Annotated in this window: 47 protein-coding genes (2 of these 47 running past the window's edge); 17 read left to right on the forward strand and 30 right to left on the reverse strand. The window is 73.1% G+C overall.

The features are described from left to right. Positions 1-1,130: the 3' portion of a PQQ-dependent sugar dehydrogenase gene (locus ABT295_RS06525; RefSeq protein WP_352393588.1), read on the forward strand. 85 nt of this gene lie to the left of the window's left edge; only the last 1,130 of its 1,215 coding nucleotides appear in the window; the start codon falls outside the window, past its left edge; its stop codon occupies positions 1,128-1,130. A gap of 181 nt (positions 1,131-1,311) precedes the next feature. Here ABT295_RS06525 and gatB read toward each other — a convergent pair whose 3' ends face one another. From gatB to gatC, 3 genes are all read right to left on the reverse strand, one after another. Beyond that, positions 1,312-2,862 carry an Asp-tRNA(Asn)/Glu-tRNA(Gln) amidotransferase subunit GatB gene (gene gatB, locus ABT295_RS06530; RefSeq protein ID WP_352393589.1) on the reverse strand — a complete coding sequence of 517 codons (1,551 nt, stop codon included), beginning with the start codon at positions 2,860-2,862 and terminating at the stop codon, positions 1,312-1,314. 1 nt (position 2,863) lies between these two features. Then, a complete protein-coding gene (gene gatA, locus ABT295_RS06535) occupies positions 2,864-4,393 on the reverse strand; it encodes an Asp-tRNA(Asn)/Glu-tRNA(Gln) amidotransferase subunit GatA (RefSeq protein WP_352394696.1) in 1,530 nt (509 codons plus the stop codon). 129 nt (positions 4,394-4,522) lie between these two features. Next, complete coding sequence (gene gatC / locus ABT295_RS06540; RefSeq protein ID WP_352393590.1) at positions 4,523-4,819, reverse strand: Asp-tRNA(Asn)/Glu-tRNA(Gln) amidotransferase subunit GatC; 297 nt, start codon at positions 4,817-4,819, stop codon at positions 4,523-4,525. A 101-nt stretch (positions 4,820-4,920) separates the two neighbouring features. Between gatC and ABT295_RS06545 the strand changes: the two genes are divergently transcribed. Beyond that, entirely contained in the window at positions 4,921-5,406 is a 486-nt protein-coding gene (locus ABT295_RS06545; protein WP_352393591.1) for a hypothetical protein, read from the forward strand. A gap of 33 nt (positions 5,407-5,439) precedes the next feature. Here the strand turns inward: ABT295_RS06545 and ABT295_RS06550 are convergent, their stop codons facing one another. From ABT295_RS06550 to ligA, 6 genes are all read right to left on the reverse strand, one after another. After that, complete coding sequence (locus tag ABT295_RS06550) at positions 5,440-6,459, reverse strand: branched-chain amino acid ABC transporter permease (protein WP_352393592.1); 1,020 nt, start codon at positions 6,457-6,459, stop codon at positions 5,440-5,442. Next, complete coding sequence (locus ABT295_RS06555; RefSeq protein WP_345506964.1) at positions 6,456-7,325, reverse strand: branched-chain amino acid ABC transporter permease; 870 nt, start codon at positions 7,323-7,325, stop codon at positions 6,456-6,458. Before ABT295_RS06555 ends, ABT295_RS06550 begins: the two co-directional genes overlap by 4 nt. A 131-nt stretch (positions 7,326-7,456) precedes the next feature. Further along, positions 7,457-8,701 (reverse strand): ABC transporter substrate-binding protein, encoded by a 1,245-nt coding sequence (locus tag ABT295_RS06560; RefSeq protein ID WP_352393593.1) that lies wholly within the window; start codon positions 8,699-8,701, stop codon positions 7,457-7,459. A 118-nt stretch (positions 8,702-8,819) separates the two neighbouring features. Further along, a complete protein-coding gene (locus ABT295_RS06565) occupies positions 8,820-9,578 on the reverse strand; it encodes an ABC transporter ATP-binding protein (RefSeq protein ID WP_352393594.1) in 759 nt (252 codons plus the stop codon). Beyond that, positions 9,571-10,326 (reverse strand): ABC transporter ATP-binding protein, encoded by a 756-nt coding sequence (locus ABT295_RS06570; RefSeq protein WP_352393595.1) that lies wholly within the window; start codon positions 10,324-10,326, stop codon positions 9,571-9,573. Before ABT295_RS06570 ends, ABT295_RS06565 begins: the two co-directional genes overlap by 8 nt. Positions 10,327-10,697: 371 nt before the next feature. Next, a complete protein-coding gene (gene ligA / locus ABT295_RS06575; protein ID WP_352393596.1) occupies positions 10,698-12,857 on the reverse strand; it encodes an NAD-dependent DNA ligase LigA in 2,160 nt (719 codons plus the stop codon). A gap of 150 nt (positions 12,858-13,007) precedes the next feature. On the opposite strand from ligA, the gene ABT295_RS06580 reads away from it, so the two are divergent. Next, positions 13,008-14,516, forward strand: a complete 1,509-nt coding sequence (locus ABT295_RS06580) for a long-chain-fatty-acid--CoA ligase (RefSeq protein ID WP_352393597.1) — start codon at positions 13,008-13,010, stop codon at positions 14,514-14,516. A 180-nt stretch (positions 14,517-14,696) separates the two neighbouring features. After that, positions 14,697-15,929, forward strand: coding sequence for a L,D-transpeptidase (locus ABT295_RS06585; protein WP_352393598.1), 1,233 nt, complete (start codon positions 14,697-14,699; stop codon positions 15,927-15,929). A 122-nt stretch (positions 15,930-16,051) separates the two neighbouring features. On the opposite strand, the gene ABT295_RS06590 is transcribed toward ABT295_RS06585, so the two are convergent. Both ABT295_RS06590 and ABT295_RS06595 read right to left on the reverse strand, forming a co-directional pair. Then, a complete protein-coding gene (locus ABT295_RS06590; protein ID WP_352393599.1) occupies positions 16,052-17,032 on the reverse strand; it encodes a uroporphyrinogen decarboxylase/cobalamine-independent methonine synthase family protein in 981 nt (326 codons plus the stop codon). Positions 17,033-17,089: 57 nt separating this feature from the next. Next, positions 17,090-17,470 (reverse strand): DoxX family protein, encoded by a 381-nt coding sequence (locus tag ABT295_RS06595; protein ID WP_352393600.1) that lies wholly within the window; start codon positions 17,468-17,470, stop codon positions 17,090-17,092. A 131-nt stretch (positions 17,471-17,601) separates the two neighbouring features. Here ABT295_RS06595 and ABT295_RS06600 point away from each other — a divergent pair, with 131 nt between their 5' ends. Continuing rightward, positions 17,602-18,135 carry a MarR family winged helix-turn-helix transcriptional regulator gene (locus ABT295_RS06600; RefSeq protein WP_352393601.1) on the forward strand — a complete coding sequence of 178 codons (534 nt, stop codon included), beginning with the start codon at positions 17,602-17,604 and terminating at the stop codon, positions 18,133-18,135. Then, the gene (locus tag ABT295_RS06605; RefSeq protein WP_352393602.1) at positions 18,132-19,040 is read left to right on the forward strand and encodes a GNAT family N-acetyltransferase; all 909 of its coding nucleotides are present in this window, start codon (positions 18,132-18,134) and stop codon (positions 19,038-19,040) included. Before ABT295_RS06600 ends, ABT295_RS06605 begins: the two co-directional genes overlap by 4 nt. A gap of 9 nt (positions 19,041-19,049) precedes the next feature. Here ABT295_RS06605 and mnmA read toward each other — a convergent pair whose 3' ends face one another. Both mnmA and ABT295_RS06615 read right to left on the reverse strand, forming a co-directional pair. After that, entirely contained in the window at positions 19,050-20,168 is a 1,119-nt protein-coding gene (gene mnmA / locus ABT295_RS06610) for a tRNA 2-thiouridine(34) synthase MnmA (protein WP_352393603.1), read from the reverse strand. Then, positions 20,165-21,355, reverse strand: coding sequence for a cysteine desulfurase family protein (locus tag ABT295_RS06615; RefSeq protein WP_352393604.1), 1,191 nt, complete (start codon positions 21,353-21,355; stop codon positions 20,165-20,167). Before ABT295_RS06615 ends, mnmA begins: the two co-directional genes overlap by 4 nt. A gap of 87 nt (positions 21,356-21,442) precedes the next feature. Between ABT295_RS06615 and ABT295_RS06620 the strand changes: the two genes are divergently transcribed. Beyond that, positions 21,443-21,931, forward strand: a complete 489-nt coding sequence (locus ABT295_RS06620) for a hypothetical protein (RefSeq protein ID WP_352393605.1) — start codon at positions 21,443-21,445, stop codon at positions 21,929-21,931. A 97-nt stretch (positions 21,932-22,028) separates the two neighbouring features. On the opposite strand, the gene ABT295_RS06625 is transcribed toward ABT295_RS06620, so the two are convergent. Beyond that, positions 22,029-22,985, reverse strand: coding sequence for an electron transfer flavoprotein subunit alpha/FixB family protein (locus tag ABT295_RS06625; protein WP_352393606.1), 957 nt, complete (start codon positions 22,983-22,985; stop codon positions 22,029-22,031). Between the two features lie 43 nt (positions 22,986-23,028). Further along, positions 23,029-23,811 carry an electron transfer flavoprotein subunit beta/FixA family protein gene (locus ABT295_RS06630; protein WP_352393607.1) on the reverse strand — a complete coding sequence of 261 codons (783 nt, stop codon included), beginning with the start codon at positions 23,809-23,811 and terminating at the stop codon, positions 23,029-23,031. Positions 23,812-24,063: 252 nt separating this feature from the next. Here ABT295_RS06630 and ABT295_RS06635 point away from each other — a divergent pair, with 252 nt between their 5' ends. Next, entirely contained in the window at positions 24,064-24,867 is an 804-nt protein-coding gene (locus tag ABT295_RS06635) for an SDR family oxidoreductase (protein ID WP_352393608.1), read from the forward strand. A 253-nt stretch (positions 24,868-25,120) separates the two neighbouring features. On the opposite strand, the gene ABT295_RS06640 is transcribed toward ABT295_RS06635, so the two are convergent. Genes ABT295_RS06640 through ABT295_RS06650 form a run of 3 tightly spaced genes read right to left on the reverse strand, consistent with a single transcriptional unit; the run spans position 25,121 to position 26,741 of the window. Beyond that, positions 25,121-25,453, reverse strand: coding sequence for a YqfO family protein (locus ABT295_RS06640; protein ID WP_352393609.1), 333 nt, complete (start codon positions 25,451-25,453; stop codon positions 25,121-25,123). Then, positions 25,450-26,229 carry an enoyl-CoA hydratase/isomerase family protein gene (locus ABT295_RS06645; RefSeq protein ID WP_352393610.1) on the reverse strand — a complete coding sequence of 260 codons (780 nt, stop codon included), beginning with the start codon at positions 26,227-26,229 and terminating at the stop codon, positions 25,450-25,452. Before ABT295_RS06645 ends, ABT295_RS06640 begins: the two co-directional genes overlap by 4 nt. Then, positions 26,229-26,741, reverse strand: a complete 513-nt coding sequence (locus ABT295_RS06650) for a type III secretion system chaperone family protein (protein ID WP_352393611.1) — start codon at positions 26,739-26,741, stop codon at positions 26,229-26,231. Before ABT295_RS06650 ends, ABT295_RS06645 begins: the two co-directional genes overlap by 1 nt. 57 nt (positions 26,742-26,798) lie before the next feature. Here ABT295_RS06650 and glgX point away from each other — a divergent pair, with 57 nt between their 5' ends. Then, a complete protein-coding gene (glgX, locus tag ABT295_RS06655; RefSeq protein WP_352393612.1) occupies positions 26,799-28,943 on the forward strand; it encodes a glycogen debranching protein GlgX in 2,145 nt (714 codons plus the stop codon). A gap of 105 nt (positions 28,944-29,048) precedes the next feature. Here glgX and glgP read toward each other — a convergent pair whose 3' ends face one another. Continuing rightward, positions 29,049-31,637: an alpha-glucan family phosphorylase gene (gene glgP, locus ABT295_RS06660; RefSeq protein ID WP_352393613.1), complete on the reverse strand. Its 2,589-nt coding sequence runs from the start codon at positions 31,635-31,637 to the stop codon at positions 29,049-29,051. 131 nt (positions 31,638-31,768) lie between these two features. Between glgP and ABT295_RS06665 the strand changes: the two genes are divergently transcribed. From ABT295_RS06665 to ABT295_RS06690, 6 genes are read left to right on the forward strand one after another with little or no spacing between them, the layout of a single operon-like run. Next, positions 31,769-33,964 (forward strand): alpha-1,4-glucan--maltose-1-phosphate maltosyltransferase, encoded by a 2,196-nt coding sequence (locus ABT295_RS06665; protein ID WP_352393614.1) that lies wholly within the window; start codon positions 31,769-31,771, stop codon positions 33,962-33,964. Between the two features lie 4 nt (positions 33,965-33,968). Beyond that, a complete protein-coding gene (gene treS, locus ABT295_RS06670; protein ID WP_352393615.1) occupies positions 33,969-35,675 on the forward strand; it encodes a maltose alpha-D-glucosyltransferase in 1,707 nt (568 codons plus the stop codon). After that, positions 35,675-37,102 carry a maltokinase N-terminal cap-like domain-containing protein gene (locus ABT295_RS06675; protein ID WP_352393616.1) on the forward strand — a complete coding sequence of 476 codons (1,428 nt, stop codon included), beginning with the start codon at positions 35,675-35,677 and terminating at the stop codon, positions 37,100-37,102. The genes treS and ABT295_RS06675 overlap by 1 nt, the downstream gene beginning before the upstream one ends. Further along, the gene (glgB, locus tag ABT295_RS06680) at positions 37,099-39,441 is read left to right on the forward strand and encodes a 1,4-alpha-glucan branching protein GlgB (RefSeq protein ID WP_352393617.1); all 2,343 of its coding nucleotides are present in this window, start codon (positions 37,099-37,101) and stop codon (positions 39,439-39,441) included. Before ABT295_RS06675 ends, glgB begins: the two co-directional genes overlap by 4 nt. Then, a complete protein-coding gene (gene pgm, locus ABT295_RS06685; RefSeq protein ID WP_352393618.1) occupies positions 39,438-41,084 on the forward strand; it encodes a phosphoglucomutase (alpha-D-glucose-1,6-bisphosphate-dependent) in 1,647 nt (548 codons plus the stop codon). The genes glgB and pgm overlap by 4 nt, the downstream gene beginning before the upstream one ends. Continuing rightward, positions 41,081-41,572 (forward strand): hypothetical protein, encoded by a 492-nt coding sequence (locus tag ABT295_RS06690; RefSeq protein WP_352393619.1) that lies wholly within the window; start codon positions 41,081-41,083, stop codon positions 41,570-41,572. Before pgm ends, ABT295_RS06690 begins: the two co-directional genes overlap by 4 nt. A gap of 9 nt (positions 41,573-41,581) precedes the next feature. On the opposite strand, the gene ABT295_RS06695 is transcribed toward ABT295_RS06690, so the two are convergent. The 7 genes from ABT295_RS06695 to ABT295_RS06725 form a co-directional block, all read right to left on the reverse strand. Then, positions 41,582-42,526 carry a tetratricopeptide repeat protein gene (locus ABT295_RS06695; protein WP_352393620.1) on the reverse strand — a complete coding sequence of 315 codons (945 nt, stop codon included), beginning with the start codon at positions 42,524-42,526 and terminating at the stop codon, positions 41,582-41,584. Between the two features lie 14 nt (positions 42,527-42,540). After that, complete coding sequence (locus ABT295_RS06700; RefSeq protein WP_352393621.1) at positions 42,541-43,536, reverse strand: hypothetical protein; 996 nt, start codon at positions 43,534-43,536, stop codon at positions 42,541-42,543. A 162-nt stretch (positions 43,537-43,698) separates the two neighbouring features. Next, positions 43,699-44,694 carry an ABC transporter ATP-binding protein gene (locus tag ABT295_RS06705; protein ID WP_352393622.1) on the reverse strand — a complete coding sequence of 332 codons (996 nt, stop codon included), beginning with the start codon at positions 44,692-44,694 and terminating at the stop codon, positions 43,699-43,701. Then, positions 44,691-47,870: an FtsX-like permease family protein gene (locus tag ABT295_RS06710; protein ID WP_352393623.1), complete on the reverse strand. Its 3,180-nt coding sequence runs from the start codon at positions 47,868-47,870 to the stop codon at positions 44,691-44,693. Before ABT295_RS06710 ends, ABT295_RS06705 begins: the two co-directional genes overlap by 4 nt. 107 nt (positions 47,871-47,977) lie before the next feature. Next, the gene (locus tag ABT295_RS06715) at positions 47,978-49,153 is read right to left on the reverse strand and encodes a GNAT family N-acetyltransferase (protein ID WP_352393624.1); all 1,176 of its coding nucleotides are present in this window, start codon (positions 49,151-49,153) and stop codon (positions 47,978-47,980) included. Beyond that, the gene (locus ABT295_RS06720) at positions 49,146-49,460 is read right to left on the reverse strand and encodes a thiamine-binding protein (RefSeq protein ID WP_352393625.1); all 315 of its coding nucleotides are present in this window, start codon (positions 49,458-49,460) and stop codon (positions 49,146-49,148) included. Before ABT295_RS06720 ends, ABT295_RS06715 begins: the two co-directional genes overlap by 8 nt. Before the next feature lie 114 nt (positions 49,461-49,574). Beyond that, a complete protein-coding gene (locus ABT295_RS06725) occupies positions 49,575-50,582 on the reverse strand; it encodes a GNAT family N-acetyltransferase (protein ID WP_352393626.1) in 1,008 nt (335 codons plus the stop codon). A 202-nt stretch (positions 50,583-50,784) separates the two neighbouring features. On the opposite strand from ABT295_RS06725, the gene ABT295_RS06730 reads away from it, so the two are divergent. Then, positions 50,785-51,684, forward strand: coding sequence for a hypothetical protein (locus ABT295_RS06730; protein WP_352393627.1), 900 nt, complete (start codon positions 50,785-50,787; stop codon positions 51,682-51,684). Between the two features lie 55 nt (positions 51,685-51,739). Here ABT295_RS06730 and meaB read toward each other — a convergent pair whose 3' ends face one another. From meaB to ABT295_RS06745, 3 genes are all read right to left on the reverse strand, one after another. Continuing rightward, a complete protein-coding gene (gene meaB / locus ABT295_RS06735) occupies positions 51,740-52,705 on the reverse strand; it encodes a methylmalonyl Co-A mutase-associated GTPase MeaB (RefSeq protein ID WP_352393628.1) in 966 nt (321 codons plus the stop codon). A gap of 17 nt (positions 52,706-52,722) precedes the next feature. Beyond that, positions 52,723-53,928, reverse strand: a complete 1,206-nt coding sequence (locus tag ABT295_RS06740; protein WP_352393629.1) for an acetyl-CoA C-acetyltransferase — start codon at positions 53,926-53,928, stop codon at positions 52,723-52,725. Positions 53,929-54,057: 129 nt separating this feature from the next. Continuing rightward, on the reverse strand, positions 54,058-55,785 hold the full coding sequence (locus ABT295_RS06745) for an L-lactate permease (protein ID WP_352393630.1): 1,728 nt from the start codon (positions 55,783-55,785) through the stop codon (positions 54,058-54,060). Positions 55,786-55,859: 74 nt separating this feature from the next. On the opposite strand from ABT295_RS06745, the gene ABT295_RS06750 reads away from it, so the two are divergent. Then, positions 55,860-56,534 (forward strand): GntR family transcriptional regulator, encoded by a 675-nt coding sequence (locus tag ABT295_RS06750; protein WP_352393631.1) that lies wholly within the window; start codon positions 55,860-55,862, stop codon positions 56,532-56,534. Between the two features lie 9 nt (positions 56,535-56,543). On the opposite strand, the gene ABT295_RS06755 is transcribed toward ABT295_RS06750, so the two are convergent. Continuing rightward, positions 56,544-57,671, reverse strand: partial view of a gamma-glutamyltransferase family protein gene (locus ABT295_RS06755; protein ID WP_352393632.1) — the 3' portion only. The gene runs 660 nt beyond the window's last position; 1,128 of the gene's 1,788 nt are visible here — the last part of the coding sequence; its start codon lies beyond the right edge, outside the window; the stop codon is at positions 56,544-56,546.

Raw genomic sequence — 57,671 nt, forward strand, 5'->3', positions numbered from 1 at the left:
GCTCGTCGCCGCAGCCGGGACCGTCGGCCGACGACGTCTCGACGACCACCGGGGCCGGCAGCGACGGGTCCGCAGGCACCGGTGGCAGCACCGGCACGACGACGTCGGGGACCAGCACCGCGACGACGTCCGCGGCGCCGACGAGCACCCCGACCCCCCGGCCGACCGGGCCGGTGACGCTGCTCGGGGGCCTCGACATCGCCTGGTCGGTGGTGGTGCTGCCCGACGGCAGCGCCCTCGTCAGCGAGCGCAACACGGGCCGCGTGCACCTCGTGCCGAAGCCCGGATCGGGAGGCCGGTCCACCGTCGCCGGTCGCCTGCCCATCACGCGCACGGAGGGTGAGGGCGGCCTGCTCGGGCTCGCCGTCGCGGCCGACTTCGCGACCGACCCGACCGTCTACGCCTACTACTCGACCGACAACGACAACCGCATCGCGGCCGTGCCGTGGCGCGACGGCACGCTGGGCGAGCCGGACGTGATCTTCACCGGCATCCCCCGGGGCCGCAACCACAACGGCGGCCGCATCGCCTTCGGTCCCGACGGCTACCTCTACGTCGGCACCGGCGAGGCGGGCGACACCTCGCTGTCGCAGAACCTCGGGTCGCTCGGGGGCAAGATCCTGCGCATCACGCGGCAGGGAGACCCCGCGCCCGGCAACCCGTTCGGCGGGTCGCCGATCTGGTCCTACGGTCACCGAAACGTCCAGGGCCTTGCGTGGGACAGCCGGAAACGCTTGTGGGCCAGCGAGTTCGGACAGAACACCGAGGACGAGCTCAACCTCATCACGCCCGGTGGCAACTACGGCTGGCCCGAGGTCGAGGGCAAGGCCGGCGAACCCGACTTCATCGACCCCGTCGCCCAGTGGCCGACGTCGGAGATGTCGCCGAGCGGCATCGCGGTCGGGCCCGACGGCGCGGTCTACATGGCCGCGCTGCGCGGGCAGTCGGTGTGGCGCGTGCCGGTGAACGCCGACGGCACGGCGGGCACGCCGACCCGGCACCTGCAGGGCACCTACGGGCGCATCCGCGACATCCGGTTCGTCGCGGGCCGCGCGTGGGTCACGACGAGCAACAACGACGGTGCCGACCGGCTCGTCTCGCTCCCGCTCGCCGACGTCGGCTCCCGCTGACCCACCCCGTCGGGGGCCAGGTACGCGTCACCACGCGAACGTCGAGAGGCCACTTCGTGTGGGTCCTCGCGCGTCGAAAGGCCACCGTATGCCGCCACGCGCGGCGGACGGCATACCGGCACGTCACACCGAGTGGCCACTCGACGGGGTCGGACCCACGAAGAGTGGCCTCTCGACGGTGTCAGGGGGTGAGCTTGGAGAGGATGATCTCGCGGGCCTTGCCGGCGTCGGCCTGCCCCTTCATCGCCTTCATGACCTGCCCGATGAGCGCCCCGGCGGCGGCCACCTTGCCGTCGCGGATCTTCGCCGCCACGTCGGGGTTGGCCGCGATGACCTCGTCGACGGCCGCCTCGAGGGCACCGTCGTCCTGCACCAGCTCGAGGCCGCGCGCGTCGGCGACGGCCGTCGGGGTGCCCTCGCCGGCGAGCACGCCGTCGAGCACCTGGCGGGCCATCGAGTCGTTGAGACGTCCCGCCGTCACGAGCCCGTCGAGCTCGGCGACGTGCGCGGGCGTCAGGCCCAGCCCGGCGGCGTAGGTCACGATGTCCTGGCCCTCGGCGTTGGCCCGGCGCGACGGCTCGCCGAGCCACCACTTGCGGGCCGCAGCGGGGCTGGCACCGGCCGCCACCGTCTCCGAGATGAGCTCGACCGCACCGGCGTTGACGACGTCGCGCATCTCGAGATCGCTGTAGGCCCAGTCGGACTGGAGCCGCTTCCGACGCAGGCCGGGGGGCTCGGGCAGGGTGCCGCGCAGCGCCTCGACCGTCTCGCGCGAGGGTGCGACGGGCACGAGGTCGGGCTCGGGGAAGTAGCGGTAGTCCTCGGCGTCGGACTTGACGCGGCCGGACGTCGTGATGCCGGTGTCCTCGTGCCAGTGGCGCGTCTCCTGCAGGATCGAGCCGCCGCCGTCGAGGATCGCCGCGTGGCGCGAGATCTCGTAGCGCACCGCCCGCTCGACGGAGCGGAGCGAGTTGACGTTCTTCGTCTCGGTGCGGGTGCCGAGCGGCACGGCGAGCTGGGCCTCGTCGAGCGGCGCACCGACGCGCGGTCGCAGCGAGACGTTGGCGTCGCAGCGCATCGAGCCCTGCTCCATCTTGACGTCGCTGACGTCGAGGGCGCGCAGCAGGTCGCGCAGCGCCGAGACGTAGGCCCTGGCGACCTCGGGCGCGCGCTCCCCCGCCCCGACCATCGGCTTGGTGACGATCTCGATGAGCGGGATGCCGGCGCGGTTGTAGTCGACGAGCGAGTGGTCGGCGCCGTGGATGCGGCCCGTCGCGCCGCCGATGTGCAGCGACTTGCCGGTGTCCTCCTCCATGTGCGCGCGCTCGATCTCGACGCGGTAGACGGTGCCGTCCTCGAGCTCGACGTCGAGGTGGCCCTCGTAGGCGATCGGCTCGTCGTACTGCGACGTCTGGAAGTTCTTCGGCATGTCCGGGTAGAAGTAGTTCTTCCGCGCGAAGCGGCACCACTCGGCGATCTCGCAGTTGAGCGCGAGGCCGATCCGGATGGCCGACTCGACGGCCTTCTCGTTGACGACCGGCAGCGCGCCGGGCAGGCCGAGGCAGACGGGGCAGACCTGCGAGTTCGGCTCGGCGCCGAACTCCGTGGGGCAGCCGCAGAACATCTTCGTGGCGGTGTGCAGCTCGACGTGGACCTCGAGGCCCATGACGGGGTCGAACCTGCCCATGGCCTCGTCGTAGTCCATGACGGCGTCGGCGGTGGCCGTGCTCATGTCAGGCTCCCTTCGCAGCAGCGGCGCCACCCAGCGAGGGCGCGCGGTCGAGGATCGGACCGCCCCAGCGGTCGACGAGGGCCTTCTCGAGGGCGGCGCCCACGGAGTAGAGGCGCTCGTCCTTGGTGGCCGGGGCGAGGATCTGGATGCCGGCCGGCAGCCCGTCCTCGTCGGCGAGGCCGGACGGGATCGACATGCCCGGCACGCCCGCGAGGTTGGCCGGGATCGTGGCGATGTCGTTGAGGTACATGGCCATCGGGTCCTCGAGCTTGTCGCCGAGCTTGAAGGCCGTGGTCGGGGCCGTCGGGCTGACGAGCACGTCGACCTTCTCGTACGCCGCGTCGAAGTCCTGGGCGATGAGGGCGCGGACCTTCTGCGCCGAGCCGTAGTAGGCGTCGTAGTAGCCGGAGCTCAGCGCGTAGGTGCCGAGGATGATGCGGCGCTTGACCTCGTCGCCGAAGCCGGCGTCGCGGGTGGCCGCCATGACCTGCTCGGCGCTCGGGGCGTCGACGCCCTCCGGGAGCACCCGCATGCCGTAGCGCATCGCGTCGAACTTCGCGAGGTTGCTCGAGGCCTCGCTCGGGAGGATGAGGTAGTAGGCAGCCAGCGCGTACTCGAAGTTCGGGCAGCTCACCTCGACGACCTCGGCCCCGAGCTCCTCGAGCAGCGCGACCGACTCGTCGAACCGCGCACGGACGCCGGGCTGGTAGCCCTCGCCGCCCAGCTCCTTGACGACGCCGATCCGCATGCCGCGCACCTCGGCCGCGCGGGCCGCCTCGACGACCGGCGGCACCGGCGCGTCGATCGACGTCGAGTCCATCGGGTCGTGGCCGCCCATGACCGCGTGCAGCAGGGCCGTGTCGAGCACGGTGCGTCCGCACGGGCCGGCCTGGTCGAGCGAGCTGGCGAGGGCTACGAGCCCGTAGCGCGAGACGCCGCCGTAGGTCGGCTTCGTGCCGACGGTCGCGGTGACGGCGGCCGGCTGGCGGATCGAGCCGCCGGTGTCGGTGCCGGTCGCGAGCGGCGCCTGGAACGAGGCGAGCACCGAGCTCGAGCCACCGCCAGAGCCGCCGGGGATGCGATCGAGGTCCCACGGGTTGTGCGACGGGCCGTAGGCCGAGTGCTCGGTCGAGGAGCCCATCGCGAACTCGTCCATGTTCGTCTTGCCGAGGATGGGCAGGCCGGCCTCGCGCAGCTTCGTCACGACGGTCGCGTCGTAGGGCGGCACCCAGCCCTCGAGGATGCGGCTGCCGCACGTCGTCGGCACGCCCTTGGTCGTCATGACGTCCTTGACGGCGATCGGCACGCCGGCGAGCGCCCCGAGGCTCTCGCCGGACTGCCGCCGCTCGTCGATCGCGCGCGCCTGCGCGAGCGCGCCGTCGGTGTCGACGTGCAGGTAGGAGTGCACCTGCCCGTCGACGGCGGCGATGCGGTCGAGGTGCGCCTGGGTCACCTCCACGGAGCTGATCGTCTTGCTCGCGAGGGCGTCGGCCAGGTCGGCGGCGGTCGCCCTCGTCAGGTCGGTTGGCAGGTCGGTCACGTCGGTGCCTTCGGTTCGTTGCTGCGACAAGCGGTTTCGTGGGTGCCCGTCACGGGCGGGGGCGTATGCCGGGTGCTAGGCGACACGACGCACGCGGGCAGGTCGGTGGCTGGGTGGGGCTCAGTCCTCGTCGAGGATGCGCGGCACCGAGAAGCGCTGCTGCTCGGCCTCGGGCGCACCGGCGAGCACGGCGTCGGCGCCGAGGCTCGGGCGGACCACGTCGGGACGGGTCACGTTGGTCAGCGGCATCGGGTGCGACATCGGGGCGACACCCTCGGTGGGGGCCTGCTGGACCTTGGCCACGGACTCGAGGATGACCCCGAGCTCACCCACCATGCGGTCGAGCTCGGCGTCCGAGAGCTCGATGCGGGCGAGGCCGGCCAAGTGGGCGACGTCGTCGCGGGACAGGGATGACATGCGCGCCAGTCTATGGGGACACGGCCGCGCCGCCTCCACCGTGTCCTCCGCGGGGGGTCGCTCGTTGTGCACGGCACGCACAATCCCAAGGAGCCCCCTCGATGACGAGCCCGAGCACGCCCACCGACACGCACGCCACAGCCGAGCCGGCCGCCACAGCCGAGCCGACCCCGCCGACCCCACCACAGGACCGCGGCTCCGCGCGCGCCGCCGCCGCACCCGCGTCGTCCCGCCCACCCGGCGTGCGGGCGGGCGCGCGCCGGACGGCATCCGTCGTCGGCGCCGGCCTGCAGCACCTGCGTCGCCTGCTCGGCACCCTGGCCTGGACCGCGTGCCTGCTCGCGGCCGCGGCCCTGCTGCTCGGCACGCTGCTCGTCGCCGCCCAGGCGAACACCCGGAACGCGCTCGTGGCGGCCGTGCTGCACGCCGCCGACTGGGCCGACCTCGGGGTCTTCAGCCGCGGGGCCGGCATCAAGCACTTCACCGGCGCGGGCTCGGCCGTCAAGAACGCGCTCGTCAACTGGGGGCTCGGCGCCGTGGCGTGGCTCGTGGTGGGTCGCCTGGCCCGCCGCGTGCTCGGCGGCTGACCCCCTTCGACGCGCCGGGTCGGTCGCGCCGGGTCAGTCGCGAGACCTCCGGCGCCGGTCGAGGACCCACCGGCGCAGCACGTTGCGCCCGGTGCCCCAGATGCCGTGGCGGAAGAGCAGGACGATGACGACGAAGATCGTGCCGGTGATCAGCCCGATGCCCTCGAAGCCGGAGCTCGCGAGGTAGTCCTCGAGCGTCACGACGACGCCGGCACCGACGAGGCCGCCCCAGAGCGTGCCGATCCCGCCGAGCACCGTGACGAGCACGACCTTGCCCGAGGTCGTCCACATCAGCTCCTGGAGCGAGGCGAACTGGTGGCTGACCGCGAAGACGCCACCGGCGAGGCCGGCGAGACCGGCGGAGATGACGAACGCGGTGATCTTGTAGCGCTCGACGTCGTAGCCGAGCGCGCGGGCCCGGTCCGGGTTGTCGCGCACGGCCGTCAGCACGCGACCGAAGGGCGAGTTGACGACGCGCCAGGCGAGCAGCACGCCGAGCAGGATCATCGCCGCGCCGACGTAGTAGAAGTAGAACGGGTCGGTCTCGACGAGCTCGATGCCGAAGAAGCTGCGCGGGATGCCCTGCAGGCCGTTCTCGCCGCCGGTGAGGTCTCGGGCCTGGTTGGCGACGAAGTAGAGCATCTGCGCGAAGGCCAGCGTCACCATGGCGAAGTAGATCCCGGTGCGCCGCACCGACAGGTAGCCGATCGGCCAGGCGATGAGCATCGAGAAGAGGGCGCCCCCGAGCACGGCGACGGGGAACGGCACGCCCCAGTGCGTGGCGATGAGGCCGGTGCAGTAGGCCGAGCCGCCCCAGAACGCGGCGTGGCCGAAGCTCAGCAGGCCGGTGAACCCGAGCAGCAGGTCGACGCTGATCGCGAAGAGGCCCCAGCAGAGGATGTCCATCGCGACGGGCGGATAGATCCAGTACGGCAGCAGCACGGCGACGGCGAGGCCGGCCAGCAGCAGCACGTAGCGGAGCGGGTTGCGCCTCGAGAGGATCGAGGGTTGGGCCAGGTCGACGTCGACCGTGGCGGTCAGCTGCTCACTCATGCGACCTCCTCCCGTCCGAAGAGCCCCGAGGGCCGGACGAGGACGACGAGCGCCATCAGCACGAAGATGACGATCTGGGCGTAGGTGGGGGCGTAGGCGATGCCGTAGGCCTCGACGAGTCCGACGAGGAAGCCGGCGACGACCGCCCCGAGGATCGAGCCGAGGCCGCCGATGACGACGACGGCGAAGAGCACGATGATGAAGTTGCTGCCCATCTCGGCGGTGATGGCCCGCGTGGGCGCGGCGAGCACGCCGGCGAGCCCGGCCAGGGCGATGCCGAAGCCGAAGACCGGGGTCACCCACCGGCCGACGTTGATGCCGAGCGCGCGGGTGCGCTCGGGCGCCTCGGTCGAGGCCCGCACGATCATCCCGATCCGCGTCCGCGTGAGGAGCAGGCCGACGGCGACGCACACGACGACGGAGAAGAGGCACGCGAAGATCGCGTAGACCCCGAGGTTGACGCTGCCGACGCTGACCTGGCCACCGAGCCCGGCGGGCACCTCGTAGGGCAGGCCGGAGACGCCGTAGCGCTGCTTGACGGCCTCGACGAGGATCAGCGTGAGCCCGAAGGTCAGCAGGAAGTTGTAGAGGGGGTCGAGCGCGAGCAGCCACCGCACGAGGAGGCGCTCCATGAGCACCCCGAAGCCGAACATGAGGATCGGCACGACGACGAGCGCGACCCAGAAGCCGACGTGCAGCTCACCGAGCAGCACCGCGGAGATGACGGCACCGAGCATGTAGCAGGCACCGTGGGAGAAGTTGACGACTCCGAGCACGCCGAAGATGACGGCGAGCCCCAGCGCTGACAGCGCGTAGAACCCACCGGCGGCGAGGCCCTGGAGGGTGTACTGGATGAATTCGCTCATGTCTCTCGCTCGTTCGCGGTCGATCAGGCCGGACGGGGCGGAGCCGTGACCCCGGCCGTATGCCGTCCGGTGCGTCCGCTGGGACGCGGCCGGACGGCATACGGGCGCGGGAGGCACGCCCCGCGGGTGGGTCAGCTCATCGAGCAGGCGGGGTTCGCCTCGCCGTACGCCTCGGCGGCGGGGATGGTCTTCTCGATGTCCTCGTAGTCCCACTCCTCGGGGGCGGAGCTCTTGACCTTGGCGAGGTAGACGTCGTGCGTCACGGCGTGGTCGGCCTTGCGGACCTCGCCGTTGCGCAGGAAGACGTCGTTGATCTTCTTGCCCTCGAGCTTGGCCACGACCGCGTCGGCGTCGTCGGTGCCGGCCTCCTGGACCGCCTCGAGGTAGTTCATCGCGGCGGAGTAGTTGGCCGCGTGGGCGAAGGACGGACGCGTGTTTGTCTTCTCCTTGAAGCGGTCGGCCCACTTCTTGTTCTCGGCGTCGAAGTTCCAGTACCACGCGTCGGTGAACTGGGTGCCGGCGAACTGGTCGACGCCGAGCGAGTGGATGTCGGTGATGAACATCAGGCCGACGGCGAGCTGGACCTTGCCCTTGAGGGCGCTCTGGTTGAACTGCTTGACGAAGTTGATGAGGTCGCCGCCGGCGTGCATCGAGCCGACGACCTTCGGGCTGCCCTCGCCGGCCTTGGTGATGAAGGTCGCGAAGTTGTCGCTCGGGAACGGCGAGGCGATGGACGCCCCCACGCTGCCGCCCGCCTTGGTCACCTCGGAGCTGAAGGACTTGTTCATGTCCTGGCCGAAGGCGTAGTCGGGGTAGACGATGTTCCAGCTCGTGCCGCCCTCCTTCGTGATCGTGCCGGCGGTGCCGCGCGCGAGCATGGCCGTGTTGTAGGCCCAGTGGAAGGTGTACTTGTTGCAGCTCGCGCCGGTCAGGGCCGTCGTGCCCGCGCCGATGTTGATGTAGAGCTTCTTCTTGTTCTTCGCCTGCGTCGCCACGGCGAGCGCGGCGGCCGAGTTCGGCACGTCGAGGATGATGTCGGCCTTCTGCCGGTCGTACATCTCCTGCGACTTCGAGTTCGCGACGTCGGCCTTGTTCTGGTGGTCCGCCGTGACGACCTCGATCGTCTTCGCGACGGCCTTCTCGCCGTACTTGGCCTTGTAGTCCTCGATCGCCATCTCGATGGCGACCTTGCTGTTCGGGCCGGAGAGGTCCTTGTAGACGCCCGACTGGTCGTTGAGCAGGCCGAGCACGACCTTGTCGTCGGTGAGCTTGCTCGATCCGCCGGACTGGGGGCCGCCGGCCCCTCCGCACGCGGCGAGCGCGAGCGACGCGGTCGCCGCGATGGCGACGGTGCCCTGGACTGTCCTGCTACGCATGTCCCCTCCTGGGGTTGTGACGAGGTGTGACGGGATGGCGGGTGACGCGGGTGGGGTGGGGTGTGGCGGGTGGTCCCGGGGCGGCGGGGCCGGCGGGGCGGCGGGAGCGGCGCTGGGGCTACATCCCGAGGTAGGTGAGCAGCTCGCTCTTGCGGGAGCGGAACTCCTCGTTGCCGAGGTGCTCGACGACCGCGCCCTGGGCGAGCAGGTAGTGGCGGTCGGCGACGGTGGCGGCGAACGTCACGTTCTGCTCGACGAGCAGCACGCCGACGCCCTGCTGCTTGATCTCGCGGATGATCTCGCCGATCCGCTGCACGATGACGGGAGCGAGGCCCTCGCTCGGCTCGTCGAGCAGCAGCAGCCGCGAGCCCATCCGCAGCACGCGCGCCATGGCGAGCATCTGCTGCTCACCGCCGGAGAGCCGGGTGCCGGGGAAGTCGCGGCGCTCGTGCAGCACGGGGAAGAAGTCGTAGACCCTCTCGATCGGCCACGCGTCCTCGTGCACGACCGGGGGCAGCAGCAGGTTCTCGGCGACGCTGAGGCTCGCATAGATGCCACGGTCGTCGGGCACCCAGCCGATCCCGGCGCGGGCGCGGGCGTCGGGCGAGCGCCGCGTGAGGTCCTGGCCGTCGAAGCCGACGGCGCCCTCGATCTGGCGGTGCAGCCCCATGACCGAGCGCAGCAGCGTCGTCTTGCCCGCGCCGTTGCGCCCGACGAGGGTGACGACCTCCCCGGCCGCGACGTCGATGCTGACGTCCGTCAGCACGCGGGCCTCGCCGTACCAGGCGGAGAGGCCGGAGACATCCAGCATTCGCGAGCGCTCCTGCCCCACAGAGGAATCGGTGGTGACCGTCGTCGTGCCGGTGTCGTCACTCATGGGCTGCTCCGAGGTATGCCGTGATGACGCGCTCGTCGGCGCGCACCTGCTCGTAGGACCCCTCTGCGAGCACCTGGCCCGACTGGAGCACCGTGACGCGGTCGGCGAGCGAGCCGACGACGTGCATGTTGTGGTCGACGAAGACGACGGTGCGCCCCTCGGCGAGCTCCTTGACGAGGGCGATGGTGCGGTCGACGTCCTCGATGCCCATGCCGGCGGTCGGCTCGTCGAGGAGGAGCAGCTTCGGGTCGAGGGCCAGGGCGATGGCGAGCTCGAGCGCGCGCTTCTGGCCGTAGGCGAGCGATGACGCGGGGGCGTCGGCCCGGTCGGCGAGGCCCACCCGGTCGAGCAGGTGCAGGGCGCGGTCGCCGAAGGTCGCGAGGCGCGAGACCGACCGCCACCACTGCCGGCCCATGCCGGTCGGGCTCGCGAGGGCGAGCTCGAGGTGCTCGCGCAGCGTCATCGCCTCGAAGAGGCTCGTGATCTGGAACGACCGGGCGATGCCCAGCGGCGCGATCTGCTCCGGCGCCTTCCCGGTGATGTCCTGGCCGTCGAAGACCACCGCACCGGAGCTCGGCGTGAGGAAGCCGGTGAGGAGGTTGAAGAGCGTCGTCTTGCCGGCGCCGTTGGGCCCGACCAGGGCGTGGACGGTGCCTCGCTCGACCGTCAGGTCGACCCCGGAGACGGCCCGGAAGCCCCGGAACTCCTTGGTCAGGGCCCGGGTCTCGAGCAACGGGGTAGCCGTCAAGACCAGCACCTCCTCGTGCGTCGTGTCGCGGTCGCGGGGCCGCCGGCAGGGCGCCGGCGGCGGGAACTTCGGGCAAGCCTAGGAGGACGGCCCGTCGATGTGACGGTGGCGACACACACACCTCGGCCACTTTGGTGGTGCGAGCGCACATGCAAAGGCCACCCCCTCACCGTCGAGTGGCCAGTCCTCGCGGGTCCCACCCGTCGAGCGGCCACTGCTTGCGGGTCTGGCCGAGCGCCGGTCGGCGTCGGCGACGAGGACGTCACGGCATACGCCCGCGCCGACTGCTGCCCAACGCTCACGACTCGCCAAAGCCTCGTGGCCACTCGACCACGAGGCACCCACAAGAAGTGGCCTCTCGACGGTTGGGGTCAGTCGGGGGAACCGGTCTCGAGGAGGCGGCGGAAGCCGTCCTCGTCGAGGATCGTCAGGCCGAGCTCCTCGGCCTTGGCCGCCTTGGAGCCGGCGTTCGCCCCGATGACGACGTAGTCGGTCTTCTTCGAGACCGACCCGGACGCCTTGCCGCCGCGGCTGATGATGGCCTCCTTCGTCTCGTCGCGCGAGAAGCCCTCGAGGGACCCGGTGACGACGACCGTCTTGCCCTCGAGGGTGCGCGGCGTCGACGCGTCGACCTCGTCGGCCATGCGGACCCCGGCATCGGCCCACCGGCGCACGATCTCGCGGTGCCAGTCGACCTCGAACCACGCGGTCACGGCCTCGGCGATGACCCCACCGACCCCCTCGGCCTCGGCGAGCTCCGCGGTCGAGGCGGACCGGATGGCCTCCATCGAGCCGAAGTGCGTCGCGAGGGCCCGTGCGGCCGTCGGCCCGACGTGGCGGATCGAGAGCGCGACGACGACGCGCCAGAGCGGCTGCCCCTTGGCCTTCTCGAGCTCGGCGAGCAGCGTCTCGCCACCGGCCGAGAGCACCCGGCCCTCGACGACGGCGTCGTCCGGGTCGGTCTTCTTCGCGGCCCGGGTGTAGAGCGGCACGCGCGACAGCTTCTCGCGGGTGATGCCGTACTCCCCCGAGTGCGGGCTGCCCTCCGGCGGCGCGAAGAGGTCGCCCTCGTCGGTCACGACGCCCGACTCGAGCAGGGCGTTCGCGCCCTCCCAGCCGAGGGCCTCGATGTCGAGGCCGCTGCGTGAGGCGAGCGCGAAGACCCGCTCGCGCAGCTGGCTCGGGCACGAGCGCGTGTTGGGGCAGCGGATGTCCTTGTCGCCCTCCTTCTCGGGCGCGAGGGTCGTGCCGCACGAAGGGCACTCCGTCGGCATGACGAAGGCCCGTTCGGTGCCGTCGCGCAGGTCGACGACCGGCCCGACGATCTCGGGGATCACGTCGCCGGCCTTGCGCAGGACGACGGTGTCGCCGATGAGCACGCCCTTGCGCTCGACCTCGTACGCGTTGTGCAGCGTCGCGTTCTCGACGGTCGACCCCGCGACGACGACGGGTTGCATGACGCCGTAGGGCGTGACCCGGCCGGTGCGCCCGACGTTCACCCGGATGTCGAGCAGCCTGGTGTTGACCTCCTCGGGCGGGTACTTGAAGGCGATGGCCCACCGGGGGGCCCGTGAGGTGGCTCCGAGCTGGCGCTGGAGGGCCACCTCGTCGACCTTGACGACGATGCCGTCGATCTCGTGGGCGCGGTCGTGCCGGTGCTCGCCGTGGTAGGTCACGAACTCCTGAACCGCGGCGATGTCGTCGAGCACGCGCACCTCGTCGGAGGTCGGCAGACCCCAGCCGTGGAGGGCGGCGTACGCCTCGCTCTGGCGCTCGACGTCGAACCCGCGGCGCGCGCCGATCCCGTGCACGAGCATCCGCAGCGGGCGGGTGGCGGTCACCTTGGGGTCCTTCTGGCGCAGCGAACCGGCGGCGGCGTTGCGCGGGTTGGCGAAGGGGGCCTTGCCGGCCTCGACGAGGCTCGCGTTGAGGTCGGCGAAGGCCGCGGTCGGGAAGAAGACCTCGCCGCGGATCTCGACGAGCTCGGGCACGTCGTCGCCGGCCAGGCGCTCCGGCACGCCCTCGATGGTGCGCACGTTGTTGGTGACGTCCTCGCCGGTGCGGCCGTCGCCGCGGGTCAGGGCGCGCACGAGGCGTCCCTTCTCGTAGAGCAGGTTGATGGCGAGCCCGTCGATCTTCAGCTCGGTCAGGAAGTGCGCACCGGAGCCGACCTCGCGCTCGACCCGCTCGGCCCAGGTCTGCAGCTCCTCGAAGGAGAAGGCGTTGTCGAGGCTCAGCATGCGCTCGACGTGGTCGACCGTCTCGAACCCGGTCGCGAACGAGGCACCACCGACGTTCTGGGTCGGGCTCTCGGGCGTGCGCAGCGAGGGGAACTGCTCCTCGATCCCGCCCAGGCGCCGGATGATCGCGTCGTACTCGCCGTCGCTGATCGTGGGCGCGTCCTTGACGTGGTAGGCGAACTGCGCGGCGCTGGCCTGCTCGGCGAGCTCGGCCCACTCCTGGTGGACCTCGGGCGGGACGTCGTCGGTGACGGGGGTCGGGCCGGGCGCTGGGACGCTGCTCTCGCTCACGCGCACATCCTGCCAGCCGGGTCCGACGGCCGGGCGCGGGCGACGTTCGCCACGTCCGGCCCGCTCCCCTGTTCACCGGACGACTCACGGGTAACAATGGCCGCAGCCGTCGCTGTCGTCGTCTGCCCAGGTCGCTGCAAAGGAGCACCCATGACCAACCTCGCCGCCAACCTCGTCGCCACCGCCGGGCGGATCCCCGACAAGGTCGGCATCCGCCTCGACCAGCTCGAGGTGTCGTGGTCGGCGCTGCACCGGGCGGCGGCGGTCGTCGCGGCGCAGCTGCGGGCGATCGGGGTCACGCCCGGCGACCGGGTCTCGCTCATCCTGCCGAACGTGCCGGCATACCCCGTCGCCTTCTACGGCACCCTGCTCGCGGGCGCGGTCGTCGTGCCGATGAACCCGCTGCTCAAGGCCGGCGAGATCGAGTACTTCTACGAGGACTCGGGCGCGAAGGTCAGCTTCGTGTGGCCGGACTTCGCCGAGGAGGCGCACAAGGCGGCCGCGCAGACCGGCACCCGCATCGTCGTGTGCGGCCCGACGGGACCGGCCGAGGGCCAGCTGCCCGAGGTGCCGGGCGACGAGGTCGTGCTCGAGCCGGTCGACCGCGCCGACGACGACACGGCCGTGATCCTCTACACGAGCGGCACGACCGGCAAGCCCAAGGGCGCCGAGCTCACGCACTTCAACCTGCACCGCAACGCCGAGCGCTCGGCCGCCGACATCATGCAGATCACCGAGGACGACGTCATCATGGGGTGCCTGCCGCTCTTCCACGTCTTCGGCCTGACGTGCGGGCTCAACACGTCGGTGCAGCGCGGGTCGACCCTCAGCCTGATCCCCCGCTTCGACCCCGCCAAGGCCATCGAGGTGCTCGGGCGCGACCACGTGACGATCTTCCAGGGCGTGCCGACGATGTATGCCGCCATCCTCAACCACCCGAACGCCGACCAGGCCGACACGAGCAGCCTGCGCACCTGTGCGTCCGGGGGCTCGGCGATGCCCGAGGCCGTCATGAAGGCGTTCGAGGAGAAGTTCCACTGCCAGATCCTCGAGGGCTACGGCCTGTCGGAGACCTCGCCCGTCGCCTCGTTCAACATGCCCGACAAGCCGACGAAGCCGGGCACCATCGGGCGCGCCATCCCCGGGTGCGAGATGAAGCTCGTCGACCTCGAGGGCAACGACACCCCCGCCGGCGAGATCGGTGAGATCGCGATCCGCGGCGAGAACATCATGAAGGGGTACTGGAACCGCCCCGAGGCGACCAAGGAGGCCATCCCCGACGGCTGGTTCCGCTCGGGCGACCTCGCGACGGTCGACGACGAGGGCTACTTCACCATCGTCGACCGCAAGAAGGACATGATCATCCGCGGTGGCATGAACGTCTACCCGCGCGAGGTCGAGGAGGTGCTCTACACCCACCCCGACGTGCTCGAGGCCGCGGTCGTCGGCGTCCCCGACGACCTCATGGGCGAGGAGGTGGGCGCGGCGGTCGTGCTGCGCCCCGGTTCGACGACGACGCTCGAGGACGTGCAGACCTACGTCAAGGAGCGGCTCGCCGCCTACAAGTACCCGCGCCGCGTCTGGTCGCTCGACGAGCTGCCCAAGGGCCCGACGGGCAAGATCCTGCGTCGCGAGGTGCGTCCGGGCGTCGACGCCTGAGCCCGCCGCGTGTCGCGCCGCCGGGCCCCGGCACGGCGCGACACGCGGGCGGCTGGACTCGCCGTCGGTTTTGGGATATCCGGGCCTTTCGGGTGACACTGGAGTCGGGGTCACTACCGACGTGCCGCGCCCCGTCCCGCCCGGGGGCGTCCGGCGGTGCGTCTGCGAAGGGTTTACCGCGTGAAGTCGAGCATCCGTTCCGCCGCAGTGTCAGGGGTGGCCGTGCTGGCCGTGCTGGGCGCGAGCGCCTGCAACGCTTCGGCCACGGCCGACAACACCAAGCCGTCCACGAGCGCGTCGTCCGACAGCACGCCCTCCGAGACGCCCACCCCCACCCCGACCACCGACCCGGTCGTCTTCACGACGACGCCGGGCGAGCAGGCGAAGGACGTCGCGGTCGACACGCGCGTCACCGCCGCGGCCGAGAAGGGCACGCTGACCAAGGCCTCGCTCTCCTACGAGAGCAAGAAGGGCAAGAAGGTCGACGTCGAGGGTGACCTCGAGGGCGGCACGTGGACCGCGGGCGACCTGCTCGAGCCGGGCGTCACCTACACCCTCGCCATGGAGGCCACCGACACCGACGGCAAGGCCGTCGAGTCGACCCGCACGTTCTCGACCGCGAAGCTGACGCTCGACGACCAGGTCTACGTGGCGGTCTCCCCGCGAGACGGGGGCACGGTCGGCGTCGGCATGCCCGTCGTCGTCCGGTTCGACCTGCCGGTCACCGACAAGAAGAGCTTCGAGAAGAACATGTCGGTCACGGCCTCCCCGGCCCAGGCCGGCTCGTGGTACTGGCTCAGCTCGCGCGAGGCGCACTGGCGCCCGAAGACGTACTGGAAGGCCGGCACCAAGGTCCACGTCGAGGCCGACCTCAACGGCGTCCCCGCCGGCAGCAACCGCTACGGCCAGATGAGCCGCACCTCCGACTTCACCATCGGGCGCTCGGTCATCGCCAAGGTCAACCTCAAGACCGACCAGATGGACGTCTACATCAACGGGTCCAAGGTCAAGCGCATCCCCATCACGGGCGGGCGCCCCGGCTTCACCACCCGCTCCGGCGTCAAGGTGATCATGGACAAGCAGACGAACATCACGATGCGCGCCGAGACCATCGGTCTGAAGAAGGACGACCCGAACTACTACGCCGACACCCCGGTCAAGTACGCCATGCGCGTGACGAACTCGGGCGAGTTCCTGCACACCGCGCCGTGGTCGGTCGCCGACCAGGGGCGCCGCAACGTCAGCCACGGCTGCACCGGCATGAGCGACGCCAACGGCGAGTGGCTCTTCGGCCAGATGCGCATCGGCGACGTCGTCGAGACCACGGGCACCGACCGTCCCATGACGATGGGCAACGGCTACTCCGACTGGAACCTCAGCTGGGCGAAGTGGAAGGCCGGCTCGGCCCTCTGAGCCCGTGAGCGCCACAGGCGTACGACGGAGGCCGGTCACCCTCGGGTGACCGGCCTTCGTCGCGTCGGGCCCACGATGACGGATGCCGTCAGCGCGCTGGGGCGCCCGAGCGCGCTCGGTCGTCAGCCTGCGCTGCGCTCCTCGAGCTCGCGGGCCGTCTCGACCGCGGCGCGCTGGACCGCCCGGGCGACGGGTGGCGTCGCCGCCCCGAGGCCACAGGCCGGCGTCACGACGAGGTCGGCGAGCCGGGCGAGCGGGAGGCCGACGCGCGTCCACGCCGAGACGAGCTCGTCGGCGAGCTGCGTCGCGCGGGTGCGCCCCCCGTCGGTCGGCACGACTCCCGCGTGCAGCCGGATGCCGTCCTCGACGGCGACCGCGACGCCCTCCCACTCGCGCGGTCGCAGCAGCGAGGTGTCGAGCGAGAGCGCTCCCGGTCCCGCCGCCCGCAGCAGCGGCACCGGCGGCGAGCTCGCGCAGCAGTGCACGACGGTCGGGCCGTCGTGCGCCCGGAGCACGGTCTGGAGCCCGCGGGCGGCGACCTGCGGGTCGAGGCTGGGCAGCCGACCGAAGCCCGAGGCGGTCGGCAGGCGACCGGCGAGCACCGTCGGCAGGCTCGGCTCGTCGAGCTGGAGCACGACCTCGGCGCCGGGCACGAGGCGCCGCACCGCCGCGACATGGAGGCGCACGCCCTCGGCGAGCGAGTCGACGAGGTCACGGCACGCCCCGTCGTCGACGACGACGCGCTCGCCCCGCTGGAGCCAGAGGCTCGCGGCGAGCGTCCACGGGCCGACGACCTGCAGCTTGAGGGGGCCGGTGTGCCCGTCGAAGGCCTCGGCGAGCTCGTCGAGGTCCTCCCGGAGCAGCGCGGCGGTGCGGGCGGCGTCGCGGCCGGGACGGTCGACGAAGCGCCAGCCGACCGGCTGGAGGTCGACGGGCAGCTCGACGAGCAGGCCGGCCGTCCGGCCGACCATGTCGGCGCCCGGGCCGCGCTCGGGCAGCTCCGGCAGGTAGGGCAGCTGCCCGTCGAGCAGCTCGCGCACCTGCGCGAGCCCGTCACGCACCGAGGTGCCGGGCCAGGAGCCGATGCCGGTTGCGAGCGTCACCGCGCCAGCCTAGGGGCGGGCCCGGGCGGCGCGGCCCGGGGGCCGCGCGTGGACGGCTCAGGAGGTGAACGCGTACGGCCCGAATCGGCCCCAGGCCACGATGGCGGCGAGGACGAGGAGGACGACGTTGACGACGATCATGGGCGTCTCACCCCGGCGGGCGTGCGTCACGATCGCACCGACCATGACGAGCACGAGCCCCGTCGCCGCGAGCGGCACGAGCACGGGGGCGACCCCCGTCAGGGCCGGCAGGACGAGACCCACCGCCGCGAGCACCTCGAGCACCCCGATGAGGCGGATCGTGCCCTGGCCGAAGCCCTCGGTCCAGCCCATGCCGGAGGCGGCGAGCTCCTCCTTGGAGCGGGCGAGCTTCATCCCCCCGCTGCCGAGGAACGCCACGGCGAGCAGACCGGCCAGGATCCAGAGAACGATGTCCACGGCGACACACGCCTTTCCACTGGGGTGCGATTGACTTGAAGGTTGAAGTGATCGTACGACTCTTGACTTCAATCTTCAAGTGATCCTCGGCTCTCGCACTCCCGCGCTCACGCGCCGGATACGCTGGGCGCATGCCGCAACGGTCGACCCCGGAGGAGCGCGACGACGCGCGCGACGACGAACCGCGCTGGCTCGACGCCGAGGAGCGCGAGGCGTGGATGGCCTTGGGATACCTGGTGATCCGCCTTCCGGCCGCCCTCGATGCGCAGCTGCAGAGCGAAGCCGGGATGAGCCACTTCGACTACCAGGTGATGGCCGGGCTCTCCGAGGCACCCGACCGCACCCTGCGGATGAGCGTCCTCGCGGCCTTCGCCGTGGGCTCGCTCTCGCGCCTCTCCCAGGTCGTCTCGAAGCTCGAGCGGCGCGGCTGGGTGACGCGCTCCCCCGACCCGGCCGACGGGCGCTACACGCTCGCGACGCTCACCGACGAGGGGTGGGCCACCATCGTCGCGGCCGCCCCGGGGCACGTCGAGACCGTGCGCCGGCTCGTGCTCGACCCGCTCACCCGCACCCAGGTGCGCCAGCTCGCGGCCATCGGTCACCGCATCGGCGACGCCCTCGACCCCGACGACGGGTGCGTGCAGCGCCGGGGCGCCGGTCGATGAGCCCGGCCGGGACCGTCCGACGCCGCGACTTCTCCGGACCGGACGACCTGCGCGCCATGCAGGACCTCTGCTCGCGGGTGTGGTCGCCCACGAGCCGCTTCCACCCGGGCCAGCTGGCGTGGAGCCGTTACCACCGCCCCGTCGACCCCGCCGTGCTCGATGCGTCGGAGGCGATCGCGCTGTGGACCGCGGGCGACCGCACGGTCGCGTTCGGCTGGGCCGAGGCCCCCGACTGGCTCGAGCTGCAGGTCGACCCCGACCACCCCGGGCTGGCGGTCGACGTCCTCGAGTGGTTCGAGGAGTGGAGCGACGCCGACGAGCAGTCGGCGATGGCCGTCGAGGGCGACGCCGCCGTCGAGACCGCCCTCGCGGACGCCGGCTTCGAGCCCCGGCCCGATGATCCCTTCTTCACCCACCACGTGTTGGACCTCGACGCGCTCCCGGCCGCTCGCGACGTGCCCGGGTACACCTGCCGCGCCGTGCGCCCGGACGAGGCCACCGAGCGGGCCGCCGTCCACGCGGCCGCCTGGTCGGACCTCGGCCCGTCGCGCGTCGACGCGACGGCCTACCGGCAGCTCGGCCGCGCGTGGCCCTACCGCTCCGACCTCGACCACGTGGCCGTCGACGCCGAGGGGGAGATGGTCGCCTCGGCCCTCGTCTGGCTCGACCCGGCGACGGGCGCCGGCCTCGTCGAGCCGGTCGGCTGCGTGCCCGGGCACCGCGGCCGGGGCCTCGCCGGGGCCGTCACGCTCTCGGCCCTGCACGCGCTGCGCGCAGCGGGTGGCGTCCTCGCGCAGGTCACCCCGCGGGGCGACGACGCCTACCCGGGCCCCCAGCGGCTCTACCGCTCGATCGGCTTCCGTCCCAGCGCCCGCGTCGTCACCTGGACCCGGGCGAGCGACTGACCGGCGGGCTCAACCGACGGGCGCGGCAGCGTCCGACCGGTCGAGGCGGGCCGCCGTGATGGTGGCCGACCCGATGACGCGGGTGCCGTCGTAGAGCACGACGGACTGGCCCGGCGCGACGCCGCGCACCCGCCCCTCGAGGCGCACCTCGACGCGCCCGTCCTGCGCCCACGCCCGGGCCGGGTACTCCTCGCCGTGGGCCCGCACCTGCGCCCCGACCTCCACGACACCCTCGGGTGCCGGGCCGCACCAGCGGGCGTGCTCGCCGGTGATGGCGTTCACGCCGAGCAGGTCGGCCGTACCGACGACGACCTGGTTCGACTCGGGCCGCACCTCGACGACGTAGCGCGGCTGCCCGTCCGCGGCCGGGCGCGACAGCGCGAGACCCCGCCGCTGGCCGACGGTGTAGGCGAACGCCCCGCGGTGCCGGCCCAGCACCTCCCCCGTGGTGTCGACGATCTCGCCCGGGGCCTCGCCGAGCTCGCGGGTCAGCCACCCCCGCGTGTCACCGTCGGCGATGAAGCAGATGTCGTGGCTGTCGGGCTTCTTCGCGACGTAGAACCCCCGCGCGGCGGCCTCCTCGCGGATCTGCGGCTTGGTCGTGTCACCGAGCGGGAAGAACGACCGGGCCAGCTGCTCGGCGTCGAGCACGCCGAGCACGTAGCTCTGGTCCTTGGCGGGGTCGACGGCCCGGTGCAGCTCGCGGACGACTCCACCTCCCGGCGCGGTGGTCTCGACGACCTGCGCGTAGTGGCCGGTCGCCACGGCGTCGAAGCCGAGGGCGAGCGCCTTGTCGAGCAGGGCCGCGAACTTGATCTTCTCGTTGCAGCGCAGGCACGGGTTCGGGGTGCGCCCGGCGGCGTACTCGGCCCGGAAGTCGTCGACGACGTCGCGCGAGAAGCGGGCGGCCATGTCCCACACGTAGAACGGGATGCCGAGCTGGTCTGCGACCCGTCGCGCGTCGCCGGCGTCCTCGATGGTGCAACAGCCGCGTGCCGACTCACGCAGCGTGGCGGCGCTCTGGCTCAGTGCGAGGTGCACCCCGACGACGTCGTGACCGGCGTCGATCATCCGGGCGGCCGCGACGGCCGAGTCGACGCCCCCGCTCATCGCCGCCACGACCCTCATGACGCGGTCGCCTCACGCGCGCGGCGGGCCCGCTCCACCGCGGCCGGCAGCGCCGCGATGACGGCGTCGACGTCGGCGCGGGTCGACGTGTGCCCGAGCGTGAGCCGCAGCGCGCCGCGCGCGTCGCTCTCGGGGATGCCCATGGCGAGCAGCACGTGGCTCGGCTGCGGCACGCCGGCCTGGCAGGCCGAGCCGGTCGAGCACGACACCCCGGCGGCGTCGAGCAGGTAGAGGAGCGAGTCGCCGTCGCAGCCGGGCACGAGCAGGTGGGCGTTGCCGGGCAGGCGGCGGGTCGCGTCACCCCGCTCCCACACCCCGGTCGGGCGGATGTCGGGTGCGACGGTCATGGCCCGCTCGATCAGCTCGTCACGCAGGGCCACGAGCCGGGCGCTCTCGGCATCCATCGTGGCGGTCGCCTCGACGAGCGCCGCGGCGAAGCCGACGATGGCGGGCGTGTCGAGCGTGCCGGAGCGCACCTGGCGCTCCTGGCCGCCGCCGTGCGTCAGCGGCACGAGCCGGGCGTCGCGGCGGGCCACGAGCGCCCCGACGCCGATGGGCCCGCCGAGCTTGTGCGCCGTCACGGCCATCAGGTCCGCGCCGCTCGCGGCGAAGTCGACGGGCACGTGCCCGGCCGCCTGCACGGCGTCGGTGTGGAACGGCACGCCGAACTCGTGGGCGACCTCGGCGAGCGCCGCGACGTCCTGCACGGTGCCGACCTCGTTGTTGGCCCACATCACCGACACGAGGGCGACGGAGCCGGGGTCGGCGGCGATCGCCGCGCGCACGGTCGCCGGCTCGACGAGCCCCTCGGCCGTCGGTTCGAGCCACGTGACGGCCGCGCCCTCGTGCGCGACGAGGTGCTCGACCGAGTCGAGCACGGCGTGGTGCTCGGCGGCACCGACGAGCAGGCGCACGCGCGCGGGGTCGGCGTCGCGGCGGGCCCGGAACGTGCCCTTGACGGCGAGGTTGTCCGACTCGGTGCCGCCCGAGGTGAAGACCACCTCGGAGGGCCGGGCGCCGAGGCAGCGCGCGATCTTCTCGCGGGACTCCTCGACGACGCGCCGGGCGGCTCGGCCGGTGCGGTGCAGCGACGACGGGTTGCCGACCACGGTGAGCTGCTCGGTCATCGCCGCGAGGGCCGCCGGCAGCATCGGGGTCGTCGCCGCGTGGTCGAGGTAGGCAGTCACCTCCCGATTCTAGGACGGGCCCGCGACGCGCCCGACCGCGTCGTCGACGCGCGCACCGCGGCGCACGTCCGACCTATGATCTGGCCCATGGTCGGCACGGGCGGCACGGGCGGCACGCAGGAGGGCGACGGTCGGGGCACGCTGCGCGCCCCGACGGTCCACCGGGCCGTGGCGTCCCTCGCGTGCCCCGTGCTCGGCTACTTCGTCGCCCGCCTGCTCGTGCGCTTCCTCCCCGCCCTGCCCGCCGCCGTGCCGTATGCCGTGTGCCTGGCCGCCGCACTCCTGCTCGGCTGGCGCGCGTGGTCGGCCCGGGTCGTGCTCGGCGAGGCCGACCTCAGGGTGCACAACACGCTCGCCACGACGACGATCGAGCGCCCCGCCGTGCGGCGGGTGTCCTCGACCGGGCGGGTCGAGTGGCTGCGGGGCGACCGGCGCCCGGTGCGGGTGCCGTCGGAGGCGCTCTCGGCGCCCTGGTGGACCTTCGGGGCGGCGGGGTCGGCATACGCCCACAACCGGGAGCGGGTCGAGAGCTGGACGCGACGGTCGACGCCGCGCCGGTCGCCCGAGCCCGGCTGACGGCATACGGCGTCGGGATCGCCCGCACGTGCAGCAGGCCGGGACCCCGTGGGGGACCCGGCCTGCGTGCGGTGTGGTGCGGTGTGCGGTGGTGCGGTCAGTCCTTGGCGGCCTTGATCGCGTCGGTGGCCTGCGGGAGCACCGCGAAGAGGTCACCGACGACGCCGAAGTCGACGAGCTCGAAGATCGGGGCCTCGTTGTCCTTGTTGACGGCCACGATGGTCTTGCTCGTCTGCATGCCGGCGCGGTGCTGGATCGCGCCGGAGATGCCGCAGGCGACGTAGAGCTGCGGGCTCACCTGCTTGCCGGTCTGGCCGACCTGCGAGGTGTGCGGGTACCACCCGGCGTCGACGGCCGCGCGGCTCGCGCCGACGGCCGCGCCGAGCGAGTCGGCGAAGTCCTCGACCTTCGAGAAGTCGCCGGCCGTGCCGCGGCCGCCGGAGACGACGATGGCCGCCTCGGTCAGCTCGGGGCGACCGCTCGCCTGCTTCGGCTTCGACTCGACGATCTTAGCGCCCTTGGCGGCGTCGGACGGGGCGAAGTCGAGCACCTCGTCGGCGGCCGCGCCGGCGGCCTCCTCGGGCGTCGCCGAGTTCGGCTTGACCGCGACGATGGGCGTGCCCTTCGTGACGGTGGCCGACACCGTGTAGGAGCCGGCGAAGACCGACTGCGTCGTGGCCACGCCACCGTCGGCGGCCTGGACGTCGACGGCGTCGGTGATCAGGCCCGACTCGGTCTTGACCGCGAGGCGGGCGGCGATCTCCTTGCCCTCGGGCGAGGACGGGACGAGGACCGCGGCCGGGGCCTTGTCGGCGACGAGCTGCGCGAGCAGCTCCGCCTGCGGCACGACGAGGTGCTCGAGCACCTCGGGCGACTCGACGCGGTAGACCTTCTCGGCACCGAAGCGCGCGAGGGTCTCCTTGGCGGCGTCGAAGCCGGAGCCGACGAAGACGGCGGACGGCTCGCCGAGGCGGCGGGCGATCGTCAGCAGCTCGGACGTGGTCTTGCGCACCTTGCCGTCGACGTGGTCGACGAGGACGAGTACTTCAGCCATGGGGATCTCCTTTGCTGGCTGGAAAGGTCGGGGCAGGAACGGGTCAGACGAACTTGCGCTCGGTGAGGAAGGCGGCGAGCTTGCTGCCGCCGTCGCCCTCGTCGGCGACGATCTCGCCCTGCGAGCGCGGCGGGCGCGCGGCGAAGGAGTCGACCTTCGTCCACGCGGCGTCGAGCCCGACCTGTGCGCCCTCGACGCCGAGGTCGGCCAGCGACCACTGCTCGACGGGCTTCTTCTTGGCGGCCATGATCCCCTTGAACGAGGGGTAGCGCGGCTCGTTGATCTGGTCGGTCACCGAGACGAGCGCCGGCAGCGTGGCCGTGATCGTCTGGGTCGAGGCGTCGCCGTCGCGGCGGATCGTCGCCGTGCTGCCCTCGACGGTGAGCTCGGAGGCGAACGTGACGGCCGGCAGGCCGAGGCGCTCGGCCAGCATCGCGGGCACGACGCCCATGGTGCCGTCGGTCGAGGCCATGCCGGTGACGACGAGGTCGACGTCGCCGATCTTGCGGATGGCCTCGGCGAGCACGAGCGAGGTCGCCGCGGCGTCGGAGCCGTGGATCGCGTCGTCGCTGACGTGCACGCCCTTGTCGGCGCCCATCTGCAGGGCCTTCTTGATGGCGTCGGCGGCGGCGTCGGGGCCGACCGTGAGCACGGTCACCTCACCCTCGCCGGCCTCGACGATCTTGAGGGCCTCCTCGACCGCGTACTCGTCGAGCTCGGACAGCAGGCCGTCGACGTTCTCGCGGTCGGTCGTGTTGTCAGATGCGTTGAACGTGCGCTCGGCCTGGGCGTCCGGCACGTACTTGACACAGACGACGATGTTCATGGGTGAACGTCCTCTTCCGTTGCTGGTGGTGGTGCTCGAAGGAGCTGCCGGAGGTCGCTCCGGCACTGCCGTCCATCCTCTCACTGAGCGCTCGCTCAGTTCGTACGCCGGCGGCGTGACGCTCACCACCAGCGTGCATGCGGCTCGTCCGTCACCCGCGCCCGGCGGGGCGGGACGGGACGGGACGGGACGGGACGGGACGGGGCGAAAAGCGATGGCCCCGCGGCATCCGGCCCCCCGAGGATGGGGCGCATGTCGCAGCCCTCCCCCAGCCCGACCCGCTCCCCCGAGCCGCGCGTGGCCCTCGTCACCGGCGTCGGGCGCCGTCGCTCGATCGGGGCGGAGCTCGCGATCGGCCTCGCCACCGACGGGTGGGACCTCGCGCTGGCGCACTGGCAGCCCTACGACGACCGGCTCGGCTACGAGCGCGGCGCCGACGACCCCGCTGCCGTCGCCGCGGCGTGCCGCGACCTCGGCAGCCGGGTCGAGCTGCTGTCCGGCGACCTCGCCGACCCGGCCACCCCGGAGGCCCTCGTGGCCGCCGCGACCGAGCGGCTCGGCCGCGTCACCGGCCTCGTCATGTCGCACTGCGAGTCGGTCGACAGCAGCATCCTCGACACCACCCTCGAGAGCTGGGACCGGCACTACGCGGTCAACGCCCGAGCGTCGTGGCTGCTCATCCGCGCGGTCGCCGAGCGCCTGCCCGTGGTGACGCCGGGCGGCCCGGCCGCCGCCCACGTCGTCGCGCTGACGAGCGACCACACGGCGCACAACCTGCCCTACGGCTCGAGCAAGGGAGCCCTCGACCGCATCGTCGTCGCGGCTGCGGTCGAGCTCGCCGACCGGGGGCTGCGGGCCAACGTCGTCAACCCCGGACCGATCGACACGGGCTGGATGGACGACCGGATCCGGGCGCTCGGCGTGGCCGACACCCCGGCCGGGCGGCTCGGCACGCCGCGAGACACCGCCGACCTCGTCCGCTTCCTGCTCTCGGACCAGGGGAGCTGGATGAACGGCCAGCTCCTCCTCAGCAACGGCGGCTTCAAGACCGCCTGACCGCCTCGGCGGGGCGACCCCGCCCCGCCCACAACCGCGCCGTGGCGCACCTCCAGCCACCTGGCATACGGGCTGCCGGCTGGAACCGCGCCGTGGCGCACTTGTAGCCGGGAACTCGGCCGTATGCCGGCTGAAACCGCGCCCTGGCGCACGTGTAGCCGGGAACTCGGCCGTATGCCGGCTGGAACCGCGCCCCGGCGCACGTGCAGCCGCGAACTCGGGCGGGCTGGCTGGAGAGCAATCGCTCGGGCGGTCAGGGGGCGGTGGGGTCGGCGGTCTCGAGGACGTGGAAGGCGGGCTCCTCGTAGGGGTGCGCGGACCTCAGGGCGGCGACGACGGCCGGCCGGAGCGAGCGCCCCAGCACCAGCTCGACCCGGTGCTCGGCGACGCGCTCGAGCTCCCCGACCGTGCCGATCGCGGGAGTGGCGCCGGGCATCGGACGGAACCGACCGGTGCCCGCGGTGACGAAGGCGCAGTCGCGGTAGTCGCCCACGGCGCCGGCACCGGCGGCGAAGACCGCCGCGAGGACGTCCTCGGTCGACTCGACGGGCGAGTAGAACACGAGGACGTCCAGCGGCTCGGTCATCGACCCTCGAACTGCGCCTTGCCCGGGCCCTGCTCGACGAAGGAGGTCATGCCGATCTCGCGGTCCTTCGTCGCGAAGAGCGAGGCGAAGAGCAGGCGCTCGATCTCGAGCCCCGTCTCGAGGTCGACCTCGAGACCGCGGTCGATGGCCTCCTTGGCGGCGCGGACGGCATACGAGGCCGCACCGACGAAGGTGGAGGCCCACTCGCGCGACGCGGTGTAGACGTCGGCGGCCGGGACGACCTTGTCGGCGAGGCCGATCGCGAGCGCCTCGGAGGCGTCGACGAAGCGGCCGCTGAAGATGATCTCCTTGGCCCGCGAGGCGCCGACGAGGCGCGACAGGCGCTGCGTGCCGCCGGCGCCCGGGATGATGCCCAGCAGGATCTCGGGCTGGCCGAGCTTCGCGTCGTCGGCGACGACCCGGAAGTCGCAGGCGAGCGCGAGCTCGCAACCGCCGCCGAGCGCGTAGCCGGTGATGGCGGCGATGACCGGCTTGGGGATGCGGGCCACCGAGCTGATCGAGCTCATGAGCGGACCGGAGCGCTCGACCATGTCGGTGTACGACATGCCCTGCATCTCCTTGATGTCGGCGCCCGCCGCGAAGACGCGCTCGCCGCCGTAGACGATGACCGCCTTGACGTCGGTGCGCGCGGTCGCCTCCTCGGCGGCCGCCCGGATCTCCTCCTGGACCTGGACGTTGAGGGCGTTCATCTTCGGCCGGTCGAGGCGGATCGTGCCGATGCCGTCCTCGACCTCGAGCCGGACGAACTCACCCATCAGGCGTCGCCGGGCGCGCCCGCGGGCGCGTCGTCCATCGGCAGCCAGGACTGGAAGAAGAACCCGACGCTCTGCAGGATGTGGTTGACCGAGAGCGGCACGAGGATGTCGAGGTCGGCGTTGGGCGTGATGACGTGCTCGGCCGAGACGACGAGGCTCTCCTGCACGAGCGAGAGCTTGACGATGTTGAGCTGCATCGTCATGTCGTTGCAGCGGGCGAGGCGCTCGTTCTGGTCGGGCGACACCGGGTCGGCGAGCTGCCACTGGCCGAAGAACCGCACCAGGGCGAGGTCACCCTCGGCGACGCGCGCGAAGAGGGTCGTGCTCGTGCCCTGGTCGTCGACGATGGCGAACTCGAGGTCGCCGTCGCCGTCGACGGATGCGTCGAGCTCGAGTCCCCGGAGCACCTGCAGGATGCGGTCGCGCACCGGCGTGTCACTGACGGGGGCGCCGTTGGGGCCCGCGTCGGGCGTGCTCGGCATGAAGTTGGGCAGCGAAGTCGGATCGGTCATGCGTCAACCGTAACGAGGTCACGCGTGCGGGTCGATCCGCCCCCTACGCTCTGACACATGTGCCCGACGCCGGAACCGACGCCCGACCTGCCCCCGGAGCTCGGTGCCCGGCTCACCGCGGACGGTGCGCAGTTCAGCGTCTACGCCGGCCACGCCCGGTCGGTCGAGGTCTGCCTCTTCGACGCCGCACCGGACGGCACGACGACCGAGCGGCGCGTGCCGCTGCGGCACCGCGCGCACGGCACGTGGTTCGACGTCGTGCCGGGGGTCCGCGCCGGGCAGCGCTACGCCTTCCGCGTCGACGGCGACTGGGACCCCGAGCGCGCCCTGCTGCACAACCCGGCGAAGCTGCTCCTCGACCCCTACGCGCGGGCCATCGAGGGCGCGGTGCGGCTCGACCCCGCGCTCTACGGCCACCGCGTCGGCCCCGACCTGCGCGGCGACCTGTGGCAGCGCGACGACCGCGACTCGGCGCCCTTCATGCCGCGCTGCGTCGTCGTCGAGGACGAGTTCGACTGGGGCGCAGACCGTTTCCCGCGTCGCTCGCTGACCGAGTCGCTCGTCTACGAGGTGCACGTCGTCAACGCGACGAAGCTGCACCCGGGCGTGCCGGAGCCGCTCCGCGGGACGTATGCCGGCCTCGCCCACCCCGCGTTCGTCGAGCACCTGCTCGGCCTCGGCGTCACCGCCGTCGAGCTGCTGCCCGTGCACACCTTCACCCACGAGCCCGACCTCGTGCTCCGGGGGCTCACGAACCACTGGGGCTACAACACGCTCGGCTTCTTCGCCCCCCACGCCCCCTACGCCGTGGCGACCGACCCGCAGGGCGTCCTCGACGAGTTCAAGGGCATGGTCAAGGCGCTGCACGCCGCCGGCATCGAGGTGCTGCTCGACGTCGTCTACAACCACACGGCCGAGAACGAGCGGGACGGGATGACGCTCTCGTGGCGGGGCCTCGACCAGCGGGCCTACTACCGGCTCGACGCCCGGGGCCGCGACATCGACGTCACGGGCTGCGGCAACACCCTCGACCTGACGCACCCCGTCGTCGCCCGGCAGGTGCTCGACTCGCTGCGCTACTGGGTGGAGCAGTGCCACGTCGACGGCTTCCGCTTCGACCTCGCCGTGGCCCTCGGCCGGGGCAAGGACGACGGGTTCGACCGCGACCACCCGTTCCTCGTCGCCCTGCGCACGGATCCCGTGCTCTCGCGCGCGAAGCTCGTGGCCGAGCCGTGGGACCTCGGCATCCACGGCTGGCGCACCGGCCAGTTCCCCCCGCCCTTCTCGGAGTGGAACGACCGCTACCGCGACGCCACGCGCACCTTCTGGCTGCGTGACCTGGCGGCGTCGACGGCCGGGGCAGACGGCCACGGGGTGCGCGAGCTCGCGACCCGGCTCACCGGGTCGCAGGACCTCTTCGACACGCACGACCGCGGCACCATCGCCTCGGTCAACTTCGTCACGGCGCACGACGGGTTCACGCTGGCGGACCTCACCACCTACGACACGAAGCACAACGGCGCCAACGGCCACGCCGGCGCCGACGGCTCCAACGACAACCGGTCGTGGAACCACGGGGTCGAGGGCCGCACCGACTCCTGCGACGTGCTGGCTGCGCGCCGCCGGTCGATGCGCAACCTGCTCGGCACGCTGCTGCTCTCGACCGGCGTGCCGATGATCAACGCGGGTGACGAGCTCGGGCGCAGCCAGCGGGGCAACAACAACCCCTACTCGCAGGACAACGAGATCAGCTGGACGTCGTGGGACCTCGAGCCGTGGCAGGAGGACCTCCTCGAGACGACCCGTCACCTCGTCCGGCTGAGGCGCGACCACCCGGTGCTGCGACAGCGAGCGTTCTTCTCCGGCAGGCAGATCCACGAGGACGGCTCGACCGACCTCGCCTGGTTCGGCTCGGACGGCGCGCCGATGGGCAGCCGGTGGGACGGCCCGGCCGTGTCGGTGCTGCAGGCCCTCTACAACGGAGCGTGGCTCGACCACCAGTCCGTGCTCATCACCCTGAACGGGTCGGCGCGCCCGGTCGGGGTGACGTTGCCCGCCGCACCCGGCACGACGGCATACGTGCTGCTCTGGGACAGCGCGGACGACCGCCCGTCGCCGCCGGGGAGCCCCGTGGCGGCCGGGACCGTGGTGACGGCCGTGGGCGCCTCGCTGCAGGTGTGGAGCGCCGTCGAGGCCGGCTGACCACCCGCCGCCCGCCCCGGCGGTGCCTCCCCCGGACGCCCGAGAGCCCGGACCCCGTGCGGGGGTCCGGGCTCTCGTCGATGCAGAACGGCGCGGCTGCTCCGGTCAGGCGTTGCGGGCCAGGCCCATCTCCGCGGCGCTCGCGAGCGACGCGTGGCGCGGCACGACGCGCACGCTGTAGCCGAACGAGCCCGTGCGGCGCAGCGGCTGCGAGCCGGCGAAGAGGTGCCGCCCGTCGTCGTAGGACTCGACGAGCGAGAGCGGCGCGACCTCCATGCCCCAGAGCTCGTCGACGTCGTTGACGTGGCCGTGCACGAGCTGCACGTCGACGTCGGCGGGGTCGAGACCGTCGAGCGCGACGTAGGCCTTGAGGTCGAGCACGTCGCCGATCTGAGGCGAGTCCGACAGGCCGGAGGGCTCGACGTGCTCGACCTTGACGCGCGGCCACGCCTCTCGGACCTTCGCCTTGTAGGCGGCGACGTCCTTGGCACCGGCGAAGTCCGACGCGGCGACGGTGCGGCCGGCGCCGGCCGCCGGGCTGTAGAGCTGCTCGGTGTAGTCGGCGACCATGCGGCTCGCGAGGACCTTGGGGCCCAGCGTCTTGAGGGTGTGCGTCATCATCGCGATCCAGCCCTGCGGCAGGCCGTCGGCGTCGCGGTCGTAGAACTTGGCCGCCACGTCGTGCTCGATGAGGTCGTAGAGCGCGGCCGCCTCGATGTCGTCGCGGCGGTCGGGGTCCTCGACGCCGTCGGCCGTCGGGATCGCCCAGCCGTTGCGGCCGTCGAACCACTCGTCCCACCAGCCGTCGAGGATGGAGAGGTTGAGGCCGCCGTTGAGCGCGGCCTTCATGCCCGACGTGCCACACGCCTCGAAGGGGCGCAGCGGGTTGTTGAGCCACACGTCGCAGCCCGGGTAGAGGTGCTGCGCCATGGCGATGTCGTAGTTCGGCAGGAACACGATGCGGTGCCGCACGGCGGGGTCGTCGGCGAAGCGGACCATCTCCTGGATGAGGCGCTTGCCGGTCTCGTCGGCGGGGTGGGACTTGCCGGCGATGACGAGCTGCACGGGGCGCTCGGGGTGCAGCAGCAGGGCCCTGAGGCGCTCGGGGTCGCGCAGCATCAGCGTGAGCCGCTTGTAGGTCGGCACCCGGCGGGCGAAGCCGATCGTCAGCACGTCGGGGTCGAGCACGTCGTCGACCCAGCCGAGCTCGGCGTCCGAGGCGCCGCGCTTCTGCCACGAGGACTTGACCCGCCGGCGGGCGTCCGTGACGAGCTTCGCGCGCATCTCGCGCTTCGTCGACCAGACCGCGTCGGCGGGCACCTCGTCGATGCGCTCCCAGGCGTCGTCGCCGGCGATGTCAGCCGTGCCGAGGTGCTTGCGCGCGACCTCGTAGACCGACCGGTCGACCCACGTCGGGGCGTGGACACCGTTGGTGATGCTGGAGATCGGCACCTCGACGTCGTCGAAGCCCGGCCACAGGCCGTCGAACATCTCCCGGCTCACGAGGCCGTGCAGCTGCGAGACGCCGTTGGCACGCTGGGCGAGGCGCAGCCCCATGACGGCCATGTTGAAGATGCCGGGCTGGCCGCCCTCGTAGTCCTCGGCGCCGAGGGCGAGCAGTCGCTCGACCGGCACCCCGGGGATGGCGTTCGGGCCACCGAAGAAGAGGTTGATCTTCGCCGCGTCGAAGCGGTCGATGCCGGCGGGCACCGGCGTGTGAGTCGTGAAGACGGTCGCCGACCGGACGGCCTCGAGGGCCTCGTCGAAGGTGAGGCCGTGGTCGCGCACGAGCTCGGTGATCCGCTCGACGCCGAGGAAGCCGGCGTGGCCCTCGTTCGTGTGGTAGACCTCGGGCGTCGGGGCGCCGGTCAGGCGCGACCAGAGGCGCAGCGCGCGGACGCCGCCGATGCCGAGGAGGAGCTCCTGCTCGAGGCGGGTGTCGCCGCCGCCGCCGTAGAGCGACTCGGTGACCCGTCGGGTCTGCTCGTCGTTGCCGGGCACGTCGGAGTCGAGGAGCAGGAGGGGCACCCGGCCGACCTGGGCCTTCCAGACGTGGGCGTGCAGCAGCCGGCCGGCCGGCAGGCTCACGGTGACGACGGCGGGGGTGCCGTCGGCCTCGCGGAGCAGCGAGAGCGGCAGCCCGTCGGGGTCGAGCACGGGGTAGGTCTCGACCTGCCAGCCGTCGCGGTTGAGCGACTGCTTGAAGTAGCCGGTCTTGTAGAACAGGCCGACGCCGACGATCGGCACGCCGAGGTCCGAGGCGGTCTTGAGGTGGTCGCCGGCGAGGATGCCGAGGCCACCGGAGTACTGCGGGAGCACGGAGGTGATGCCGAACTCGGGGCTGAAGTAGGCGACGGCGGCGGGGGCGGCCCTGCCGGCGGCCTCCTGCTCGCGGCTCCACGTCTGGAACCAGCGCTCGTCGGTCAGGTAGTGCTCGAGGTCCTCGTTCGCGGCCACGACGCTGCCGACGAAGTCGTCGTCGGCGGCGAGCGCTGCCAGCTCGTCGGACGACAGGCGGGACAGCAGCTTGACGGGGTCCTCACCCGCCTGCGCCCACTTGCGCGGACTGATGCTCTCGAACAGGTCACGGGTCGGCGGGTGCCACGACCAGCGCAGGTTGCTCGCGAGGACGCCGAGGCCCTCGATGCGGGTGGGCAGGACGGTGCGGACGCTGAAGCGACGGATGGCCTTCACAAGGGGACAGCATAGGGGGCGGCATGACGCGTTCTTGCAGATCTTGCAGTGTCGTTTCGCCCTTCGGACGGCTCCGGCGCGGGAGGTGGGCGAGCGCTGGTCATTCGCGCCAACTTCGATACGGTCGATCCGTGACCGGCTCAGCGAAGAAGTCCCGTTCCAGCAGGCCAACCCCGGTGCGCAGCGCGTCCCCCGGACGCGTCGACGCCACCCCGACCGCAGACACGGCAGTCGTCGACGACACCGAGGCGGGTGCCGTGCACCTGGCGCCCGAGCACCCGGCGAGCACCCCGCCGACCGTCGCCGGGATGCCCGGCGGGGCGCTCCCGCTCGGACGCATCCCCGTCAGCGACGTGCGCCCCCTCGTGGACGGCGGGGCAACGCCGGCCAAGTCGGTCGTCGGCGAGGAGTTCACCGTGCGCGCCAAGGTCTTCCGCGAGGGCCACGACGCCGTCAACGCGACCGCCGTCCTCACCGATCCCGACGGCAGCGACCACTACGTCGCCATGCACAGCGACAACCCCGGGCTCTCCGAGTGGTCCGCGACGGTCGCGGCCGACCGGCCGGGCTGGTGGACCTACCGGGTCGAGGGCTGGTCGGACCCCTACGCGACGTGGGTGCACGACGCCGGCATCAAGATCGCCGCGGGCGTCGACGAGGACCTCATGTGCGCCGAGGGGGTCCGGGTGCTCGAGCGCTTCGCGGCCGCCGTGCGCGGGCAGGGCGTCGACGCGAGCGAGATCGACAAGGGCGTGCTCGCGCTCGCCGACACGCGCCAGCCCGCCGCCCACCGGTTCGGCGCCGCGACCTCGCCCGAGATCCTCGGGCTCGCCGCGCTCGTGCCGCTGCGCGAGTTCGTGTCGAGCTCGCCGTCCTACGCGCTCCTCGTCGAGCGCGAGCGGGCGCTCTACGGCGCCTGGTACGAGATCTTCCCGCGCTCCGAGGGCGCGCACCGCGACGAGAAGACCGGCGAGTGGGTGTCGGGCACCTTCCGCACCGCCGCCGAGCGCCTGCCCGCGATCGCCGACATGGGCTTCGACGTCGTCTACCTCACGCCGATCCACCCGATCGGCACGACGGCCCGCAAGGGCCGCAACAACAGCCTCACCGCCGAGCCCGGCGACCCCGGGTCGCCCTACGCCATCGGCTCGCCCGACGGCGGCCACGACGCCATCCACCCCGACCTCGGCACCTTCGAGGACTTCGACGCCTTCGTCGCCGAGGCCCGGCGGGTCGGCCTCGAGGTGGCGCTCGACATCGCGCTGCAGGCCTCCCCCGACCACCCGTGGGTGCAGACCCACCCCGAGCTCTTCACGACGCGCGCCGACGGCTCGATCGCGTATGCCGAGAACCCGCCGAAGAAGTACCAGGACATCTACCCGCTCAACTTCGACAACGACCCCGCCGGGGCGTACGCCGAGGTGCGGCGCGTCATCCAGGTCTGGCTCGACCACGGCGTGCGCATCTTCCGCGTCGACAACCCGCACACCAAGCCGGTCGCCTTCTGGCAGTGGCTGATCGCCGACGTCGCCCTGACCCACCCGGAGACGATCTGGCTCTCCGAGGCCTTCACGAAGCCGGCCATGATGCACCAGCTGGCCAAGGCCGGGTTCCAGCAGAGCTACACCTACTACGCGTGGCGCAACGCCAGGTGGGAGCTCGAGGAGTACGGCCGCGAGCTCGCCGGCGAGGGAACGGGGTCGGCATACATGCGCCCGTCCTTCTGGCCCACGACGCACGACATCCTGACGCCCTACATGCAGTACGGCGGCCCCACGGCGTGGAAGCTGCGCGCGGCCGTGGCGGCGACCATGTCGCCGACGTACGGCATCTACGCCGGCTACGAGCTCATGGAGCACGTCGCGCGCCCCGGCGCCGAGGAGCAGATCGACAACGAGAAGTACGAGTACAAGGACCGCCAGTGGTACCTCTACGAGCCCGGCGGCCCGCTCGAGAGCCGGTCGCTCGCGTGGTACCTCAAGCGGCTCAACGACATCCGCGAGTGGCACCCGGCGCTGCGGTGGCTGCGCAACCTGCGGTTCCACGCGGCCGACGACGAGAACGTCCTCGTCTTCAGCAAGTCGAGGGTCGTCGACCACGCCACCGGCGAGCGTGACACGGTGATCGTCATCGCCAACCTCGACCCGCACGCGACCCGAGAGACGTGGGTGCACCTCGACATGGAGGCGCTGGGTATGGCCTCATGGTCGACCTTCGACGCGCACGACCACATCACCAACCAGACGTGGGAGTGGCGCTCGGAGAACTTCGTGCGGCTCGGCCCCGACTCCGAGCCCGTCCACATCATCCACGTGAGGAGCCACTGACCACATGCAGGGACTCAACCTCTCCCAGCCGGGCCTCAAGCACGACCCGAAGTGGTTCAAGAAGGCCGTCTTCTACGAGGTCCTCGTGCGGGCCTTCGCCGACTCCAAGGGCGTGGGCGCCGGCGACTTCACCGGGCTGATCCAGCGCCTCGACTACCTCCAGTGGCTCGGCGTCGACTGCCTCTGGCTCCCGCCGTTCTACGCCTCGCCGCTGCGCGACGGCGGCTACGACATCTCGGACTACAAGGCGGTGCTGCCGGAGTTCGGCACGCTGCCCGAGTTCACGGAGCTCGTCTCGCAGGCGCACGCCCGCGGCATCCGCATCGTCACCGACCTCGTCATGAACCACACGAGCGACCAGCACCCGTGGTTCCAGGCCAGCCGGGCCGAGCCCGACGGGCCGTACGGCGACTTCTACGTCTGGTCCGACACCGACGACGCCTACGACGACGCGCGCATCATCTTCGTCGACACCGAGGTGTCGAACTGGACCTTCGACCCGGTGCGCCGACAGTTCTTCTGGCACCGCTTCTTCAGCCACCAGCCCGACCTCAACTTCGAGAACGAGGCCGTGCGCGAGGCGATGTTCGACATCGTCCGCTTCTGGATGGACCTCGGCATCGACGGCTTCCGCCTCGACGCCGTGCCCTACCTCTTCGAGGAGGAGGGGACCAACTGCGAGAACCTCCCCCGCACGCACGAGTTCCTCGCTGAGCTGCGATCCATGGTCGACACCGAGTACCCGGGGCGCATCCTGCTCGCCGAGGCCAACCAGCCGCCGGCCGAGGTCGTCGACTACTTCGGCACCGACGACGCGCCCGAGTGCCAGATGTGCTTCCACTTCCCGGTCATGCCGCGCCTCTACTACTCGCTGCGCGAGGAGAAGGCGCAGCCGATCATCGACGTGCTCGCCGACACCCCGGCCATCCCCAACGGCACCCAGTGGGGCACCTTCCTGCGCAACCACGACGAGCTGACGCTCGAGATGGTGACGCCGGAGGAACGCGCCGCGATGTACGGCTGGTACGCCCCCGACCCGCGGATGCGCGCCAACGTCGGCATCCGGCGCCGGCTCGCCCCGCTCCTCGACAACTCGCGGCCCGAGATCGAGCTGATCCACGCGCTCGTGCTCTCGCTGCCCGGATCGCCGTGCCTCTACTACGGTGACGAGATCGGCATGGGCGACAACATCTGGCTCAACGACCGCGACGCGGTGCGCACGCCGATGCAGTGGACCCCCGACCGCAACGCGGGCTTCTCGAGCACCGACCCCGGCAAGCTCTACCTGCCGGTCATCAGCAGCCTCGTCTACCACTACAACAACGTGAACGTCGAGGCGCAGATGGCCTCGTCGGCCTCGCTGCTGCACTGGGTGCGCGGGATGCTGCAGATCCGCGGCCGCCACCCGGTCTTCGGGCTCGGCGACTTCACCGTCGTGCCGGCCGACAACGACGCGGTCCTCGCCTACACGCGCGTGCTGGGGGGCGACCCGGACCACCCGGACGAGGCGGTGCTCTGCGTCAACAACCTCTCGAGCCGGCCGCAGGCGGCGACGATCCAGCTGCCCGAGCACCTCTCGGGCCGCCAGCTCATCGACCTCTTCGGCGGCAGCGGCTTCCCCTGGGTGGCCTCCGACGGGCGCGTCACCCTGACCCTGGGCTCGCGCGACTTCTTCTGGCTCCAGCTGCGGGGCGGGCAGGACAACGGCTGATGGCGACCATCCACCGCGGCGCGTCGATCGTGCCGTCCAAGACCGAGATCGTGACCGCGTGGATGCCCGAGCAGCGGTGGTACCACGGCAAGGGCCACGTGCCGCAGCTGCGTCGCGTCGGCGGCTTCCGCTTCGAGGACCCGGACGGGGAGGTGGGCTGCGAGACGCTCCTGCTCGCCGACGACGCGGTCAGCCCGGCAGTCGTCTATCAGGTGCCGCTCACCTACCGTGCCGCACCGCTCGAGGGGGGCGAGCACGCGCTGCTCGGCACGATGGAGCACAGCGTCCTCGGCACGCGCTGGGTCTACGACGCGCCCCACGACCCGGTCTACGTGGCCGGGCTCGTCGCGACGATCCTCGACTCCGGGGTCTCCGACGACGCGCAGGCCTCCGTGGGCGGCAACGCCCGCGCCACCGGCTCGAGCACCGGCCGCGTCGCCGGCGGGGTGTCCTCGTCGACCGTGCTGACGGGCGAGCAGTCGAACACCTCGGTCATCTGTCGCATGACGGCCGCCGGCGGCGGACCGGGCGAGCCGATCATCGTCAAGGTCTTCCGCACCCTGCAGGACGGCGAGAACCCCGACGTGATCGTCCAGTCGGCCCTGACGGGCGGGGGCTCCGACCGGGTGCCGATGGCCGTCGGCCACCTCGCCGGGGCCTGGGACTCCCCCGAGGACGGCACGGCCCAGCACGGCCACCTCGCCTTCGCCCAGGAGTTCATCCCCGGCGTGGAGGACGCGTGGCGCGTGGCCCTCGTCGCCGCGGCGTCCGGCGCCGACTTCACGGCGCGGGCCCGCGACCTCGGCGTCGTCACGGCGCAGATCCACGCCGACCTCGCACACGCCCTCGGCACCCACCCCGTGACGCCCGAGGCCCGCGAGGCCGTCACCGCGTCGATGCGCCAGCGGTATGCCGCCGCCGTGGCCCTCGTGCCCGAGCTCGCCTCGCACGCGGCCGACGTCGACCGCGTCGTCGCCTCGGTGGGCGCGGCGGGCTGGCCGGCGCTCCAGCGCATCCACGGCGACTACCACCTCGGCCAGGTGCTCGACGTGCCCGAGCGCGGCTGGGTCGCCCTCGACTTCGAGGGAGAGCCCCTGCGGCCGCTCGCCGAGCGGGTGCAGCCCGACCTCACGGCCCGCGACGTGGCCGGCATGCTCCGTTCCTTCGACTACGCCGCCGGGTCGGTGGGCCTCTCCGAGGCGGCGGTCGACGCGACCGCCTGGGCGGCGGACTGCCGCGCCGCCTTCCTCGAGGGCTACGCCTCGGTGGCCGGCCCCGCCGACACCGACGCGACGACCCTGGTGCGGGCCCTCGAGCTCGACAAGGCGCTCTACGAGGTCGTCTACGAGGCCCGCAACCGGCCCTCGTGGCTGCCGATCCCGCTCGGCGCCGTCGAGCGGCTCACCACCGAGGAAGGCACCCCATGACCCCCGACACGAGCCAGGCGCCCTCGCTCGACGAGGCGGCGATCAACGCGTTCCTCGGCGGTCGCAACGGCCAGCCGCACGACCTGCTCGGTCAGCACCTCGGCCCGGGCGGGCTGACGATCACCGCCTTCCGGCCGTTCGCCACGCGGGTCGCGGCCCGTCTCGACTCCGGCGACCACGTCGACCTGCAGCACGTCCGGGACGGCATCTGGTCGATGACCTCGCCCGACTTCACGCGGGCGCACGACTACCGCCTGCTCGTCGAGTACGGCGACGGCGTGGCGCACGAGCAGGACGACCCGTACCGCTTCGCGCCCACCCTCGGCGAGATCGACCGGCACCTCATCAACGAGGGCCGCCACGAGCAGTTGTGGACCGTGCTCGGGGCGCACGTGCGCCACTACCCGGGCCCGCTCGGCGAGGTCTGGGGCGTCTCGTTCGCGGTGTGGGCCCCCCGCGCCAAGGCCGTGCACGTCATCGGCGACTTCAACGACTGGGACCGGCGCTCGCACCCCATGCGCGCCCTCGGCGAGAGCGGCATCTGGGAGCTCTTCCTCCCGGGTGCCCGCGAGGGCATGAACTACCAGTTCGCGGTGCGCGGCCCGGACGAGCTCGTCCGGCTCAAGACCGACCCGATGGCCCGGATGACGGAGGTCGCGCCCAAGCAGGCCGCCATCGTCACCGAGAGCCACTACGCGTGGCGCGACGACGACTGGATGGAGCACCGCCGCACGAGCAACGCCCACCAGGGGCCGATGAGCACCTACGAGGTGCACCTCGGCTCGTGGCGCCAGGAGCTCGGCTACCGCGGCCTGGCCGAGCACCTCGTCAACTACGTGCGCGACCTCGGGTTCACGCACGTCGAGTTCCTCCCGGTCATGGAGCACCCGTACGTGCCCTCGTGGGGCTACCACGTCACGGGCTACTACGCGGTGAGCTCGCGCTGGGGCACCCCCGACGACTTCCGCTACCTCGTCGACGAGCTGCACCGCGCCGGCATCGGCGTCCTGCTCGACTGGGTGCCGGGCCACTTCGCCACCGACGAGTGGGCGCTCGCCCGCTTCGACGGCCTCCCCCTCTACGAGCACCCGGACCCCCGCAGGGGCTGGCACCCCGAGTGGGGCTCGAACATCTTCGACTACGGCCGTCCGGAGGTGCGCAACTTCCTCGTCGCCAACGCCCTCTACTGGCTCGAGGAGTTCCACGTCGACGGCCTGCGCGTCGACGGCGTCGCCTCGATGCTCTACCTCGACTACGCCCGCAACGCCGGCGAGTGGGTCCCGAACAAGGACGGCGGGCGCGAGAACCTCGAGGCCGTCGAGCTGCTCAAGGAGACGAACGGCACGGCCTACAAGCGGGTCGGCGGCATCGTCACCATCGCGGAGGAGTCGACGACGTGGCCCGGGGTGACGAAGCCGACGAACCAGGGCGGCCTCGGCTTCGGCTTCAAGTGGAACATGGGCTGGATGAACGACTCGCTCAAGTACCTCGGCGAGGAGCCCATCTACCGCAAGTACCACCACGGCAAGCTGACGTTCTCGCTCATGTACGCCTTCGACGAGAACTTCGTGCTGCCGATCAGCCACGACGAGGTCGTGCACGGCAAGGGGTCGCTGCTGCGCAAGTCGCGCGGCCCGCGCGAGGAGCAGGTGGCGACGCTCCGGGCCTTCCTCGCCTACCTGTGGTGCCACCCCGGCAAGCAGCTGCTCTTCATGGGCTGCGAGTTCGGCCAGGAGTCGGAGTGGTCCGAGGGCCGCAGCCTCGACTGGTGGCTGCTCGACCAGCCGCTCCACTACCGCGTGCACAACCTCGTCAAGGACCTCAACGCCATCTACCGCAGCCACCCGGCGCTCTGGGACCTCGACGCCGACCGCGCCGGCTTCGAGTGGCTCGAGGCCGACGACGCCGCGCACAACACGTTCTCGTGGCTGCGGTTCGGCCGGGGAGACCGGGCGACCGACGCCCCGGTCGTCGCCTGCGTCATGAACTTCAGCGGCCAGACGCAGGAGTCCTACCGCATCGGCCTCCCCCGGGGCGGCCGGTGGACCGTCGTTCTCGACACGGCCGGCTACCACCCCGACGCCCCGAGCAGCACGGGGCGCGTCGTCGAGGCGCGCGAGGAGGCGTGGCACGACCAGCCGTATGCCGTCGACGTGACGGTGCCGCGCCTGTCGACCGTGTGGCTCGTGCCCGTCGACGAGCCCGCGGCCCGTGCCCTCGCCGGATCGGTGGTGCCGGAGGCCGGGTCCGGTCCCGACCACACCCCGGCGCTGCCGGCCGAACCCACCGACGAGCAGCCCGACACCGTGCCCCCGACCTCGAACGGAGACCCGTCATGACCCACCCCCGCGCCGGTCAGCCCGCCGGGGCCGAGGACCTCGTCGACGTGGACGCCCTCGTCGGCGCGTACTACGACCTGCACCCGGACGTCGACGACCCCGACCAGCAGGTCGCGTTCGGCACCTCGGGCCATCGCGGCTCGAGCCTGCGCACGGCCTTCAACGAGGACCACATCCTCGCCACGACGCAGGCGATCGTCGACTACCGCACGTCGCAGGGCTTCGACGGCCCGCTCTTCATCGGCCGCGACACCCACGGCCTCTCCGAGCCCGCGTGGCGCTCGGCGCTCGAGGTGCTCGTCGCGAACGGGGTGCAGGTGCTCGTCGACGACCGCGACGGCTTCACCCCGACGCCGGCGGTCTCCCACGCCATCCTGCGGGCCAACCGCGGGAAGGCCTCCGACGCCGGCGGCCTCGCGGACGGCATCGTCGTCACGCCGTCGCACAACCCGCCGGCCGACGGTGGGTTCAAGTACAACCCGCCGCACGGCGGACCGGCCGACACCGACGCGACCTCGGTCATCGCCCGGCGGGCCAACGACCTCATCCGCGGTGGGCTGCGCGACGTGCGCCGGGTGCCCTTCGAGCACGCCCGCGGCGAGGCCGGCTCCTACGACTTCATGGGCACCTACGTCGACGACCTGCCCCACGTCGTCGACCTGGCTCGCATCCGTGAGGCGGGCGTGCGCATCGGCGCCGACCCCCTGGGCGGCGCCTCGGTCGCGTACTGGGGCGAGATCGGCGAGCGCCACGGGCTCGACCTCACCGTCGTCAACCCGCGCGTCGACCCGCAGTGGGCGTTCATGACGCTCGACTGGGACGGCAAGATCCGCATGGACTGCAGCTCGCCGTCCGCCATGGCCTCGCTCATCCACGCGAAGGACTCCTACGACCTGTCGACCGGCAACGACGCCGACGCAGACCGGCACGGCATCGTCACCCCCGACGCGGGGCTGATGAACCCGAACCACTACCTCGCCGTGGCGATCCAGTACCTCTACGGCGGCGCCCGCCCGGGGTGGCCTGCCGCGACGGCGATCGGCAAGACGCTCGTCTCCTCGTCGATGATCGACCGCGTGGCCGCCGACCTCGGCCGCACCCTGCTCGAGGTCCCGGTCGGCTTCAAGTGGTTCGTGCCCGGACTGCTCGACGGCTCGGTCGGTTTCGGTGGTGAGGAGTCGGCGGGCGCCAGCTTCCTGCGCCAGGACGGCACCGTGTGGTCGACCGACAAGGACGGCATCCTGCTGGCGCTGCTCGCCTCCGAGATCCTCGCCGCCACGGGCCGGACCCCCAGCCAGCACTACGCCGAGCTGACCGCGCGACACGGCGACCCGGCATACGCCCGCATCGACGCGGCTGCCTCGCGCGAGGAGAAGGCCAAGCTCGCCGCACTCTCGCCCGACGACGTGACCGCGAAGTCCCTTGCGGGAGAAGCGATCACGGGCAAGCTCACGGCAGCGCCGGGCAACGGCGCCAAGATCGGCGGCCTCAAGGTCACGACGGAGAGCGCCTGGTTCGCCGCGCGCCCGTCGGGCACCGAGGACGTCTACAAGATCTATGCCGAGTCGTTCCAGGGTCCCGAGCACCTTGCGCGCGTGCAGGCGGAGGCGAAGGACGTCGTCTCCGCCGCGCTCGGCGGATGAGCGGGGCCGAGGAACCCCTCGGCCGCGGCCGGCTCGTCCTCGTCACGGCGACCGCGCCGGAGCAGCGCGGCGCGCTCGCCGTGGCGCTGCAGGCCCGGCTCGACCGCGCGGTCGTCGTCGACGGCGACGCGCTCGAGCACGCCGTCGTCGCCCCCGCCGACCGCGCCGGGTGGTCGCGCCCCCCGACGGGCCCGATGCTGCGGATGCGCCTGCTGCGGTGGTCGGCCGCGCTGGCCGTGGCCGAGACCTACCAGCTCGAGGGGTTCGACGCGGTCGTCGCCGAGGACGCCCTCGGCGACGGGCTCGAGGACTTCCTCGACCTCGCCGCACCCGAGCCCGTGCACGTCGTGGTCGTGCGCGGCGGGGCCGACCCGGCCACGCCGCACTGGGGGCTCTGGGTCGACGGCGACCGGCCGGCGGACGCCGTGGCCGACGACGTGCTCACGCGGCTGTCCGACGCACGCGTCGTCACCGCCGACCAGCCCTGAGCCGGGGGGTCAGAAGAGGGCGCTCATCAGGGCCTTGCGCGCGCGGACGACCCGCTCGTCGCTCGTGCCGATGACCTCGAAGAGCTCGACGAGGTGCTCGCGCGCCCGGTTGCGGTCGGCGTCGGCCGTGATCCGCACCGTGTCGACGAGGCGGACGAACGCGTCCTCGACGTGACCGCCGAGCAGGTCGAGGTCGGCGACGAGGATCTGGGCGTCGACGTCGGCCGGGTCGGCGGCCGCCGCGGCACGCGCCGCCTGCAGGTCGGCGTCCTGGGTGCGCTGCATGAGCCCGACCTGGGCGAGGCCCAGCCTCGCGTCGGCGTCGGCCGGGCTCTGCGCGAGGGCCTCACGGTAGGCGGAGGCCGCCGCGTCGAGGTCTCCCGCCTCGATGGCGTCGAACGCCTTCTGGTGCAGGGGCGGCAGGGGCGGCTCGACCTCGGCCTGGTCGGCCTCCGGCGCCTCGGCACCGGCCGCGACCGTGCCGGTCACGCCGTGCTGCGCCGCGAGCGCGAGCACCTGGTCGACGACCGCCGTGACCTGCGCCTCGGGCTGCACGCCCTCGAAGAGCGGCACGGGCTGGCCCTGCACGAAGGCGAAGCTGACGGGCACGGCCTGCACCTGGAAGGCCTGCAGGATGGTCGGGTTGGCGTCGACGTCGACGGTCACGAGCTGGAAGCGGCCGGCATACCGGTTCGCCACCGTGGTGAGCGTGGCGACGAACTCCGCCGACTCCTGCAGGCGGCGCGACCAGAGCACCATGACGACGGGGTGCTGGGCCGACGCCGCGATGACGTCGCGGATGGAGGCGTCAGTGCCCTCGATGACGACGGACGCACCGTCCGTCGAGGTGCCGGCCGCGCCGGAGGCGGGGCCAGCCGGCGGGGCCGGACGCTTGAGCGACGAGAGGTCGACGGCACCTCGAAGTGCTGCTGCGGTGAATGGCTGGTGACTCATAGATCAATCCTGTCTCACCGACCCGAGCCGGCGACGAGCTGGTCGGAGGCCGCGACGACGCGAGCCTGTCCCGACGCAGGGATGACGAACGCGATGATCTCGTTGGAGGTCAGGTCGGCCTCGGTGGTGATCGTCCGGATGCCGGTCAGCAGCGTGAGGTCCTTGGCCGGCGTCAGCCTGACCGGGGTCCGCATGGCGATGGCGTCGCTGCGCACGAGGCGGGCGAAGACGATGGCACCGGCGCCGTCCTTGAGGCGCAGCCCACCGAGCACACCCCTGGGCTGGTGCTCCTGGGTGAACGCGCCCTGGTTGTTCAGCGCCTTCGACTGCGCCGTCGCGGAGGCGCGCAGCTGCTCCGAGAGGGGGTCGGCGGCGAGCAGCTTCGAGGTCGTCGGCTTCGGGAAGCGCACCGACGCGGCGAAGGCGGCGACGACCTCGTCCGGCGTCGCCGCGAGGCCCTTGGCGTCGGCGACCGCCGCCGAGCCGTCGCTCGTCGGGTCGAGGGCGTCGAGCTTGGCGTCGGGGAGCATGGGCGTCACGGCTGCGACCTTGAACGTTCCAGCGTCTCCCACGAGCAGGACGAGCACGGCCGCGCCGGTCTTCTTGAGCGTCGTCTGGGCGAGGATCTGCGGCGGCGCGTCACCGGCGCGCGAGACGGCCAGGACCTTGACGCCGGTCGTCGCGAGCTCGGCCTCGGCCTTCTCCGCGGCGGTGCGTCCCGGCAGGGTCTTCGCGTAGGCGTTGGCCGACTGCAGGGCCGCTCCCGTGAACACCTTGGCGCGCGCTGCGCCACCGGTGGCCGACGCGTCCATCGCGGCGGCGGCGGCAGCGGTCACGACACCGGTCGCGGTGCTCGAGGCGGCGTCGGGCGCGACCGCCGGGGTGGCCGAGGCGCCGGAGCCGTCCGTGCCGTCGGTGCCGTCGTCGGCGTTGCCGGTGCACGCGCCGAGGAGCGCGACGCCGGCGATCGCGGCGGCGAGGACTCGCCGACGGGTCGCGGGGCGGGGCATGGAGGGGCCTTTCGATGACGCACGGGGGTCGCCGAGGACAGTCGGCAGACGCCAACGATACGCGTCGGTAGCCGGGCGCCCCAACCGAACGCGGGAGCACGCGTGGACATTACGGACTTTAGGGACAAACAACCACAGATGCGAGCACGGATGTCGTGTGCGTCACACCGGCCTCGTCGGCGCGTCGTCGCGCCCCACGACATCCCCACCTTCCCCACGCTTCCCGGCGTCCTCGGCCACCTCGCCGGTCCCAGCGTCCCCGGCATCCTCGGGGGCCTCGAGCCGCCACCCCGTGCCGTCGTGCCGGAGGCGGACGAGCGCGCCCGGTGGGAAGTCGTCGAGCGCCGCCCCGGGCAAGGGCACGGACCCGTCGGCCGACACGACGGCATACTCCTCCCCGAGGCGCCCCTCGGCCCCGACCCGTCCGTCGCGGATCGTCACGGTCCGCGGCAGCCGGGCGGCGACGTCGGGGTCGTGGGTCACGACGACCACCGTGGAGCCGAGCCGCTCGTTGACCTCGCGCAGGGCGTCGAGCACCCGGTCGCGCGACTCGTGGTCGAGCTGGCTCGTCGGCTCGTCGCCGAGCACGAGGCCCGGGTAGCAGGCGATGGCCACGGCGATGGCGGTCAGCTGCAGCTCGCCGGGGGTGAGCCCGGTGAGCGAGCGGTCGGCGAGGCCGCCGATGCCGAGCAGGTCGAGCACCTCGTCGGCAGCGGGCACGTCGCGGCCGAGCCGTCGGGCGCGCGCCTGGGCGAAGTCGACGTTCTGGCGCGGGGTGAGGTAGGGCAGCAGGTTGCGCGCCGCGCCCTGCAGGAGCAGGCCGACGTCGCCGGCACGGAAGTCGTCGAGCTGGGCGGCCGTCAGCGCCTTGAGGTCCCGGTGGCCGATGTGGACCGCCCCGGCGCTCGGCACCGTCAGGCCACCGAACACGGTGAGCAGCGTCGACTTGCCGGCCCCGCTCGGTCCGAGCAGCCCGACCACCTCCCCCGCCGACACGCGCAGGTCGATGCCGGAGAGCGCGGCGACGTCGTGCCCCTCCGAGCGGTAGATGACGACGAGCCCCCGCGTCGTCACGTCGAGCCCCCGCCCTGCCGCGGCGGACGGGGTGGCGCCGTCGCCGGGCGTGCGTGGCGCGTTCGACGTGCGGGCGGCGCTCATGCGCTCTCCCGCACCCGCGCGACGGTCGAGCGCCGCGCGAGCCAGAGCCCGAGCACGACGGCCACCACCGAGAGCCACACGACCGTGGCGAGCGCCGCGAGCGCCATGGCCCCGAGGTTGGGGGTGAGGTCGGCGACGAACACGTCCGAGGGCGTCGTGAAGAACGGGATGAGCGCGAGCGAGAGCCGCGACCCGAGCGCCCCGCACAGGGCGCCGACGACGACCGCGAGCACGATGACGACGAGCTGCTCGGCGATCCCGACGCGTCGCACGGTCGACGCGGGCACCCCGGCCAGCCGCAGCGCGGCGAGGTCCTTCGAGCGCCCCCGCCACGAGGTGATCGTGACGAGGACGAGCACGAGGGCTGCGAGCAGCAGCGCGAGGCCGCCGACCACGAGGCCGAGACGCAGCCCCCAGGCCGACGCGGAGCGGTCGTAGGAGTCGAGCAGCTCCGCGCGGTCGGTGACCGAGCGCACGCCGATGCCGGCGCCGTCGAGGGCCGTCGTGACCGCCTGCAAGCGGGAGCGGTCGCCGACGAGGACGTCGAGCGAGCCGGTCGCGTAGAGGCGCCCGGCCTCGGCGGCGAGGGCGTCGTAGTCGACGAGGACGACGTTCGTCACCCCCTGGGGGCCGTATGCCGCGCGCGCCTTCTCGGTGACCGGGACGGTGTTGCCGCTGAAGCCCGTGACGCCGTCGGGTGCCCGGGTCGGGCCACCGGGCCCCGGCACGACGATGGCGGGCAGCCGGGGTCGGGTGAGGGTCGCCGAGATGACGCCCCCGGTCGAGCCGAAGCGGAGGTCCATCCGTTGCGGCGCCGCGGGGTCCACGGTGATCGCCGCGAAGCCGGGCACGCCGGCGGCCGCACGGTCGAGGGCGAACGGCGAGCCGTACGACTCCCACTGCTGCGCGCCGAGCGGCAGCGCGGGCGCCGTGCCCGCGCGGATACCGAGCACCGTCAGCCGTCCGACGACGGCGCGCACCTCGTCGGGGTGCCGGTCGACGGAGATGCCGACGAGGGTGCAGGGGGCGGCCCCGCACGGCACGCGTGCCGTGAGGGTGCGCGGGCGGGCGGTGTCGAAGGGCACGAGGCCGAGGGAGACGGTGGCCCCGCTGCCGTCGGGCCGCTGGAGCGAGAGCGCCACGGGGACGGCGTTCGGCGGCCGGCGCCGGCCGGGCGTCGCACCGTCGAGCCCCGCGCCGCTCGCCGCGACGTCGGCGGTCACCGTCACCGCGACCGACGGGCCAGTGAGCACGGTCGACGGCGAGGCGGGCGCCGCGAGGGCCGACCACGGCGGGCCGGCGCCGGTGACCTCCGAGGATCCCGAGGCCGCCGAGGCCGCCGAGGAGGCGGACGCGCTCGCCGTGGCGGGGGCGCCGCTCGCGGGCAGCGCGATGCGGGGCATCGCGCTGGGCACGACCGCCACGGTGCCGAACGCGCTCGCGTTCGGCGGGAGCAGCCGGGCGAGGGGCACGGCATAGCTCGACGACGGGTCGATCATGCGCAACGTCGAGCGCAGCAGGGCCGGCTCCTCGGAGTCGGTGTGCAGCACCACCTGTGCGCCCGCCTCGAGCGTGGCCCGCCCGTCGCGGTTGCGCGCGGCCGTGAGGTAGGCGTCGGTGACGAAGACGGTGAGCGCCGTGGCCACCGTGACGATGGCGACGACCCGGCGCACCGCCGGGCGACGCGCGACCTGCACGGCGGTCAGGCCCGTCACGGCCCGGCCCCGCCCGAGGGCGAGGCGTCCGACCCCGCCCGCGACGGGCACGAGGAGCAGGGCGAGCAGCAGCCCGACCGCGAGGGCCAGGAGCGCGGGCGTCGCCATGGCGACCGGCCCCGACACGTCGCCCGTGACGATGGCGACCACGCCGGCGGCCGCGACGGCGATGATGACGGCGTCGAGCAGCCCGATCGCGAAGCCGCGCTGGCGCGGTGGGATGCGCCGCAGGAGGGAGGGGATCGGCTCGCGCAGCACCGGTCGCGACGTGACGACGACGGCACCCACCCCGGCGACGAGCGCGAGCCCGGCGGCGGCATACGCGGTCCACGGGACCTCGAAGGGCACTCCGGCGGGCAGCCACACGCGGCTCGCGACGAGGTCGGCTCCGACGGCGAGGCCGAAGCCGACCGGCACGCCGAGCGCCACGAGCAGGCCGAGCTCCGAGACGAGCATGCGGCGGACACCCCGGACGCCGTCACCGCGCAGGCGCGCCAGGGCGATCTCGGGGCGCCGCTGCTCGACGGCGGCCGACGACGCGAGTCCGAGGATGACGAGGGAGAAGAGGGCGAGCTGGCCGAGCAGGAGCGGCACGAGCACCGCCGCCTGGGCCTGCCCCGCGACGACGGTGCGGCCGATCTGGTCGAGGCCGCTCTGCACCCGCGGCGCGGTCGAGCCGCCGGTCGACGACGCGGACGCCGCCTCCAGGGCCGCGATGCCGTCGACGAGCCCCGGGAGCGCGTCGACGGAGAGCTCGTCGCGGCGCAGCGTCGCGGTGAGCCGCAGCGTGCTGCCCGTCGGTGTCACGTCGAAGAAGGCGGGCGCGACGATGGGCGTGTCGACGCGGGGCACGGAGCCCAGGCCCACGGCGGCCTGCGTGCCCGCCCGCCCGGTCAGCCGCACGCCGAACCACGCGCCGTCGTCGTCGAGCGCGTCGTAGGTCCCCGAGACCCGCACGCGCCGCTCCTCGTCGCCGGGCGCGAGCTGGCCGCCGGGCGTCGCCACGAGCGGCACCCGGTCGCCGGTGCGCCAACCCTCGAAGGCCGCCTCGGCGGCCGAGACGAGCACCTCTCCGGCGGTCGTCGGGCACCGGCCCGTGATGATCTTGACGTCGGCGCAGCCCGCGAGGGGGGCGTAGGCCGTCGTCTGCACCCCCTGGCCACCCCGACTCGGCGCCATGCCGAGCACGACCTGCCCCGAGACGAGCGCCACCGGGGCGTCGAAGGCCGACCGGACGGTCTCCGGCACGATGCGCTGCACCTGGGCCGGCGACGGCACGGCCCTCTCGGTGCTGCCCTGCTCGACGACGAGACCCGTGTCGACGACGGACGCCCGAGCCAGGGCGTCGCGGAGCAGCCCGTGCTCGAGGGCGCGCGCGTAGAGCGGGCCGAGCACGGCGCTGCCGACGACGAGCGCCGACAGCAGGACCAGCGCCGCCGCCTGCGCGCGCCGGTGCGTCACGGCCGCCCACGTGCGCGCCGCCCGGGAGGAGGTTCTCGTCGGCGCCCCCGCCCTGCCGCGCGTGCTCGGTCCCCCGCCGGCGCTCGTGGCTGCTCTCGTCCGCCTCGTCACCGGCGCCGCACCACCCGTCCCTCGTCGAGGTGGACCTCGTGCCGGGCGGTGGCGGCCGCCTCCGGGTCGTGGGTCGCCATGACGACGGTGCGCCCGGTGGCGGCGAGGTCGTGCAGCAGGGCGAGCACCCGCTCGCGGTTCGCGTGGTCGAGCTCCGAGGTGGGCTCGTCGGCGAGGAGCACGAGGGGCTGCGACGCGAGGGCGCGGGCCACCGCGACGCGCTGCTGCTGGCCGCCCGAGAGCTCCTCGATGAGGTGGTTGCCCGAGTCCTCGAGACCCACGGCTAGCAGCGCCTGCTCGACCCGGTCACGCGCCTCGCGCGCCGGCAGGCCGGCGGCCACGAGGGGGACGAGGCAGTTCTCGGAGGCGGTGAGCACCGAGGCCAGGCCGTTGCCCTGCGGCACGACGGCGACCCCGAGCCGAACCGTGGCGTCGCGGGCCGCCCGCGGCGAGACCTCCGCCTCGCCCACCGTGACGCGCCCGGCGCACGTCGCCGTGTCGGCCAGGGCCCCGGCGAGCGCCCACAGGAGCGTGGACTTGCCCGCGCCGGACGGACCGGTGACGGCCAGCACCCCGCCCGGCGCGGCCTCGACCGTCACGCCGTCGAGGGCCACGACGTCTCCGAAACGGACCCCGAGTCCCTCGGCGCGGACGGTGCCGGCCGAGGGGGCCTGCGGCGTCAGGCGCACCATGCGCATCTCGACCGTGCCGGTCGGGTCGTGCTCGGCGCGCCCGCCCTCGTCGACGAAGCCGCGCCGCGCGTAGAAGGCGACGGCGCGCGCGTTCGCCTCGACGACCCAGAGGCTGGACTCCCGGTCCCCGAGCAGCTCGTCGAGCAGCCGGTCGGCGACGCCCGTGCCCCGGGCCGCCGCCGTCAGGTTGATGGCATGGAGCTCCCACTGCGTGGGTGCATCGTCGTCGCGGCTCGGTCCGGCGCTCGCGAAACCGGCGATGCCTCCGTCCGGGCCCACGACGACGAGCGTGCGGGCCTCCCCCGCTGCGTCGACGCGACGCCGCCAGCCGGCGGCGCACCGCTCGTCGCTCAGGCCCGCGAGGTAGTCGGCCGGCATGACGTCGGCGTAGGCCTCACGCCACACCGCCATGTGCACACGGGCGAGCTCGTCGCAGTCCTCCGCGACGAGCGGCCTCAGCTGCCAGTCGGACTCACTCATCCCGCTGGCGGTCGAGGGCATCCTCGAGTCGTTCCAGCTTGCCGTCGAGCTCGCCCGTGAAGCCCGGACGGATGTCGGCCTTGAGCACGAGCCCGACACGCGGGGAGCTCTCCGCGAGCACGTCGCAGCACCGCTTGACGACAGCCATGCACTCGTCCCACTCCCCTTCGATCGTCGTGAACATCGCGTCGGTGCGGTGCGGCAGGCCCGAGTCGCGCACGATGCGGATGGCCCGGGCGACGGCGTCGGACACGGAACCGGTGTCGTCGGCCGCGACGGTGGGGGCGACGGAGAAGGCGAGGAGCATGACGACACCGTATGCCGCCCGTGCCGCCGGATGGCGCCGGGGCCACCCGCGTTCGTCGGCCCAGCCGGCCCAGCCGGCCCAGCCGGCTCAGCCGGCTCAGCCGGCTCAGCCGGCTCAGAGCAGCTTGCGCACCGTCAGGGCCTCCTCGACGACCCGGAAGCCGAGGTCGACGTTGATCTGCACCATCCACGGGTTCTGCTCGTCGTTCATCGTCTGCACCGAGCGCCGGCCGGGGGCGAGCCGGGCGAGCTCCGCCAGGTTGGCCGCCTTGACGGCCATGCCGAGGCGGTGGCCGCGGTGCTCCGGGAGCACGAGCGTGCCCCACTGGAAGACGATGTCGGGGTCGCCCGTCGGCACGGCGAGGTCGGTGTACGCCGCGACGACGCCCGTGGGCCGGTGGACGGCGACGGCCGTCACCATGGTGCGGCCGGTGTCGCGCAGGTGCGTCAGGAGCGTCTCGTAGTCCTCGACCGTCATCGACTCGGGCTCGAACTCCACCTCGCCCGTGGGGGCGTCGAGGATGAGCCGGTTGGACGCGTCGCACACGCCCTGGCGCAGCTCGGCCGGCACCCCGTCGACGTGCACGCTGAGCTCGTAGTCGTCGCCCATCGCCTCGGCCGCGCGACGCAGCTCGGTCGTCAGCAGCTCCGGCGCCACCGGCAGCGGGAGCGACCGGACGATCTCGACGCTCGTCACGGAATACCCTCTGCGCAAGGCGAACTCGCGACTGGTGTGCGTCTCGCGGTCTCCGACGGGGACGAACACCTCCGTGAGCAGCATGTCCCGGCGGGCAGCCCGGGCGCGCTCCTCCAGCCAGTCGGCGAGGGCGGTGCCGACGCCCTGCCGCCGGTGCGCTGGGTCGACCTCGACGTGCGACCAGCACTTGTCGCGGTTGTCTCGCTCCGGGACGAAGAGACGGGCCCAGCCGACGGGTGCGCCGTCGACGGTCGCCACGGCCGTCTCCTCGCGCTCGCCCGGGAACTCGAAGCGCACCATCTTGAGGAACTCCTCCTCGGTGCGGCGCACGGGCTGCACGCGCGACACGGCCTCGCTGCGTGCGGCGAGGCCGTGCAGCTCCTTGAGCATGACGTCGTCGTCACGGTCGAGCGGGAGAATGTCCATTCCCCGACGGTGGCACCACGCTCACGGGGCGCGCCATCCATTTACGGGCCCCGACCCGGCTGCCGGGCCCTCCCGACACAGGACCTGCCGGGGCGTGGCTGCGCGCCTGCGGGCGGACGGCCGCGTCGCGCGGGTCGGTGTGTCGGGGTGGCCTGTGGAGAGCGCGCTCGCGAGCCCGCCCGACCCGGGCACGCTTCCGGGCATGGAGGCGGAGGCAGCGGTCCGGAGGCTCGGGGGCACCGCGACCCGTGCGGAGCTGCGCCTGCTCGTGCCGAGGCGCCGCCTCCGCCGCGCCGTCGAGCTCGGTGTCGTGCTGCGTCCGCGGGCCGGGCGCTACCTGCTCCCCGAGGTCGACACCACCCGGGCACTGGCCCACGAGCTGAGCGCCGTGGTCTCGCTGCGCTCCGCCGCGCTCTCCCACGGCTGGAAGGTCAAGACCGTCCCTCCGCGGTCCGAGGTCACCGTGCCGCCGGGTCGCAGGATCACCTCGCAGACCTGGGCGCGGGCCTCGGTCCTCACCTCCGCGCTCGAGCACGCGGAGGTCGTGGCCGGCGTCACCGCGCCGCTGCGCACCGTCGTCGACTGCGCCCGCCACCTGCCTCTGGACGAGGCGCTCGCGATCGCCGACTCGGCACTGCGCTGCCGGGACGTCCGTCCCGCGGACCTGGCCCGTGCCGCACGGGACGTCCGGGGACCGGGTCGGCCGCGGGTGCTCCGCGTCCTGTCGCACGCGTCGGGCAAGGCGGCGAACCCCTTCGAGTCCGTGCTGCGCGCCATCGCCCTGGACGTCCCCGGGCTCGACCTGCGGCCGCAGGTCGGCATCGCGGTCGCCGACGGGATGCGGGTCGTGCCTGACCTCGTCGACTCCGGGCTCGGCATCGTCGTCGAGGCCGACAGCCACGAGTTCCACACGGGCAGAGGACGACTGACGCGCGACTGCTGGCCCTACGACGAGCTCGTGCTCGAGGGGTGGAGCGTCTACCGCTTCACCTGGGACCAGGTCATGTTCCGGCCGGCGTGGGTCCGGTCGGTGCTCGTCCGCGCCGAGCGCCGGGCCCGCACGACACAGGAACTGGTCGCGCTGGCACGGAGCCGCGCCTGAGCCGGCCGGGCGCCGACCGGTTCGGGGGTCGGCGAGGAACGCTGCCGTCGCCGGCTCAGGCGCCCACGTTCTCCACGAGGCGGTCGGCCGCCGCGTAGGGGTCGAGGCGGCCGGCGAGCACCTCGCGCGCGAGCGCGGCCACCCCCTCGTGCCCCGCGAAGCGCGCGAACCGCGACCGCAGGGCCGCGAGCGCGATCGACTCGATCTCGTCCACCGCGCGGCGCTCCCGGCGGCGGCGCAGCTCGCCGCTCTCCTCGAGGTGGGCCCGGTGCTTGTCGAGCGCCTCCATGACCTCGTCGACGCCGATGCGCTCTGCCGCGACGGTCTTGACGACGGGCGGTCGCCACAGTCCCGGCTCCGTGCGGTCACCGAGCGAGATCATGTGCCGGAGGTCGCGCACCGTGGCGTCGGCGCCGTCGCGGTCGGCCTTGTTGACGACGAAGACGTCGCCGATCTCGAGGATGCCGGCCTTGGCCGCCTGGATGCCGTCGCCCATGCCGGGCGCGAGCAGCACGACCGAGGTGTCGGCGAGCCCGGCGACCTCCACCTCGGACTGGCCGACCCCGACGGTCTCGACGAGCACGACGTCGCAGCCGGCGGCGTCGAGCACCCGGATCGCCTGGGGCGTCGTGAAGGAGAGGCCGCCGAGGTGGCCGCGCGAGGCCATCGAGCGGATGTAGACCTCGGGGTCGAGCGCGTGGTCCTGCATGCGCACCCGGTCGCCCAGGAGCGCGCCGCCCGAGAAGGGCGAGCTCGGGTCGACCGCGAGGACGCCCACCCGCAGGCCCCGCTGCCGGAAGGCCCCGACGAGAGCCGTCGTCGTCGTCGACTTGCCGACCCCCGGCGAGCCGGTGAGGCCGATGACCCAGGCCCGTCCCGCGTGGGGGGCCAGCGCGGCCATGACGTCACGCAGGGCGTCGTGGCCGTCCTCGACGAGCGAGATGAGACGTGCGACCGCACGCGGCGAGCCCGCCCTGGCCGACTCGACCAGGGCGGGGACGTCGACGGATCGGCGTGCCACGAAAGGGGTTTCGGCGCTCAGGCGGTCTTCGGCACGCGCACGACCAGGGCGTCGCCCTGACCGCCGCCACCGCAGAGCGCCGCCGCGCCCACGCCGCCGCCGCGGCGCTGGAGCTCGAGGGCGAGGTGGAGCGCGATGCGCGCGCCCGACATGCCGATGGGGTGGCCGAGCGCGATGGCCCCGCCGTTGACGTTCACCTTGTCGAGGTCGATGCCGAGCTCCTTGGCCGAGGCCAGCCCGACGGCGGCGAACGCCTCGTTGATCTCGACGAGGTCGAGGTCGGCCGGCGTGATGCCCTCCTTCTCGCAGGCCCGGGCGATGGCGCGGGCGGGCTGCTGCTGGAGCGTGGAGTCGGGGCCGGCGACCATGCCGTGCGCGCCGATCTCGGCGAGCCAGGTCAGGCCGAGCTCCTCGGCCCTGGCCTTGCTCATGACGACGACCGCGGCGGCGCCGTCGGAGATCTGCGACGCCGAGCCCGCGGTGATGGTGCCGTCCTTGCTGAAAGCGGGGCGCAGGCCGCCGAGCGAGGCGGTCGTCGTGTCGGCGCGGATGCCCTCGTCGCTCTTGAAGACGATCGGGTCGCCCTTGCGCTGCGGGATGCTCACGGGCACGACCTCGTCGTCGAAGAGCCCGTCCTTCCACGCCTTGGCGGCGAGCTGGTGGCTGCGTGCCGAGAACTCGTCCTGCTCCTCGCGCGTGAACGCCTGCTCGCCCGTGTTGGCCTGCTCGGTGAGCAGCCCCATCGCCTGGTCGGTGAAGGCGTCCCAGAGGCCGTCGAAGGCCATGTGGTCGCGCATCGTCACGTCGCCGTACTTGTAGCCCTCGCGCGACTTCGTCATGAGGTGCGGCGCGTTCGTCATCGACTCCTGACCGCCGGCGACGACGACGTCGACCTCCCCCGCGCGGATCAGCTGGTCGGCCATGGCGATCGCGTTGATGCCGGAGAGGCAGACCTTGTTGATCGTCAGCGCCGGCACCGTCATCGGGATGCCCGCGGCATGGGCTGCCTGGCGGGCCGGGATCTGGCCGGCGCCGGCCTGCAGCACCTGGCCCATGACGACGTACTCGACCTGCTCCGGGGCGACGCCCGCCTTCTCGAGGGCGCCCCGGATGGCGACGCCACCGAGGTCCGATCCGGAGAAGTCCTTGAGCGAGCCGAGCAGACGCCCCATGGGGGTGCGCGCTCCGGCGACGATCACGGAGGTGGGACGGTCAGCAGTCATGGGTGAAGCCTCTTCCGACGTCATTGAAGGTGTCCGCACACTGTAGTCGCGAGGCCCGGGAGGGCCCGAGCGAGCATGACCAAGGGCACAGTCCGTCCGGCAGGCTGCGGCCGCCGGCCCGACGGCGGGTCAGAGGAGCGCCGTGAGCCCGACCGTCGTCGCCACGGTCGCGACGAGGAGCACCGCCGCCGGGAGCAGCGTCATCCGGAGCACGGCGCCGCTCGAGGCCCGGTCGCCGCCTACGGCGCTCAGGCCGAGGACGATGACGACCGGCGCCAGCGAGTTGCCGATGTTTCCGCCGGCGAGCTGGCCGGCGAGCAGGGCGGGTCCCGGGGCGTCGATGAGCTGGGCGACCTCCACCTGGAAGGCGGAGAAGAGCGCGTTGGAGCTCGTCGTCGAGCCGGTGATGAACGACCCGAGGGCTCCGACCACAGGGGCCAGGAACGGATAGCCCGAGCCCGCGGCGGCCGCGGCTCCCCTGGCCACCGCCGAGACCATGCCGCTGTCGACGAGCACCCCGGCCACGGCCGCGAGCAGGAGCACCGACGGCGCAGACTTGCGGAACTGCTTGAGGGCGGCCAGCCAGACGGCCCCCCAGGCGTGCCGTGGCCAGTCACCGTTGCGCTTCCACACGAGGAGGCTGAGACCCGAGGCGACGAGCAGGAAGGTGCCCGGGTGGCCGAGCACGGCGATGGGGTTGTAGGTCGACACGGCCGGGTTGGCCACGCCCTCGCCGGTCACCGTGGCCGGGAACGACGGGCCGAGGAGCAGGTGGGTCTTCGCCCAGGCCCGCACCGCGGGCGGCAGGAAGACGAGCAGCGCGACGGCAGCGAGCACGGCATACGGGATCGCGGCGGCGCAGGCCCGCGCGCGCTCGGCGGCGGCCTCGACCGGCGTCCCAGGGGCGGGCTGTCCGCCGGCGTCGGCCTCGACCTCGCGGACACCTCCGGCGTCGAGGTCTGCGCGCACGTCGGCGTCGTCGCGGCGCTCGACCGGTCGGGAGCGCCCGCGCCGGACCGCGCGCAGGAGGAAGACCGTGGCGATGCCCGCCGCCCCGCCGCCCAGCGCCCCGATGCCGGGCTCGAGGTGCGCGACCGCCGCTTGGACCAGCGCCATCGCCGGACCGACGGTGACGAGCATCGGCCAGGCCTCGCGCAGCGCGCGACGCCCACTCGACATGACCGCGACGAGCACGCCCGACAGGAGGCAGTTGACGCCGAGGGCCAGCGACGCCGCGGCCGCGAACGACACCGTCTCGGCGCCGTCGAGGTGGCCGGTCAGCGCGCCCATGTAGAACGACGAGCCCATCGAGCCGAACCCCACCGCCCAGTGGTAGCCGACGAGCGGGAGCGCGACGGCCCTCGGCACGCTGACCCCGAGCGCGACGAGCAGCGGCGCGGCGACGGCGATGGGGGTGCCGAACCCCGAGACCCCCTGGATGAACGACGGGAGCACCCACGCGAGCAGCAGCACGTTCTCCGTGCGGCTCGGCAGCACCCGCGCGAGGGAGCGCCCGAGCGAGACCATGCCGACCCGGGTCGCGAGGTGGTGCATGAGCAGCGCCGGGCCGATGACGTAGAGGATCCAGACCCCGACCCAGGCCCCCTTGCCCAGCCCCACGGCGACGGTCAGCGGTGGTGCCCCGAAGGCGAGCAGCGCCGTCGCCAGCGCGTAGGCCACCGTGACGCTCGCGTTGACGAGCATCGAGAGACGGCCCCAGAGCACGAGCGCGAGCAGCAGCACGACGGGGCTGACCGCGAGGGCCCAGTCGAGCACGCCGACGCCGGCGACCCCGGCGGGGGCGCCGTCGACGGCCGTCGCAGCCGTCGGGGTGAGGTTCAGCAGGGCAGGGAGCACAGGATTGTCCTTCGTATACGATGCGGCACAGCAACGGCACCAGGAGGGTCCGTCCGCGGCGAGGGAGATGTGGCGTGGTCGAGCCCCAGACGATCGGCAGCAGCCACCTCGCGCTGCGCGACCAGGTGCTGGCCGAGCTGAGGCGGCGCATCGTCGACGGCGACTACCCGCCGGGCGAACGGCTGACGGAGGACCGCCTGGCCTCGGACTTCGGCACCTCGCGCAACCCGGTCCGCGAGGCGCTGCGCGTCGTCGAGGCGGACGGCCTGGTGACGCTCGTGCCGCGGCGCGGTGCGGTCGTCGCGACGCCCGACGCGTCGGCGGTCTCCGAGCTCTTCGCGGTGCGTTCCAGCCTCGAGTCCGTGGCGGCCCGGCTCGCCGCCGAGCGCGCCACGCCGGCCCAGGTGGCAGAGCTGCGGGCGCTGCTCGAGAAGGCACGGGAGGCCACCGAGCGCGGCGACCTCTCCCAGGTCGCGGAGCTCAACAGCGCCTTCCACATGCGCGTCACCGAGCTCTCCGGAAACCGTTGGCTGCGAACGCTTTCCGCCTCGGTCTACCTTCACGTGCACTGGATCTTCCGACTGACGGCGGCCCACCGGGCACCGCACTCGTGGCAGGAGCACATCCGCCTCGTCGACGCCATCGCCGACGGCGACGGCGACGCCGCTGCGATCGCCGCCCAGGTGCACGTCGACGCCGCGGCACTCGCCGCGGCGGCCGACGTCACGAGTGCTCCCGAGAAGGGCTGAGCGCCGCACTCAGCGACCGACGGCATAGCCCTGCATGCCGCGCGGGTTGGCCGCCGCGCGCAGCACGCCCGAGCCGGGGTCGCGGGTGACGGCGCAGAGCCGCCCTTCGCTCCACGGGTCGCCGAGCCGCACCTCGTGCCCGCGCGCCCGGAGGTCGCGCACGACGGCGTCGCCCAGACGGTCCTCCACGACGAGCACCCCGGGCTCGACGGCACGCGGCCAGAACGAGCCGGGGATGGCGTTCGTGTGCCAGGCGGGGGCGTCGACGGCCTCCTGCAACGAGGTGCCCTGCACGATCGTGCGGAGCAGGAAGAGCAGCTGCCACTGGTCCTGCTGGTCGCCGCCCGGCGACCCGCAGGCCATGACGGGCTCACCGTCGCGCAGCACGAGCGTCGGGGTCAGCGTCGTGCGGGGACGGCGACCCGGCGCGAGCGACGAGGCGAGCCCCTCCTCGAGCCAGAACATCTGCATGCGGCTGCCGAGGCAGAAGCCCAGCTCGGGGATCGTCGGGGAGCTCTGCAGCCAGCCCCCGCTCGGGGTCGCCGAGACCATGTTGCCCCAGCGGTCGACGACGTCGACGTGGCACGTGTCGCCCCGGGTCTCGCCGCGGCGGTCGACGGTGGGCTCGCCGAGCGTGGCGTCGGCACCCACGGGACGGTCGGGGCCGCTCCCCCGCAGGTACGCGGCGATGCGCGGCTCGCGACCGTCCGGCCGGCCGGGCCGCACCTCGAGCGACGCACGGTCCCCGACGAGGGCCGCACGCTCGCTCGCGTAGGCCGGCGACAGCAGGGCGTCGAGCGGGACGTCGCCGTCGCCGTACCACGCCTCGCGGTCGGCGTAGCTGAGCTTCATGACCTCGGTGATCGCGTGGATGCCGTCGGACGTGGACGGGTCGAGCGCCGCCTCGTCACCGAGCGCGTCGAGCAGGCGCAGGCTCTGGAGCAGCCCGGGACCCTGTCCCCACGGGCCGGTCTTGGCCACGGTGTGACCGTGCCAGTCGACGGTCGCGGCCTCCTCCCAGGTGGCCGAGAACGCCGCCAGGTCGTCACCGGTGACGAGACCCGAGTGCCGTTCGCCGCTGGAGTCGCGGAACGCCTTGCGGGAGAAGGCATCGACGGCCTCAGCGACGAAGCCCTG

Source organism: Terrabacter sp. NPDC000476 (genome assembly GCF_040300125.1).
Lineage (GTDB): Bacteria > Actinomycetota > Actinomycetes > Actinomycetales > Dermatophilaceae > Terrabacter.

Coding starts and splice junctions, on each gene's coding strand:
- gatB (WP_352393589.1), bottom strand. CDS start 2,862: ATGAGCACGGCCACCGCCGACGCCGTCATGGACTACGACGAGGCCATG.
- gatC (WP_352393590.1), bottom strand. CDS start 4,819: ATGTCATCCCTGTCCCGCGACGACGTCGCCCACTTGGCCGGCCTCGCC.
- ABT295_RS06545 (WP_352393591.1), top strand. CDS start 4,921: ATGACGAGCCCGAGCACGCCCACCGACACGCACGCCACAGCCGAGCCG.
- ABT295_RS06550 (WP_352393592.1), bottom strand. CDS start 6,459: ATGAGTGAGCAGCTGACCGCCACGGTCGACGTCGACCTGGCCCAACCC.
- ABT295_RS06555 (WP_345506964.1), bottom strand. CDS start 7,325: ATGAGCGAATTCATCCAGTACACCCTCCAGGGCCTCGCCGCCGGTGGG.
- ABT295_RS06560 (WP_352393593.1), bottom strand. CDS start 8,701: ATGCGTAGCAGGACAGTCCAGGGCACCGTCGCCATCGCGGCGACCGCG.
- ABT295_RS06565 (WP_352393594.1), bottom strand. CDS start 9,578: ATGAGTGACGACACCGGCACGACGACGGTCACCACCGATTCCTCTGTG.
- ABT295_RS06580 (WP_352393597.1), top strand. CDS start 13,008: ATGACCAACCTCGCCGCCAACCTCGTCGCCACCGCCGGGCGGATCCCC.
- ABT295_RS06600 (WP_352393601.1), top strand. CDS start 17,602: ATGCCGCAACGGTCGACCCCGGAGGAGCGCGACGACGCGCGCGACGAC.
- ABT295_RS06605 (WP_352393602.1), top strand. CDS start 18,132: ATGAGCCCGGCCGGGACCGTCCGACGCCGCGACTTCTCCGGACCGGAC.
- mnmA (WP_352393603.1), bottom strand. CDS start 20,168: ATGAGGGTCGTGGCGGCGATGAGCGGGGGCGTCGACTCGGCCGTCGCG.
- ABT295_RS06620 (WP_352393605.1), top strand. CDS start 21,443: ATGGTCGGCACGGGCGGCACGGGCGGCACGCAGGAGGGCGACGGTCGG.
- ABT295_RS06625 (WP_352393606.1), bottom strand. CDS start 22,985: ATGGCTGAAGTACTCGTCCTCGTCGACCACGTCGACGGCAAGGTGCGC.
- ABT295_RS06630 (WP_352393607.1), bottom strand. CDS start 23,811: ATGAACATCGTCGTCTGTGTCAAGTACGTGCCGGACGCCCAGGCCGAG.
- ABT295_RS06635 (WP_352393608.1), top strand. CDS start 24,064: ATGTCGCAGCCCTCCCCCAGCCCGACCCGCTCCCCCGAGCCGCGCGTG.
- ABT295_RS06640 (WP_352393609.1), bottom strand. CDS start 25,453: ATGACCGAGCCGCTGGACGTCCTCGTGTTCTACTCGCCCGTCGAGTCG.
- ABT295_RS06645 (WP_352393610.1), bottom strand. CDS start 26,229: ATGGGTGAGTTCGTCCGGCTCGAGGTCGAGGACGGCATCGGCACGATC.
- ABT295_RS06650 (WP_352393611.1), bottom strand. CDS start 26,741: ATGACCGATCCGACTTCGCTGCCCAACTTCATGCCGAGCACGCCCGAC.
- glgX (WP_352393612.1), top strand. CDS start 26,799: ATGTGCCCGACGCCGGAACCGACGCCCGACCTGCCCCCGGAGCTCGGT.
- treS (WP_352393615.1), top strand. CDS start 33,969: ATGCAGGGACTCAACCTCTCCCAGCCGGGCCTCAAGCACGACCCGAAG.
- ABT295_RS06675 (WP_352393616.1), top strand. CDS start 35,675: ATGGCGACCATCCACCGCGGCGCGTCGATCGTGCCGTCCAAGACCGAG.
- glgB (WP_352393617.1), top strand. CDS start 37,099: ATGACCCCCGACACGAGCCAGGCGCCCTCGCTCGACGAGGCGGCGATC.
- pgm (WP_352393618.1), top strand. CDS start 39,438: ATGACCCACCCCCGCGCCGGTCAGCCCGCCGGGGCCGAGGACCTCGTC.
- ABT295_RS06690 (WP_352393619.1), top strand. CDS start 41,081: ATGAGCGGGGCCGAGGAACCCCTCGGCCGCGGCCGGCTCGTCCTCGTC.
- ABT295_RS06695 (WP_352393620.1), bottom strand. CDS start 42,526: ATGAGTCACCAGCCATTCACCGCAGCAGCACTTCGAGGTGCCGTCGAC.
- ABT295_RS06700 (WP_352393621.1), bottom strand. CDS start 43,536: ATGCCCCGCCCCGCGACCCGTCGGCGAGTCCTCGCCGCCGCGATCGCC.
- ABT295_RS06705 (WP_352393622.1), bottom strand. CDS start 44,694: ATGAGCGCCGCCCGCACGTCGAACGCGCCACGCACGCCCGGCGACGGC.
- ABT295_RS06715 (WP_352393624.1), bottom strand. CDS start 49,153: ATGAGTGAGTCCGACTGGCAGCTGAGGCCGCTCGTCGCGGAGGACTGC.
- ABT295_RS06720 (WP_352393625.1), bottom strand. CDS start 49,460: ATGCTCCTCGCCTTCTCCGTCGCCCCCACCGTCGCGGCCGACGACACC.
- ABT295_RS06725 (WP_352393626.1), bottom strand. CDS start 50,582: ATGGACATTCTCCCGCTCGACCGTGACGACGACGTCATGCTCAAGGAG.
- ABT295_RS06730 (WP_352393627.1), top strand. CDS start 50,785: ATGGAGGCGGAGGCAGCGGTCCGGAGGCTCGGGGGCACCGCGACCCGT.
- ABT295_RS06740 (WP_352393629.1), bottom strand. CDS start 53,928: ATGACTGCTGACCGTCCCACCTCCGTGATCGTCGCCGGAGCGCGCACC.